Source organism: Paracidovorax anthurii, assembly GCF_003269065.1.
GTDB classification, from domain to species: Bacteria; Pseudomonadota; Gammaproteobacteria; order Burkholderiales; family Burkholderiaceae_C; genus Paracidovorax; species Paracidovorax anthurii.
The window spans coordinates 1-49,275 of the sequence record NZ_QLTA01000041.1; the positions used below are offsets into that span (position 1 = coordinate 1).

Sequence of the window (49,275 nt, forward strand, 5' to 3'; positions counted from 1 at the left end):
GCCCCCCGCGTCGCTGTTGGAAAAAATGATCTCCGGCGTCATGCCGTAGTCCGACGCCACCATCTGCCCCTGCCCGAAGTTGCTGCCCCCGCGCATCTCGCCCGACTGCATGATCGCCCGCTCGCGGTTCATCGCCCCCATGCCCGCCGCGCTGCGCTCCACCACCACGAAGCAGTTCGACTGCTGGATCAGCAGCCGCAGCAGGTTCGACGTCGGCGGCAGCCGGTACTCATTGCGCAGGATCGTGTACCAGCCCGCCTGCTGGTTCTCCACCAGCGACACCGTGCCCAGCGGCGACGCGCAGCGCTGCAGGTCGCTGCTCGCGTTGGCCGATGCCTCGCCGGCCGCCGCCCCCGTGGCCACCGTCTTCGACTCCGCGCTGCCCATGCGCATGTTCGTGGTCTCGCAGCCCGCGAGCAGCAGCGCGGCGGCCAGGGCGCCCAGGACGGCGGGAGCGGAGGAGGAGCGGGAAGGGAAGCGGAAGGCAGTCGTCGGCATGGAAGGCACCACAGGAAAGGAATGGCAAAGCTTGTGACGATATGAACGCGCCGGGGCCTGCGCAACCCGCCCGTGGTGGGGTGGATGTAACCGCCCTCGCACCGTCGGCGCCCTTCTGCATTCCCCGGCGCCCCATGCCGGCCATTTCGCCGCCATGTCGCCGTATTCACTGAATAGTTTGCTCCTTTTTCAGGAGCAAATCAGTGCCCGGCGCGCTCCAGCATGGCGTGCAGCAGCACGTTGCAGCCGGCGGTGATGTCCTCGGGCTTGGCGTCCTCGATCTCGTTGTGGCTGATGCCGTCCTTGCAGGGGATGAAGACCATGCCGGCCGGCGCCAGCCGCGCCATGTACACGGCGTCGTGCCCCGCGCCGGAGACGACCGGCATGTGCGAGTAGCCCAGCGCCTGTGCCGCGCGCCCGACGGCCTGCACGCACTCGGCGTGGAAGGGCTGGGCCGGGTAGCTGGAGACCGGGTCGATGCGGATCGGCAGCCCCGCCTCGGCCTCCAGGCGCGCGGCCACGCCGCGGATGTCGCGGTCCATGCGCTCGCAGTCCTCGTCGGTGGCGTTGCGCAGGTCGATGCTGAACTTCACCTGCCCCGGGATCACGTTGCGGCTGTTGGGGTGCACCTGCACCATGCCCACCGTGCCGCGGCCGTGCGGCGGGTGGCGGTGGGCGCAGGCCACCACCTCCTGCATGAGCCGCGCGGCCACCTGCAGCGCGTCGCGGCGCAAGGCCATGGGCGTGGGGCCGGCGTGCGCCTCCATGCCGGTCACGGTGCAGTCGTACCAGCGGATTCCGAGCACGCCGGTCACCACGCCGATGGTCTTGCCGTGGTCTTCCAGCACCGGGCCCTGCTCGATGTGCGTCTCGAAGTAGGCGCCGATGGGGTGGTCGCCGGGCTCCTGCTCGCCCACGTAGCCGATGCGCTCCAGCTCGCCCTTGACGGTCTTGCCCTCGGTGTCGGTGGCGGCGTAGGCGTGCTCCAGCGTGAAGGCCCGCGCGAACACGCCCGAGCCCATCATCACGGGCACGAAGCGCGAGCCCTCCTCGTTGGTCCAGAAGGCCACCTCGATGGGCGCCTCGGTTTCGATGCCGTGGTCGTTGAGCGTGCGCACCACCTCGATGCCGGCCAGCACGCCGTAGTTGCCGTCGAACTTGCCGCCCGTGGGCTGGGTGTCGATGTGGCTGCCGGTCATGATGGGCGGCAGGCTCTCGTCGCGGCCCGGGCGGCGCATGAAGACGTTGCCGATCTTGTCCACGGTGACGGACATGCCCGCCTCGCGCGCCCAGCGCGTGACGAGGTCGCGGCCCTGCCGGTCCAGGTCGGTGAGCGTGAGGCGGCAGACGCCGCCCTTCGGGGTGGCGCCGATCCGCGCCAGCTCCATGAGCGAATCCCAGAGGCGCTCGCCGTTCACGCGCAGCTGGCGGATGTCGGTCTTCACGGGGGTCGTATCCATGGAAGGGCTCCTCGTTCTCAGGCGCGCGCGACGGCGCTGGGGGCCAGGTCCTGCGCACGCTTGTGCACGGCCTGGAAGTTCGCGCCGAAGGCCGGGCGCGGCACGTAGCGGCCCGCGCCGCGTTCGGCGCGCAACTCGCCCCGGGCGAACGCCACGCGGCCCTGGCTGACGGTGTGGCTGGGAATGCCGCGCACGGTGCGGCCCTCGAAGATGTTGAAGTCGCCCTTGCTGTGCTGCGTCTTCGCCGAGAAGGTCTTGGTGCCCTCCGGGTCCCAGACGACGAGATCGGCATCGGCCCCCGCGCCCACGAAGCCCTTGCGCGGGTAGATGTTGAAGAGCTTCGCGGCATTGGCGGACGTGATCGCCACGAACTCGCCGGGCGTGAGGCGGCCGGTGTTCACGCCGCCGTCCCAGATCGCGGCCATGCGCTCCTCCACGCCGCCGGTGCCGTTGGGGATCTTCGCGAAGTTGTCGCGGCCCATGGCCTTCTGCGCGGCGCAGAAGGTGCAGTGGTCGGTGGCCGTGGTGTGGAGCTGGCCCGACTGCAGGCCGCGCCACAGCGCCTCCTGGTGCCCGCCCGCGCGCGGGCGGAACGGGGGGCTCATCACGTGCGCGGCGGCGGTGGCGAAATCCGGGTCGCGGTAGACGCTGTCGTCCACCAGCAGGTGGCCCGCCAGCACCTCGCCGAACACGCGCTGGCCGCGCGCCCGCGCGCGGGCGATGGCTTCGGCCGCCTCGGCGCAGCTCACGTGCACCACGTAAATCGGCACGCCCAGCACGTCGGCGATGGCGATGGCGCGGTTGGCCGCCTCGGCCTCCACCATGGGCGGGCGCGCCAGCGGGTGGCCCTCGGGGCCGGTGATGCCCATCTTCGCCACCTCCTGCTGCAGCAGATAGACCAGCTCGCCGTTCTCGGCGTGCACGGTGGGCATGGCCCCCAGCTCCAGCGCGCGCTTGAAGCTGTTCACCAGCGTCTCGTCGTCGCACATGATGGCGTTCTTGTAGGCCATGAAGTGCTTGAAGCTGTTCACGCCCTCCTCGCGCACCAGCGTGCCCATGTCGGCGTGCACCCGCTCGCTCCACCACGTCACGGCCACGTGGAACGAATAGTCGGCGGCGGCCTTTTCGGCCCAGCCGCGCCATTTGCGGTAGGCGTCCATCAGCGGCTCCTGCGGGTCGGGGATCACGAAGTCGATGATCGTGGTCGTGCCGCCCGCCAGCCCCGCGGCCGTGCCGGTGTAGAAGTCGTCCATGGTCACCGTGCCCATGAAGGGCAGCTGCATGTGCGTGTGCGGGTCGATGCCGCCGGGCATGACGTACTGGCCCGAGGCATCGATCGACTCGGCGCCCGCCGGCGCCCGGGCGGCGGCCTCGGCGCCCACGGCGGCGATGCGGCCGTCCACGCAGAGCACGTCGGCGCGTTCCTCGCGGTCGGCGTTCACCACCGTGCCGCCACGGATCAGAAGGGCTGCAGTCATCGTCGTTCTCCTTGAAGGGGGGCCGCCCCGCGCGCGGCGGCAGCAGGGCCGGCCATCCCGATGCGGTACACCACGGCCGCGATCGCCAGGCCGATGAACCAGGCATAGGCGTAGATCTGCCGGAACACCTCGCCCACGCCGGGGAAACTCGCGGGGAAAGCCGCGTGGAGGAAGCCGGGAATGTTGGGCGCCACGCCCAGCGCGAACGCGGCCACGGCCACCCGGTTCCAGCCCCGGGTGTAGGCGTAGGGGCCGGTCTCCGCATAGAGCGCCGGCACGTCCAGCCGCGTGCGCCGCACGAGGTAGTAGTCCACCATCAGGATGCCCGCCACGGGGCCGAGCAGCGCCGAATAGCCGATGAGCCACGTGAAGATGTAGCCCTGGGTGGATTCGAGGATCTTCCACGGCATCATCGCGATCGCGATGCCCACGGTGATGTAGCCGCCCGCGCGGTAGCTGATGCGCGCGGGGTTCAGCGCCGAGAAGTCATAGGCCGGCCCCACGAGGTTGGCCGCGAGGTTCACGCTCACCGTGTCGATCAGCAGGATGATGAGCGCCACCAGCACCGCCACGCCAGTCATGCGGCTCGCGAGGTCCACCGGGTCCCACAGCGCCTTGCCGTAGATCACCACCGTGGCCGAGGTCACGAACACCGCCAGCGCCGCCAGCAGGCCCATGGGGACCGGCAGGCCGATGGCCTGGCCCACCACCTGGTCGCGCTGCGATCTGGCAAAGCGCGTGAAGTCGGGGATGTTCAGCGCGAGCGTGGCCCAGAAGCCCACCATGGCCGTGAGCGAGGGCCAGAACGTGGCCGCGAACTGCCCCGCCTTCGGGCCGCCCGGAGCGAACTGCGAGGGCTGGTGCAGGATGGGCCCGAAGCCGCCGGCCTTGTCCCAGGCCCACCAGAGCAGCACGAAGCAGATCACGATCTTGAAGGGCGCCGTCCAGGTCTCCAGCTTGCGGATCGATTCGATGCCGTGCACCACGAAATAGAACTGGATCGCCCAGAACACGAGGAAGCACACGAGCTGGCCCGCGTTGATGCCCAGCCCCGCGATCTTCTCGCCCTCCAGGGGATGCCCGATGAGCACGCCGGCCAGGGTGTAGATCATCATCCCGCCGAACCAGGTCTGGATGCCGTACCAGCCGCAGGCCACGAGGGCCCGCAGCAGCGCGGGCAGCTTCGCCCCGCGCGTGCCGAACGAGGCGCGCGCCAGCACCGCATACGGGATGCCGTACTTCGCGCCCGCGTGGCCGATGAGCAGCATGGGCACCAGCACGATCAGGTTGCCCAGAAACACCGTGCCCACCGCCTGGCCCCACGACATGCCGCCCTCGATCAGGCTGGCCGCGAGCGTGTAGGCGGGGATGCACATCACCATGCCGATCCACAGCGCGGCGAAGTGGTACCAGCGCCAGGTGCGCTGGTGTGCCTGCGTGGGCGCGAGGTCGTCGTTCCAGAGATCGCGGGCGGCACTGGCGGCGTGCGTGGCGGAGGGGGGCGTCATGGCGGTCTCCGGGGCATCAGGCCGCCGCGGCGGCGGGCGCGGCACGGTTCGGGTTGTTCGGGTGCGTGGTCCAGTTGGCGTACTCGCCCGTCACCACCCGCCCGGTGCGCGCGTCCACCTCGCCGGGCGCGAGGCTGCGCAGCGTGATGCACTCGGGCACCGGGCAGATCGACACGCACAGGTTGCAGCCCACGCACTCGGCCTCGTTCACCTCGAAGCGGCGCACGCCGCCTTCCTTGCTGAAGGTGATGGCCTGGTGCGAGGTGTCCTCGCAGACCACGTGGCAGCGGCCGCACTGGATGCAGGACTCCTGGTGGATCACGGCCTTGTCCACGTGGTTGAGGTCGAGCTGCTTCCAGTCCTTCACCGTCGGCACGGCCCGGCCCCGGAGGTCGTCGATCGCCGCGTAGCCGTGCGCGTCCATGAAGTTGGAGAGGCCGTCGCACATGTCCTGCACGATCCTGAAGCCATAGACCATCGCCGCCGTGCACACCTGCACCGTGCCGCAGCCGAGCGCGATGAATTCCGCCGCGTCACGCCAGGTGCTCACGCCGCCGATGCCGCTGATGGGCAGGCCCGCCGTCTGCGCGTCGCGCGCGATCTCGGCCACCATGTTGAGCGCGATGGGCTTCACGGCCGGCCCGCAGTAGCCGCCGTGTGATCCCCAGCCGCCGGTGCTGGGGCTCATGGCCATGCGCTCCAGGTCCACGCCCATGATGGAGTTGATGGTGTTGATGAGCGAGACCGCGTCCGCCCCGCCCGCCTTCGCCGCGCACGCGGGGTGCCGCACGTCGGTGATGTTGGGCGTGAGCTTCACGATCACGGGCAGGCGCGTGTAGTGCTTGCACCACTGCGTCACCATCTGGATGTATTCGGGCACCTGCCCCACGGCCGATCCCATGCCGCGCTCGCTCATGCCGTGGGGGCAGCCGAAATTCAGCTCGATGCCGTCCGCGCCCGTGTCCTCCACCATCGGCAGGATGCGCTTCCAGCTCTCCTCCACGCAGGGCACCATGATCGAGACGATCATCGCGCGGTCGGGCCAGTCGCGCTTCACGCGGCGGATCTCCTCCAGGTTCACGGCCAGCGGCCGGTCGGTGATCAGCTCGATGTTGTTCAGGCCGATCACGTGCCGGTCCTGCGACATCAGCGTCGCATAGCGCGGGCCGTTCACGTTGACGACCGACGGGTCCTCGCCCAGCGTCTTCCAGACCACGCCGCCCCAGCCGGCCTCGAAGGCCCGGGTGACGTTGACCTCCTTGTCGGTGGGCGGCGCCGAGGCGAGCCAGAACGGGTTGGGGCTCTGGATGCCCAGGAAATTGCTGCGGATGTCTGCCATGTGCTTCTCCGGTTTCGCGGGGCTCAGGCCCGCAGCGCCTCGTGGATGGACACCGCGGCCACCTTGCCGTGCTCCACGGCCTCCACGGTGAGATCGCGCCCGCCGGCCCGGCAGTCGCCGCCGGCCCAGACGCGGGGCACGCTGGTGCGGCCCTCGGCATCGGTGGCGATGCGCCCCTGGCTCAGCGCGACGGAGGCGCCCGCGTGCCCGGCCAGGTAGCTCTGGCCGATCGCCTTGAGCACCATGTCGGCCTCCAGGGTGAACCCCTCGCCCGTTTCCACCAGCCGCCCGCCCTGCAGGGCCGTGGCCGCGAACCGCAGGCCGCGCACCGCGCCGCCCTCGCAAAGCAGCTCCTTCGGCGCGGCCCAGTGCCGGATGGCCACGCCGTTGGTCTGCGCCCACTGCTGCTCCACGAGCGAGGCCGACATGCTCTCCTGCCCGCGGCGGTAGACGATGGTCACCTCCTCGGCACCGAGCTTGGCGGCCTGCACGGCCGCGTCCACCGCCGTCATGCCGCCGCCGACCACGACCACGCGGCGGCCCACGGGCAGCGTGGAGAGGTCTTGCGCCTGCCGCAGGTCGGCGATGAAATCCACCGCGTTGCGCAGGCCCTCCACCGGCGGCTCGGCGATGCCCAGCGCGTTCACGCCGACGAGCCCCAGCCCCAGGAACACCGCGTCATGGGCCTGCAGCAGCCCCGCCAGCGTGATGTCGCGCCCCAGCGCCTGCCCGCAGCGCGCCTCGATGCCGCCGATGGAGAGCAGCCATTCGATCTCCTTCTGCGCGAAGCCGCCCGTGGTCTTGTAGCTCGCCAGGCCGTATTCGTTGAGCCCGCCGAGCCTGGGGCGCGCATCGAACAACGCCACGTCGTGCCCGCGCCGCGCCAGGCCGTGGGCGCAGGCCAGGCCCGCCGGCCCCGCGCCCACCACGGCCACGCGCCGGCCCGTGGGCGCGGCCCGCGTGAAGAGCGGCGCGCCCGGCTGCGCGAAATGCGCGTCCGTCGCGTAGCGCTGCAGCGCGCCGATCTCCACCGGCTTGTCCTCGTTCACGTTGCGCACGCAGGCCTGCTCGCACAGCACCTCGGTCGGGCAGACGCGCGCGCACATGCCACCCAGCGGGTTGGCCTCCAGGATGGCGCGCGCCGCGCCGCGCTCGTTGCCCTGCGCGATGCGGTGGATGAAGGACGGCACGTCGATGCCGGTCGGGCAGGCCGTGGCACAGGGCGCCTCGTAGCAGTAATAACAGCGCTCGGCCTCGATCAGCGCCTGGGCGCGGGTGAGCGGCGGATGCGCGTCGCTGAAGTTGCGTGCGTACTGGGCCAGGTCCAGGCGTGCGCCATGCACGCCGCAGCCGGTGCCTGCGGTCGTCGTTTCCATCGGAGGGCTCCTGCGGGTTCGGTCCCGGAAAAGGGGATCAGGAAGGCAAGGGGAAGCAGGCCGCGCGCGGCACGCCCGCGGCGCGGCACCGGCGCTGGCCGGGAGAGAACGCCGGGGCGTCACCGCACCGCCGGGCGCGGCGGGGCTCGGGAAAATGCGAAGGGGTCATCGTGGTCCTCGCTCGTGGTGGCGGATGCATGGTCCGCCGGTGCATGATTTCAATTTACCGATCCGTAAAAATTTACCTATCGGTAAAATCCCGGACAGCAAACGCCGTGCCAGAGGGGTTCCCGAGGGAACACCACCGGCCCCCCGACCGCTTCCCACCCACCATGGTGCACATGAGCTCCCGACGACCGCCCTCCCGCCCCGCCCCCGTGCATGCGCGCACCGCCACCGCGCCGGAACCGGGCCTGGAAGCCTCCCGCGCGCCGTCGGCCTCGCGCCTGCGCAAGGAGCAGTCGATCCTGCGGGAGGCAGAGAGCCAGTTCGCGCAGTTCGGCTTCGAGGGCGCGTCGCTGGAGAACATCGCCACGGCCGCGGGCATCAGCCGCCACAACCTGCTCTACTACTTCCCGAGCAAGGAAGCGCTCTATCGCCGCGTGCTGGACGACGTGCTCACCCAGTGGCTCGACGGCATGGAGGAGATGTCCCACGGCGACGACCCCGCGCAGGCGCTGCGGCGCTACATCGGCGCCAAGCTGCGCTCGTCGCTGGAGCGGCCCAACGCGGCCAAGGTGTTCGCCAAGGAGGTCATCGCCGGCGTGCCGCGCTATGGCGGCGTGATCGCCGAGCGCGTGGGGCCCGTGCTGAAGAACGATGTGCGCACCTTCGAGCGCTGGGCGCGCGAGGGCCGCATCGCCCGCGTGAACTTCACGCACCTGATGTTCATCATCTGGTCGGTCACGCAGGCCTATGCGGACCAGCAGGCGCAATTCGCGCTGCTGCTGGGCAAGCCCGAACTGACCTCGCGCGACTACGCGCAGGCCGAATCGCTGATCTGCCACATGGTGCTGCGGGGGCTGGAGCCCTGAGAACGTGTTCACGATCGCCCAGGGGCCGGCGGACATGCGGCCGAATCGACACACCTTGCATCGCCGTGTCAGCACCATGGCTTAGACTTGTTCGGATGTGCCGCATTTCCGGGTGACGGAACGCCAGACCGCGGGCAGAGCCGCCCTCCACCCTTCCCGAACGATGGCCGAATCCTCCAAGACCCCATACCTACTCATCGCCGTTCTGGTGCTGGCCGTGCTCGGCGTCTACCTGCCCGGGCTGCGCAACGAACTGCTGTTCGACGACATGCGCCTGTCCGACGGAACCGTCTTCGGCCAGTATGGAAGCCTGATGGACCTGCGCCCCCGCATGCTGTCCTACGGCAGCTTCGTCTGGCTGCAGAAGCTCCTGGGCGATGGCTGGTGGAAGCAGCGGCTGTTCAACGTCGGCCTGCACCTCGGGGTCTGCGCGGCCGTCTACGCCCTGTTCAGGGCGCTGCTCGTCCACTCGCGCTTCCCGCAGGACATCGAGGAGCAGGCCCATTTCACGCGCTCCCGGGACGCGGCGCTGTGCATCGGCGTGGGTCTGTTCGCACTCAACCCGGCGGCGGTCTATGCCGTGGGCTATCTGGTGCAGCGCTCCATCGTGATGGCCACGCTGTTCGCCGTCCTCGCCTGCTGGGCCTTCGTGCGCGGCCTGCAAACGGGGCGTGCCGCCTGGCATGCCGGCGCGCTCGCCTGCTACGCGCTGGCCGTGCTCTCCAAGGAGCACGCGGTCATGACGGCCGCGATGGCTCTGCCGCTCTACATCTATCTGCGCCGCCCCGGCTGGAAGACCATCGCCATGGTGGCCACTGCCGCCTTGCTGCTGGTCGCCGTCGCTGCCGCCGTTCTCCACGGCATTTACGGCGATGTGCTGGGCCGTGTCTTCGACCCGCGGTCCGCCGCGCTGGCCCAGCAACTGGAGGCCCTGCGGCCGGGCGTGGCGGCACGGATGTACCCGCTCAGCATCCTCAACGAAGCCGCGCTGTTCTTCGCGTATGGCCTGCTGTGGGTGTTTCCGTATGTGGGCTGGATGTCGGTCGATCTGCGCCCGCCGTTCCCGCTCGGCTTCGCGTCGCCATGGCATCTCGCCGGCGCGCTGGGCTATCTGGCCCTGCTCGCGGGTGCGGCCTGGATGCTGCTGCGGCGCACGGGTGTCCTGGGCCTGGCGGCGCTGTGCCTGCTGTTTCCCCTGCTGTGGTACTGGACGGAATTCGCCACGGTCTGGGTGCAGGACCCCTTCGTGCTGTACCGCAGCTACCTCTGGGCCGTGGCCCTGCCCGGCCTGCTGGCCATCGTGCTGACGGGCTTCCATCCGCGCACCCTCTACATCGTGGGCGCCGTGGCCGGACTGGTGCTGGGCGGAATGGCGCTGGAGCGCGTGGCGTCTCTGCGCGATGACGGCACGGTCTGGAGCGATGCCGCCGAGAAAATCAACCGCGACGCCCCACCCAATGCCGTGGGCCGGTCCCGCCCCTTCCTGAACCTGGGGGCCTACCACCTGGAACGCGGCGCACTCGACCAGGCCACGCGCGAATTCATCATCGCCGATGCGCTCGGAGACCTCGGAGGCAATGCGCGCTTCAACGCCGGCGTGGCGCTGCAGCAGCAAAAGCAGCACGAAGCGGCGCTGCAATCCTTCGCCGCGGCCCAGACCAAGGGCTTCTCGGGCCCGTTGCTGCACTACCACCGCGCAGAATCGGAGTTCGCGCTGGGCCGCTACGAGGCCGCGTTCAACGGCTTCGATACCGCCCTGCGCGAGCCGGGGGAAGACTCCGAATCGATCCGCCGCATGCAGCTGACGCTGCGCCAGCGGCACGCCGACGCCGCCCTGGCCACGGGGCGGCTCGATACCGCCGTCTCGGATTTCCGGGCCCTGCTCAAGATCAGCCCGCAGAACGCCCGCGTGCAGGTCGGGCTGGGCATTGCGCTGGCCAGCCAGGGCAAGACCTCCGAAGCCCTGGCCGTCTTCAACCCGCTGATCGCACGCAGCCCCAGCGCGCCCGCGTTCTACGGCCGCGCCGTGGCCTACCACCATGCCGGCCGCGCCCCGGAAGCCCTGAAGGACCTGGACCAGGCCATCCGCCTGGAGCCCGGCAATGCACAGTACCGGGCCGTGCGCGAGCAGTTCGCCGCCTCTGCCGGCAAACCCTGATCCGGTGGCAGCCATGGGTCTTCGCATCCTGCACGTCGGCAAGTTCTACCCGCCCTACCGCGGCGGCATGGAAATCTTCCTGGCGGACCTGATCCACGCGCAGCGGCGCCAGGGCATGGACGCCCACGCCCTGGTGCATGGCGAACCGCAGCCGGACGACCCGCCCTGGCTGGAGCGCGTGCCGGTGCAGTTCCAGCTGGTCTATGCGCCCTTCGCGCTCGGATTCCGCGCGGCCCTGGCCAAAGCGATCCGCCGCATCCGCCCGGATGTCCTGCACCTGCACATGCCCAACAACTCCGCGCTGTGGGCGCTGACGCTGCCCGGCGCGCGCAGGATTCCCTGGGTCGTGCACTGGCATTCCGATGTCGTGGTGTCGGAGATCAAGCTCTCCGTGGCACTGGCTTACGCGCTCTACCGGCCCTTCGAGCATGCCTTGCTCGACGGCGCCGAACGCATCATCGCGACGTCGCCGCCCTATCTCGAGGCCAGCAAGACGCTCCAGTACTGGCGCAGCAAATGCGTCACGGCGCCGCTGGGCATCGATACGGGCGGCGTTCCGGCGCCGCAGGGTTGCGACACCTGGTCGCCGGGCGCGGATCTGCGGCTGCTGTCCATCGGGCGCCTCACGTACTACAAGGGCTTCGAGACGCTGATCCAGGCGGTCTCGCACCTGCCGGGCGTCGAGCTGCTGATCGCCGGCGACGGGGAGCTCCGGGCCAGTCTGGAGGCCCGCATCCAGGCCGCCCGGCCGCTGCCCGCAGGCACGTCCATCCGACTGCTCGGGGACGTGAGCGAGACGCAGAAGCACGCCCTGCTCGCCAGCTGCGATGCCTTCTGCCTGGCCTCCAGGGAGCGTACCGAGGCATTCGGCGTGGTGCTGCTCGAAGCCATGTTCCATGCCAGGCCCTGCATCGTCACCGACCTGCCCGGCTCGGGCATGCCCTGGCTCGTGGCGCATGCGAAAGCCGGCCTGCGCGTGCCCATAGAGGACGTGGAGGGCTGGCAGAACGCCATCACGCGGCTGCGCCACGACCCACCGCTGCGCCAGCGCCTCGGCGCGGCGGGCCGGCAGGCACTGCTGCGGTCTTTCGATATCCACAGCAGCGCGCGGCTGGTGGAGCGCGAATACCGGCACATCACGTCCACCGCGCAGCCGGTGCCGCCCCGCAAGGACCTGCTGGCGGTCATCACGACCCGCAACCACGCCGGCACCATCCCGGGCCTCGTGCAGGCCGTGCGCGACAGCGGGCTGGCGGCCGTCCTCGTCGTGGACAACCGCAGCAGCGACGGCACCTGCCTGTTCGCCGAGAAGGCCGGCGCCCAGGTGCTGCGGCCGCTGATTTCGATGACGCCGTGGGAGTGCATCCAGACCGGCATGCGGTATGCCCTCTCGAAAGGCCATGGCGGCGTCATCACGCTGCACGCGGACCACCCGCCCACCGTGGAGATGCTCCGGCACCTCGTCGCGCATGCGCCGCAGGCCGATGCCATCGCCTCGGCCTGCCCGGCGGAGGACGCGAATCCGTCCGCCGCGCCGGGCCCGTGGCGGCGGTGGCGGCCACGCATCGCCAGGCCCTCACCGCACCTGAACTACTACGGCCGCGCCGCGGTCGAGGCCCTGGCCTCGCGGGAGGCCGCGCTGCTGGACCACCCCGATCTCGCGGCGATATGGCTGGCACGCACCGCGGGCCTGCGGACCGAACGGCTGACCCTGCCGGCACCGGCACCAGCAGAGACGCCGCCCAGCGCCCGTGCGCCGCAGCGCGGGGCCTGGTGGCACACCGCCCGGCGCGTCGCCCTCCTGGCCCTGTTCAGCTTTGCGGCACAGGGCCCGGCCCGCGCGCGCAAGGGCTGAAGGCCGTGCCCCGGGCAGTGCGCATGGGCATGCAGCCCGCCTAGCCGGCGACCAGCGCCTCCATCTTCGCGAGGAACGTGCGCTTGCAAAACAGCGCAGCGCGGCTTTCGCAGGCGGCCCGCATCGAGGCCGCGGCATCGCCGGTCATCGACATGACCGCGCCGATGAGGTCGTCCACCGACGGCTCCGGCCGCAGCAGCCAGCCCGTCTCTCCGGGAAGCACCGTCTCCAGCAAGCCTCCTTCGGCCACGCCGATCACGGGCTTGCCCGCGGCCATGCTCTCGACCGGCGACATGCCGAAATCCTCGTCGCGGGGAATGTAGATCGATGCGCGCGCACCGCCCACCAGCTCCGCCAGCGATGCGTCGGAAAGCCAGGAGGTGAACCGGATGTTCGGCGCGCCGGCGGCCTTGGCGCGCAGCATGTCGTACTGCGTTCCGCCCGAGACCACCACCAGCTGCCGGGACGGCATGCGCAGGAAGGCGTCCACGATCAGCTCCACGCGCTTGAAATCCTCCAGCCGCGCGAGCGAGAGAAAGTAGTCGCCGCCGTGCACCCACCGGAAGCGCTCCACGTCGATGGGCGGATGCACCACGGTGGCGTCCACGCCGAGGTATTTGCGCAGCCGGCCGCGCACGTTCTCGGAGTTGGCGATGACCACATCCATCTCCGCCACCGATGCCTCGTAACAGCGCTTCAGGTACGCCGCGAGCACGGCCAGCGCGGGCCGCAGCACGAGGGGGAACTTCTGCTCGTAGTACGCCTTCAGGTCGTACACGAAGCGTGGCGGGGTGTGGCAATAGTAGAGATTGCGCCGCCCGCGCCGATGGCGCACCGCGACGGGCGCGAGCACGCCGCTGAACACCGCCCAGTCGTAGCGGCCGAGGAATTCGGCCCGCGGGCCCGCGAAGGTGCGCAGCACCTTGAGCGTGCGCCAGCCGGGCAGCGGCGTGGTGGCGCCGAGATCATGCAAGGCGATGTCGGACAGCTCGTCCAGGGAAAAGGCCTCCGGATGCCGGTAGCCGATGCACAGCTCGGTGCCTTCGAGGCCCCGCACGAGGTCCAGCGTCAGCCTTTCGGCACCGCCCCGCGCATGCAGGAAATCGTAGAGCACCACGCCCTTCAAAGCCATGAACGCACTCCCCTATACAGCATCCACATCAGCACGGCCTCCGTCGCGATACTCGCCCAGGCCGCGCCCACCGCGCCGAAGCGCGGCAGCAGCCACAGATTCAGCGACACGTTGACCACCGCTGCCACGCACACCGCCACGGCGTACCAGCGCTCCAGGCCAAGCGCCACCGCCGCCTGGGTCAGCACGTAGTTGGGCGCCAGGAACAAAAAGGCCACCAGCAGCCAGGAAAACAGCGGCGCCGCCCCGGCATAGTCGGCCCCATAGGCCAGCACCAGCAAGGGCTCGGCCAGCACATGCGCCACGGCGCTTCCCGCCATTGCCAGCACCAGGACCCCACCCAGCGCGCGGCGCAGCAGCAAGCGCGTGGCGGCACGGTCCTGCCAGCGCAACCGCACCTCGCGGAAGAAGATCGTGGCGGCGGGCGCCAGCAGCAGCACGCCCCCCTCGAACAGCCGGTACGCCGCGGCATACCGGCCAATGTCCGCCGGTGCCACGCCCAGGCGATCCATCATCACGATGTCGATGCGGAAATAGATGGTGGTGGCCAGGTCGATCAGCATGAACGCCGCAGCCGTGCGGTAGATGGCGCGCGGCGGGCTCCATCGGGGTCGCACCCAGAGCCGCGCCACCAGCAGCGCCAGCACGATGCCGCCCGCCCATCCGGCGAAGACCGCAACGGCATCCGGGCGCCAGAGCAGCACGCAGGCCATGATCGCCAGCGCGGTCACGCTGCGCACCCCCATCTGCCACAGGGCATCGCGCGCGTAGTCCCCCAAGCCACGCCACCGGGCCGACAGGGCATTGGCGATCACCACCAGCGCCATCGCCACCACCGCGAAGGCCATGGCGGGAGCACGCGCCCCCCCCAGAGCCACGCACAGCAGCAGCGCCGCGGCGCTCGCGGCCAGCGCATGGCCCACGGCATGGCGCAGCAGCACCTCGGGCGAGACGGCGGCGAGACTGCGGTGCGCGAACTCGCGCTGCAGCAGGGTCTTGAAGCCTCCGTCCTGCACGATCGCGAGCAGCGAGGCCAGCGTGAGCACGTAGTTGTAGTCGCCGAAGGACTCCGGCCCCAGGATGCGGCCCAGGGCAAAGACCAGCACCATGGAGACGCCCGCCACCCAGAGGCTGGCGGCCGACTGGTTGAACAGCCCGCGCAGCCACATCTAGGCGCCTTTTCGCCACCAGTGCACGGAAGCCTGCAACGCCGCCCCCAGGCACAGCTGGTAGAAGAACAGCGTGGCCACGTGCGCCGCCACCTGGCTCATCCCGAGCGCGAGCAGCACCGCCGACCCCGGGAGCGCCAGCAGGGCGCCGGCGAGGAACACGCCTCCGCGCTCACCGTACAACCATCGCGCGAGCCACGGTTTCCATGTTGCAAGAGGGTCGCGTGCGCTCCACACGAGGCACCCCCAGGCCGCGATCATCCCCAACCCCCCCAGGGTGATGAACACGTTCTCGCCGCCATCCACGGCGCCGATGAAACCAATGCCATAGCAGGCCAGCCCCACGACCACCAGCACGCCGGCCAGCAGGCCCATGCCCCGCTTCATCCACCACAGCGCGCGGTGGACCGCGAAGGCCACCGGCCAGAAGCAGCCCGCGAGCAGGGCCACAGCCACCAGCGGCGAGGAAGGCGCATCGTAGGCCCCCAGGGCCCACGCGAACCAGGCAAACCAGGAGAACGGCCAGAGGCAATGCACGAAGAAGCGCCCCCAGGGCGGCAGCCCGCGCAGCAAATGCAGCGCCGAGGTCACGAACAGCGACACGCCAGCCCCCAGCAGCCAGGGTGCCCCCGGCCCGCCCCGGCCGGCCTTCCAGAACAGCGGCAGCGCCAGCGCCATCACGGCGAAATGCAGCAAGGGCAAGTGCCGCGCCAGGACGCTTCTGGCGCGCTCGCACGCCAGCCAGGCGGCACCGCAGAGCCGGCGCGCCCGCTCGGCCACCGGCCGCAGAAGGCGAAGCCAGGCATGCGCGCGCCGCGCAAGGACGCGCCACGCCAGCCACAGGGCGACCCCGGCCAGCATGGCAAAACCCAGCTTGTGGAGCTTGCCCATGCCAGGCGCCGGCGCTGCCGGCCTCAGCATCTCCCGCCAGCGGGAGACGGCCTCTGAACGCAGATCCTGGTCGCTGACCAGGGTCACGCGCTTCAATTCGAACAGACCGTCGTCCTGCAAGAGCGCAGGCACCATCTCCTGCCGCTCCTGGATCCTGAGCGGCCCGTAATCCACCCACACGGGCCGACGGCCCTGCAGCAGTGCGTCCTGCACCGGCACGGGCATGGACAGCGGCACCATCGGCGCGCCCTCCATGCGCAGCACAGGGCCCTGCGCCAGCGCCCTGCGCGCAGACGGGCGCACGCCCACGCCGAGCGCGGGGCGGAAGCTCGCCTCGGTGGGCTGGTCCACGTAGAGCGATGCCGTCCAGTGGACGGAGACGATCCGTTCGTCCTCGTCGAAGTGCTTCAGCATGTCGGCGGCCACGCCTTCGTGGAGCAGGCCGTCCCGTGGGCAGAACGTCCGCTCCGCATGGTGTCCGTGGCTGCCCCGGATGTCCGCCTGCAACCAGCACCCTTCTGCCGCCGTGCCCTGCAGTTCGTACTGCAGGCGCAACTCCAGCAGTTGGCGGGCAGGAACATCGGCATCCGTTGTCCACTGCAGCCTGTGCATGTCTCCGGAGGCCGGGGCAGAGCGTATGGCAGCCACGGCACGCGGCCCCTCGCTGCGCCACGTGTGGCCGGGCTCGGCGGCGTCCGGCCGGGCCACGAGCGGCACCTCGGCCCAGCCGGGGCGTGGCGCCTCGCCCACCTGTTCGGGGTCGAGGCGGTAGGGACGGAACACGGTGAGACCGCGCAGCGCCCAGGGGACGGCCTGACCCCGTGTATCGAAATTCAGCACGATGCTGCGCACGCGCACGCCGTCTGGAATCCGCCGGTCCAGCCGCAGCGGCTGGCTGGCAGGCAGCCGCACATCGTATTGCTGCCCCCCTTCGACCACCACGCGCGCCGACACCTCCGGCAGCCGGTGGTCGTCGGAGCCCATGTCCACATGCAGGCGAAGGCCCGGCCGCACCCGGAAGTCCACGCTCCAGGACACCTGGACCGCCGTCGCCATGGCAAATTGCAGCGCACCGGGCACTGCGTCCACCTGCGCCTGTGCGCCTGCCGCGGACCATTTCACGCCCCATCCGGGCCAGTCGGCCTCGGCACCGTCGTGCCCGCGGGACTGCGGGGGCCGGGGGCCGGCACGCCCGAGCGGCAGCTGGGCGACGATATCGAGCCATTCGATCGCAGTCCGGTCTTCGGGCTGCACCACGAACGGCCCCCCCAATGCACGGACCAGGGCCGCCGTTTCGGCCACGTAGGCCGGCGTCCGGGATCGCTTCAGCTTGACGAGGCGGGCCGCATAGGGCTCCAGTCCGCAGGCGGGGCCGCCGATGGCCTTCCATTCCGCGGCACGCAGCGGCATGCGGGCCACCCAGCGCCCCGTGACGTCCTTGAGATCCAGCACCGTGCGCCAGGTGGAGGCCGTCAGCGGCCCGGTCTTCATGGGCACCTGCAGGGCGCGCCCGCTGACCGGAGCGAGCCCGGTGCCGGGCAGGCTGAAGATGCTCAGCCGGCGCAACGGCTTCTCAGCCAGCGTACGCTCCCTGGGCCCCTGGTAGAACACGACCAGCTCGGCCAGCGACACTGGCCGCTTGGCCTGCCGGTATTCGGCCAGCACGCGGTCCACGCGCAGCCGGAACCGGGTGCGCACCCCGTCGTCCAGGCTCTCGCTGGTGAAATCGCCCATCGTGAGCAGCCGGCTCGGGCGGTGGTGGTCCCCCACGCTGATCAACAGGTTCACCCCCTTGACGCGCGCCCCCGCCGGCAGCTCCAGCTCGATTGCCTGGGCCCGGTCCAGCGGCACCTGCAGCCGGCGCTGGAGCACCGTGGCGTCACCGTCCTGGGCATAGCGCCAGCGCCGGTCATCGCTGCTGCCGAACTGGCGCGCCAGCAGGTAGAACATGTCCTTGGCCACCCATGGCATGCGATAGGGCTGCTCCGTGAACAGCACGCTCTTGCCATCGGCCATGCCGACGATGGTGCTGCTGCTGGGGCGGCCTTCCTGCAGGCCCTCGTCGGTCTGTAGCTCCAGATGGGCCGAACAGTGGCCAGGCGCGGCATGGTCCACCCACACCTCGTCATAGGCCGAAAGGTCCGTGTCCGCTGGCGCCGCCAGGCGCACCCCTTGCCCGGCCGCTGCCGCGCGGGTCCCGGGCACGCTCACTTCCAGCGGCACGCTGGATTCCAGCTCCATCGCCGGCACATGCCTGAGCGCCAGTTGCGCCTGCAGATCGAACGCCCCCGGCAGCAGCGGGTCGCCCGCCACCACGGGCTGGAGCACGCGGCCGAGGTACCCCGGCATGGGCGACCGACCGAAGGCCACGTCGGTGGGCACATCCGCGGCGCACAGGGCTCCCTGCGCCCACAGCAGGGCAGCGGGCACCATCCACCAGCGGCTCCATGCCATGCGGCACGACAGCCGCTTCATGGATTTCCCCCCGTGCGGCGGCGCAGGATGGAAAAGCCGTCGTCCTCGTACACCACGGCATATTGCTGGCGCGCAGCGGCCACGGCATCGCGATAACGGGCGGCGGCGCGCTCGTCCGTGCAGCGGCCGAAAAGCCACAGGCATCCCTGGTCCCCCAGGAACCAGGGGCGCTTTTCGTCCAGCACCACGTAATCCGCGTACCGCTGCCGGACCCCTGGCGACGCTGCTGCGGCTCCGTCTGCCACCGCCTTGGGCTCGAACACGCCTTCAGGAAAGGCAAAGTAGGCCTCGCGCAGCGGCATGCGGCCCCAGTTCAGGGTGTTCTGCGTGGACACGCTCACGGCACCGTCTTCCGGAATCCAGCGATCGATGGCCGCCTTGATGCGTCCGGTGCGGTCATCCGGCATATAGGCCTGCCTGCTGTAGCTCCAGACCTTGTCGCTCCAGAACAATCGGCCCAGGGGCGAAGGGGCAAACGCCACATGGCCCGCCAAGAGCGCCAGACCGACCGCCGGGCCGGCAGGGATCCTCCAGTGCGCAGCGGCACGGCGGACGATGGGCATGCCGTGCGCGAAGGCAATCAGCAGCGGGCCGATCAGGCCCGCCGTGTAGTGGTTGCCGTAGCTGTAGTAGTTTTCGGAGCGCGCCAGCATCGCGATCAGCAGCGGTGGAATGGCCGGTATCAGCCATTGCGGCCGCAGCAGGGGCACGAACGCCAGCAGGCCGAAGCACACGCCCAGGTAAAGCAGTTTCAAAGGGTTGGACAGCGCCTCGGTGAAAGGCAGCCAGGGATGCGTGGCCAATTGCCAGGCCATCGCCCCCAGGCCTCGGCCCAGCCACGTGAAGGCATCGGCATCCAGCCCCCCCCGGGAGCCCGTGAAGTGCGGGATGAGCCACTGCGTGGCGGCATAGAACCAGCCCATGCCAGCGAGCACCAGCACGCAACCCACGGCCATCCAGCGGCGGGAGAAAGGGTCCTCCCGGTGCCGCACGGCCTGCCAGAGCAGGAACAGTCCGCAGGCCGCCGTCTGCAGAGCGAATGGCTCCTTCACCAGGGCCAGCAGCAGTGCGCAGGCCAGCGCCCCGCCCACGCTCCGCCGCTCATAGCCGATATAGAAACCCAACAGCAGGGGAACGGCGAGGTGGTCGAAATGGAAATCGAACAGGGCATTGGCCCACAGCGGGTAATAGAGCAGATAGGCCAACGCCGGCAGCAGCCCGTACTGCCGCAGCAGGGCCCACGCGGGCAATGCGAGCGCCAGCCCCTGCAGCGCGAGAATGCCCATGGGGCCGCTCCAGCGATAGAGCAGCGCATACACCGGCATGAACGGCTGGGCGTGGCCATAGAACGCATGCCCGATCCCGCCCTCCGCGCCCAGCGCGTGGAAGACGTTCTCGAACAGGCCGAGGTCGAACCAGTTGCTGGCCAGCGCCTGGTACTTGAGCAATGGCATCGCGACCAGGGCACCGGCAAGAACCCACAGCGGCGCCCTGGCTCGCCAATCCGTCACATCTGCCGCCGTCACCGCCACACTCAGCGCGCGAGCGTGCGCAGCGCGGTGTCCAGCAGCTCCAGCTCCGCGTCCAGCGGATAGTGGTGGTTGCCGATGAACAGGCCTCGCTGGTCGATCCAATCGGCATTGACCAACGAACCGTGGATCTCGTAGTCGAACCAGGACATCACTTCGTTCTTCGCGAAGTTACCCGCCACGATGGGGCGGCAATCGACCCGGTGGGCCTGCAGCGCAGCCACGAGCTGGCTGCGGTCGAACGGTGCGCCTTCCTTCAGGACGAAGCTGAAGCCGAACCAGCTGCTCTCGCCGATTTCCCTCTGCACCTGCAGCATCGGATGGTTCTGCATCACGGCCAGGAACTTGCGCGCATTCTCCCGGCGCACAGCAACCATGCCGGGCAGCTTCCTGAGCTGGGCGGAGCCCAGCGCGCCGCTCATTTCCAGGGGCCGCACGTTGTAGCCCGGCAGCACGAAGCGGAACGACTCCTGGAACGGATCGTCCGACTTCTCTCCGCAGACATGGTTGAACTTGGGCAGATTGCGCGTCCACCCATGGGCGCGCAGGCACACCAGCAGATGGTGGAGTTCGTCATCGTCCGTCACGACGAGCCCCCCCTCCATGGTGGAGATGTGGTGGCTGAAAAACGAACTGAACGAGCCCATCAGCCCGAAGGTCCCGGCCTGCCGGCCCTGGAATACGGCGCCCATGGACTCGCAGTTGTCCTCGATGAGCGCGATGTCCCGGCCCTGGAGCATCGCCGCGATCCGATCGAAGTCATTGGGGTTGCCCAGCAGATTCACCGCCATCACCAGGCGTGTTGCCGGCGTGATCGCCTCGGCCAGTTGATCCAGATCGTAGTTCAGCGTTTCCCTGTCGATATCCACGAACTTGAGCTTCAGCCCGTACTGGTAGAGCGGGTAGTAGGTCGTACTCCACGAGACCGCAGGCACGATCACCTCGTCGCCACGGCGCAACCTCGGGCCCTGCTTCCGGTAGAAAAGCGCGGCCACCATGAGCAGGTTCGCGGCCGAGCCCGAACTGACCATCACGGCATGGCGGCTGCCGGCATAGGCCGCGAACTCCCGCTCGAACTGGGCCACCCTGGGGCCCATGGTGAACATTCCGGACGCGATCACCTCCTGGAGGCAGGCGTATTCTTCATGGTCCCAGGTCGTGCTCGCCAGGGGGTAGTTGTCCGCTGCTGTCATGTGCCCTCGTTCGTCGTCTTGATTGCTGCTGCGTCCGCCCGCGCCCGGTCCGATCCTTCGCCCGGCCCCGTGGACACGAGACCGAGATAGTAGTCATAGGCCTTCCTCATGCCCACCTCCAGCGGCGTGGAGGCCTGCCAGCCCCATTCGCGGGACCGGGATGTATCCACCAGCTTGCGCTGCATGCCCACGGGCTTGGTCAGGTCATGGTGAAAGCCGCCTTCGTATCCCACGATCTGCGCCCCGATGCGGTAGTAGTCGTTGATGGAATGGTCGCTTCCCATGCCCACGTTCATCACGGCGGGCAAGCTGTCGAAGCGGTGCATGGCCTCCACGATGCAGCCCGCCAGATCGCCGGCGTACATGAACTCCCGCCGGGCGCTTCCATCGCCCCATATCTCCACAGCGGCCGCGCCATCGCGCTTGGCAGCGTGGATCTTCTGCAGGATCGCAGGCACCAGATGCGAAACGTCTGGAGAGAACTTGTCGTGGCGGCCATACAGGTTGCACGGGATCAGCGTCTTGTAGGAAAAGCCGCTGTCCTCGCGGGTGATGTACTCGCACAGGCGCGCCACCATGATCTTGGCCAGCGCATAGCCCTCGTTGGTGGGCTCGAGCTGGCCAGTGAGCACCATGTCCTCACGCAAGGGGGTGTCACGCCCTCGGGGAAACATGCATGAGCTGCCGAGATTGAGCAGGCGGCGCACCCCTGCCGAGCGGGCCGCGGTCACGACATTTCTGCCCATGTCGAGGTTGCCGAGCAGAAAGCGGACAGGATGCCGGATATTGGCCTGGATGCCACCGACCACACCCGCAGCGTGGACCACGGCATCGGGCGCACAGCGGCCGATGAAACGTTCCACCTGCGGGAAGTCGAGCAGATCCAGTTCCGCATGCGTAGGCGCGACGATGTCGAATCCGGCCGCACCTGGATGCTCCAGGAAATTGCGGCCGACCATGCCGGTCGCACCGGTCAAGAGAATGCGCATGGATCAGACCCTGCCGCTGCCCACGCCAAACCCCTGGTCCGCGCACAGCTTGTCCCGTTCCGCCAGCTTGAGGTCCGCGCGCGCCATCTCCTGCACAAGCTCACTGAAGGAGGTGCGTGGCTGCCACCCGAGGGCCTGCCTGGCCTGGGAGGCATCCCCAAGCAGGGTTTCGACTTCGGTCGGACGGAAATACCGGGGGTCCACGCTGACCCGCAGGCGACCCGCTGCGTCGTAGCCCTTCTCATCCACGCCCGTTCCCTCCCACCGCAGCGCCATGCCCAGCTCCTCGGCGGCAGCGTCCACGAACTCACGCACGCTGTATTGGACGCCACTGGCGATCACGAAATCGCGCGGCGCCTCCTGCTGCAGCATCAGCCATTGCGCCTCGACGTAATCGCGCGCATGGCCCCAGTCCCGCTTGGCATCGAGATTGCCGAGATACAGCTGATCCTGCATTCCCAACTTGATGCGCGCCAGGGCCCGGGTGATTTTCCGCGTCACGAATGTCTCGCCGCGAATGGGAGATTCATGATTGAACAAAATGCCATTGCATGCATAGATGCCGTAGGCCTCCCGGTAATTCACCGTGATCCAGTAGGCATACAACTTGGCAGCGGCATAGGGAGAGCGCGGGTAGAACGGCGTGCTTTCCCGCTGCGGTATCTCCTGCACCAGTCCGTACAGTTCAGAAGTGGATGCCTGGTAGAAGCGGCATTTCTTTTCCATGCCCAATATCCGGATCGCCTCCAGAATTCTCAACGGCCCCAGCGCATCGGAATTGGCGGTGTATTCCGGCTCCTCGAAGGAAACAGCCACATGGCTCTGGGCTGCCAGGTTGTAGATCTCGTCAGGCTGCACTTTTTGAATGATGCGCACCAGGGAAAGGGAATCCGTCATGTCCCCATAGTGCAGTATCAGCCGGGGATCGGGCGTGTGAGGATCCTGGAACAGGTGATCGATGCGATCCGTGTTCAAGAGCGAAGTCCTGCGCTTTATCCCGTGCACCAGATAGCCCTTGGACAGAAGGAATTCCGCCAGATAGGCGCCATCCTGCCCCGTCACGCCAGTGATCAATGCAACTTTCATTTCCAGTCCCATTTCGAATAGCTATCCATTGACATTCAGTAGGAGATCAACGCCCGCCGAATCTTATTCATCCATTGCAGACGCCTCGGCCACGGTACGCCGATCATCCTGCTGAAATACCACACCTGCAGTTTGGCCATCCAGCCTCTTCGCCCAGACAGCACCGGTCTTTTCGAGATATCCAAGGGCAACCCTTCCTTGACGGCCCACTCCAGGGAACCTGGTATCCAGGAGCCCTTTTCCACCAGATTCACGAAATCAAAGAGTGGCTCCTTGACCCCGTAGAAACCATCGCTGTAGGAAGTACGGTACGAACCCATGATTTCGAAATTCCATGGATTCTCTCCATCAAGCAACAAGCCGAGCAAATATTCCTTATCCCAGAATGCGGCGACGGTTGCACGATACGGAGCACCCCGAGAAAAATATCCGATCATGGGATCATCGGCATCGCCATCCGTCTTGATATGGTTCCAATATTTCAAATGCAAGGCATCTTTGCGTCCCATGAAATTCACGCAGTGCTGAAATCGTGCAGGATCGATAGGGCTGGCCACCAGCAGATCCTCCAATAGCACGAAGACCTTCCTGGCCGGCACCTGCTTCAATATGGATCTGAAACTGCTCGACCAGTCACGATCGGGCCCCGACAACACCGGGTGTACGCCCTCCTCATGGCACGGAATTTCGTTGCTTCCGAAGTAGACAGGATGATGATTGGAGAAATTCTTTCTGAACTGCACCATGAAGGGCGACCAGAGATCGCGATACCTGTCGCACGAAAGAATCAAAACAGCAAAATCATGCAACATCGTCATCCCCCTTCGAACTCTCAACCCCCTTCATCAGCACACCGCTTTGAAATCCCCAGATGACCAAGGCCATCAGCAATATCCCGGATGCGACAAGCCCCATCACACGCACCAGATCTATCAGGTGATCAGAAAAATACCAGGACGCAAATACCAGCAAGGGAGTCGCCAGAAAAATCAGATAGGCGAACAATAATTTACCTTGGGCGATCAAATAGTGCTCAAGGACCATGATGAGTGCAACAGGCACCATCGCCAATCCATACCATTTTAACAATCCGGCAGATTCTCCAAATGCCGATCCGAACAGCAGATGAATCACCTGCTCGGCAAAGATCCAATAGAAAAGTGCACCGGCAGTGGTCATCACCAGCGTCAGCGCGATGGCTTTCCACAGCAGATGGGTGGTATTTTGTTGAAGGGCCTCACCTGCCGCTGCCATGGGAAGAAGAGGAACCACGACAGCCGACGGCAAGTACATGACAGCCTTCCCTAGCGTAGCCGCTGCCGCGTAATACCCGGCATGTTCGGCATCGTAAAAAGCCTTCGCGAGCAGAACATCGATCTGGAAAAGCAGTGTGAACGCCAGCATGGCCAGCAAAACTGGGAAAACTTCGCGAAAGCTCACATGCTTCGCCAGATTCTCTGCAATGAACGGGGCATCAAGTCTTTTCCAGCAATAGATGATGCTCATACCGGCCATCGCCGCACTGGCGGCCGCCAGCCCCAGCGTCGCCCCCCCTACACCCCATCCCAACGCGACCAATGCCGCACTTCCCAACAATTTCGCGAGTGGTCCCGCCACATTCAGAAAGGCCAGAAATTTGAAATGGTGACTGGCTTGTGCCAGGCCGTTGGCAATCGGCAGCAAAAGCATGAAGAACAGGTTGAGGCCAATGAACGCAATTGGCCACCAATCCTGGGTTTTCAGGAAACTCTTCAGAGGTGCCAGGAATAGAAAGAAGGCCACAAGGCCCACCAATCCAAGCACCAGAAACCAGAGCTGGTTGCCCCAGAAAATCGAGGCCACGCCCGTGCGGCCATTAAAGGCCAGATGCCTCGAGAAGAGCCTCGCCATGGCGATATTCATCGTAGACATCGGGACACTCAGAATGGGCACCAGTGCCATCAAGGCACCCAGCAGACCATACTCCATGGGACCAAGCATCCGCCCCATCACCACAGAATACACATAGCCAAGGACGCCACCAAGCACCGAGGTCAGCAATATATAGCTGGAGGCGCTGAGCAACTTGGGCGCAGAAGACTGCGGCTGCGATAATCGGCGCATCATCTATATTTTTCCAATCAATGGAACCGCAGGCGTCGGCATGACAACTATGCGCATTGGGCGGTCAACCGATCCACGATGATATCGCTTGGTCGCGAGGCTACTGATGATGGGCTGCGCGCATATGCATAGGGATTGCGCAAGAATTCATCAATGACGTCTTCTTCAAGCTTGCTGAGCACTGCATTATGGCCCAGGCCTTCGGTGCGTTCAGTCACGTTTCTCAATATAAGACATGGCTTACCCAGGTAATAGCATTCTTCCTGGTTCGAGCCTCCATCCGTCACAACATAGTCTGCCCCATCCAGAAGCTGCATGAATTGCATATACGGCAGCCTTCTGATCAGGGTAACGTTGGGCTCATTCTTGAGTACCTGAAGCAACCCCAGCCGGGTCAGTGCAACCTCGGTCAAATGGTGAAGCAGGAAAACACACCGCACTTTCCGAGCCTGCATGATGGCCTTCGACACCATCGAATGCACCAGCCGGTCATTGAAGAGGTTCTCCTGTCGATGCAATACAAATACGAAATAAGGCCTGGATACACTGCCACCCTCACGAATCAATGACGACTCATTGGATTTCGCAATCGCCAAGGCATCGCGCAGCGTATTATCGCTGGTATTCACCTTTTCCCCTTTAATGTTGATGATATTCTTCACCGCCCATTCATTGGGGCAAAAATGAATATCGGTCAACCGAGAGGTTATCACACGATCTATTTCCTCCGGGAAAGGATGCATGTAATTGAAGGAACGCAGGCCTGCTTCCACGTGCGCCACATCCATGCGATGAATCTTGCCCAGCAATGCCCCCATCACGGTGGACACGGTATCCCCATGCACCACGATGACATTACTCCCGGAGGATTGCTTCAAAAACTTCCGAAAAGACCACACCGACCGCAGCAAGGTTCTGCAAAACCAGAAAAGCAGTGAAGCTGCGCTCTTCTTGATCTCCCCATGGAACAGGACGATGTCAGGGGAGGACTTACCCGTCAGCGCAAGCAGCTCGCTGCTCCGGATATCATTCTGCCCAGAGGCAATGATCTTGAAGGAAACTCCGCGCTGCCAGCATGCCCGCATCACGGGCATCATCTTTATCAACTCGGCAGTCGTTCCGATAAAGAAATATATATTTTTATACTGCACAAACGCACCATTCAACCATAAAAATCGTGAATGAGCGATGCAATATATTCAACCTGCTGCTCCTGCAATTCGTAGAACAGGGGAAGCCTCAGAAGACAATCGGTATATCGATCGCAATGTGACAGCGTCCGTCCATCATGGCGATCTGCATAATAAGGACTCCGGTGCAGGCTTTGGTAATGAAAGACCGCATGCACACCCGCACTCTTGAGGTGATCAATGAGTGAAGAACGTTCTTTCAGGTCACCACACACCACATAGAACATGTGGGCATTATTCGTGGCGTATTCGGGTATCCATGGCAACCGAACCACACCCCTGTCGCTCAATGGCTTCAACAACGAATGGTAGCGACTCCATAGCATCAGCCGCCGCTTCTGAATAACCTCCATCTGCTCGAGTTGGGCGAACAGGAATGCAGCGGTAACGTCCGAAGGCAGGAAAGACGACCCGATATCCACCCAGCCGTACCTGTCGACCTCCCCCCTCCAGAACGCCGATCTGTTCGTGCCCTTCTCCCAGACGATCTCTGCTCTTTTTTCCATGGCGGGGTTGTTGACGCACAGCATGCCCCCTTCTCCAGAGATGATGTTTTTGGTCTCATGGAAGGAAAACGCACCCAAATCCCCAATGCCTCCCAAGGGCTGGCCTTTGTAATAGGAGTCGATCGCCTGCGCAGCATCTTCCACGAGCAGCAATTGATGCTCCTCTGCCAATTGCCGCAGGGCATCCATGTCGCACGCAACACCCGCGTAATGGACAGCCACAATGGCCTTGGTTCGGGACGTTATCAGCTCGCCAATACGTTCGCAGTCCATGTTGGGTTCGTCCTGCCCGCTGTCGGCGAACACGATATCGGCACCCCGCAGGACAAACGCATTCGCCGTAGAAACGAAGGTGTACGAAGGCATGATGACTTCGTCGCCGGGACCGATATCTCCCAACAGTGCGGCCATTTCCAGGGCATCGGTACATGACGAAGTGAGCAAGGTGCTTCGAAAACCGAATCGCTCCTCCATCAACGCATGGCATTTCCCGGTGAACATGCCGTTCCCCGATATCTTCCCGGAAGCAACGGCCTGTTGTATATATTCCAACTCCCGCCCAGTCAGGAATGGTTTGTTGAAGGGGATGTTCTTCATTTCTTATGATTCCATTTGCCAACGGTGAAAAGTATGGACTGCCCGTTGCATGATAAACCCTTCTCGAGCGAAACCGCGCAGTGCAGCAATATTGTTCAGTTGGGTCGAATACTCCATCGCCGTACAGTCATTCACCAGCGCCCAGTCAAAAGAAGCCCGAAGCAGCCGTTTGAACACGCCCCGCCCTTGGAATGCTGGAGCCATTCCATACAGCATCCCATTACAGCAAGCATCCTTCATCAAGTTCAAGATACGAACCCGGAAATCAGCCCGGCGTCTTCTACCACCAGCACACAGTCCGCAACACCCGCAATGCTCATCGCTCGCCGTGACCAGTCCGGATATATCTCCTTTACGGCCTCCTTGTCTAAACGAGCATCTGCATGATAGTGCCCGATATAAGCACTGAATGCCGAACGTGCGATGGACTCTACCGAATCCACATCCTGACGATTTGCCTTTCTGATGCCATCGACATTCTACCTATCATCCGGCGTGATGGATCGCACCATATAAACAAGCGTATCCATCCACCGAAAACCGGTGGCCTCCATCACATGCACGACCGGAATCTGATTGCATGGACAGCGCGCAATCAGCAAATCCAGATTTTCATCCAAAGAACCAGCAATTATATTTCCAACGTCATCCAATTGCGAGATATACGTTTTGCCAATTCTTTGACGGAACCGATCACTGTCAATGGAAGAAAAGAGCATGAAGTTCACTTCGCTCCGATGGTTGATTTCCCATCGTAACTGGTCATCTGCGGTCGATATCCAAGTGCCTTGAGGAACATATGCCGGCAGATCTGCCATGCCGTGTAAATCGTAAGCAATGGATGGACAAGATAGAGCCACCTCTTTCGTGTTGCGGCAAGCCAGATTCCATCCATCAATGGGAAGATCACCGACACGGCATATGGTAGAAAAAGAAATTTCTTGATCTTCATGCGTTGCGGCTGATGGCTTTGCCTTCCGTGAAACCCTGCCGCGCCGACACCTTCAAGATGGTAAACATTATTCTTGATTCTCCACTCGATCTTCGTGAGAAACTTCCTCCAGGTATCACCCGAGTAATGACGAAGCGGGTTGTGCTTTGCAACAGCAAAAGACTGCCCCATGCCATTCAGAGTGAAAAACAAATGGCACAGATCCTGTGAACGCCCGATGGACACATGCCCTCTTACGAAATCCAAGTCCGTTACCACGCCCGCCGCTAGGTTTTCTATGAATAATTTCTTATTGGATGGTGACGGGGGGAAAACCAAGGCATACGCCCCATCAGCTACCACCTTGGCCCTGCTGGCGATCGCGGAAAGATGAAAGCCATAGCTCCTCGATTGCCTGTACATGAAAAATGAGAAAGGCTCTCCAAAGTCATTGATGTACTCATTGACCAGCGAATATCCCGGTGGATTGATGTAGCCAGAACTGTCCACAGTCCTCACATCGGGGAATTTTTGAAAAGTGGAAACAACCTCTTCCAAGGCTCGGGGGTTCACCAACTCTTCATCATGGTCGAGATACATGAGGTATTTGCCCCGAGCAGCCATGAACCCAAGATACTTCGCATGCACGGGCTCGGTCAGAGGGTTATCAATGACTTTGCACCCCATCATTTCGGCCATGGTCCTCGTGCGATCCTTGGACCCCCCATCCACGGCAAGCACCTCGATCGCATCCTGAGGATAGCTCTGTTTGCGCAACGCACCCACAACCATCGGCAGCAGCTTCTCGGAATTGAAGGTCGCGATCACGACAGTGATGAGCGGTTTATTGTGCGCCATTCTTCTCGCCTATGTTTTCATTGATTCGATGTATACGCTTCAAGGACTCACAAGCCCGGCAGTGGCATCGGAGACTCCACGGGTTTCACGTTCTTGATGGCATACACCGTGATATCCAGGGAACGACAGAGAAGGGAAGCCCCACATTCGCGCTCCGGCACTTGGCGACGACCGATGAGTTGCAGCCGCCGATCGGCAGCCAGCTCAGCATTGACAGCCGCCGCATTCTCAAGTATCCGATTATAGATCACGATTCTATTAATCCCATGATCAGCAAGATTGCCGATCGTCTGCGACTCTCCGATTTCACCATAGATAGGCCGCGCTTCTGGGTCCATTCTGAAAACCCGGAGATCCTTTCCCCCAGCGATAGGCTTGTGATGAACGATCTGCCCCAGAGCCTCGAACAATGACGCAGTACCCCAACTCACATTGGAATAAACCATAGGGTAGCTGGCTATCGCAGTGATCTGATCATCTTGCGCAAGGTCTTCATACACCGATGCCACTTGGCTGAAATCCGTCCTCTGGGTTACCGTGGGAGAGCCCGGAAAGACCTCCCACAAATAAAATGAGCACACGACCACAGCCAGAAAGATCTTGAGCAATGGCTTCCCCCGCCATTGCGCAAATATCATCGCCAACAATATTGCCCCGAAAAAAGAGGCCAACTGAACGATGCGAGACACCCCGCGAAACATGTCAAAGAAGAAGAAATATATATGATTGACAGCGATGAACGCCGGAAAATTGGAAGACAAGATCACGGCCAAAACAAAGCATGCGAAAAGAGCCGCCCAGTATCTGATCCGCCACGCCCCACCGAAGAAACACGCCAAACCAATCACCACCAGCAGTGAGTATCCCAAAAAGGCACCGACATCCACCGGCGCCGAAAATGGATAGATCTTCGAGCCGATGCCCGGCACCAAGGGAACACCTTGCTGAAATATCGCATTTTCCAGGACTCCTGCCGGCCTCACCAAATTAGACTGAACAGGATTGGTCAGCAAAAACCACTGTTGCTGTACAAATTGGATATTAATCAGAAAAAGAAAAAACCCGCTCATTGCACAGTAGAGCATCAACTGGCCCAATTTCTCCCGCCATCCGGCAGGTTGCATGGCCAATACGATCGGCGTAAATATCCAGCCGTAGAACGCCCAATAAGGATTGATGCCAAACTGCACGGCATTCAAAATGCAGGAGATTGCAAGATACCGCAACGCGCGGCACTCCAGGTACCGAAAAAAGAAAAGGTAGACCAGCGGCAGCAACCAGAAATGGTTGTTGGACATCGACCCCCGCGAAAGCATCAGGAAATAGCCGGAAAACGCGAAAATTATGGCTGCCAGCAGAGCCGCGAGATGCTGCCGCGTCAGGTGCCAGCAGAGAAGGTACATCGTGTAGGCGGACAGTGGATATGCGATCAATGCAGAGATATTGATCACGCGCACCAAGTCGCGCCATGTCCCGCCAGACAGTCTCACGCAAAGCGCGCGGATGTCATCCAGGAAATTATCGAAAGGAAACGGAGAGAGATCGTATCCAAACGGATAGGTCAGGGCATCGGCCAGTTTCATACTGGAGAATATATGACCCGTATGAACTTTCAGCCATATGAACCATAATGTTCCATCCGTATCCACATCCGGCATCGAGTACACACTCGATATATCAACGCCAACCCAGCGGTGGGCAAAGAGCCCTGCCGTCAGCAGCGAGAAAATAGCGATGACTCCCACATGCCATTGCCATGGTATGTGGCCGGTATTGCCATAGCCAGTGTCCATCGCAAATGGCCCTGGCGTGCGTGCCGGCATCATCAGGTCAGGCATTTCCAGTCAGTCAATTCATCGTTAGAAATTAAGCCGCTCGCGGATGATGTACACGGGACGATTGATCGCCTCCGTGTGGATGGCACCGATGTACAAGGACATCAAGCCCATCGCCATGAGCACCAGGCCGATGAAGAAGGTGTTGGCCACTACGACGATTGCCAGCGGCGTATACATTTGCTGCACCATCAGGAAATAGGACATCAACATCCAGAAAAGCAGCCCGCCGCTGAGAAGCGTGATGAAAACGCCAATGTACCCAATGAGCCTCAGGGGGAAAAGCGAGAATGACGTGATGCTGGAGATCGCCATTTTCAAAAGGCGGGCGTACGAATATCCTGGAACGCCGGCCTCACGCGCACCGGCATGGAATTCCACATAGACCTTGCGAAACCCCATCCAATCCATGATGCCGCGGAACATGGGCTGCTGATCGGTCACAGAGCGGAACGCTTCCACGACCTTTCTGTCGAACAGGCGGAAGTCGGTGGTTTGCGAAACCATGTCCAGGCCTGATATTTTCGACATCAGCCAGTAGTAGCCATGGGATCCCAATCTGCGCAGCAAGGGTTGCTTGTCGATGCCCGTCCGTATGGTGGCGACGACATCCGCACCGCTGCCACGCCAAGTCTCGATCAGCGTGGGAATCAATTCCGGAGGGTGCTGCAGATCGGCATCCATGCATACGACGGCATCCGCATCGGAGGAATGGACACCCGCAGTCAATGCAACTTCTTTGCCGAAATTCCTGGAAAAATCGATGACCTTGATGTTCCCATGTTCTTGTGCCAGCGAGCGCAGCACTTCCATGGATCTATCAGAACTGCCATCGTTGACGAAGATATATTCGACAGATATATCCTGAACCTTCTCCAGCGCGCCGACGATCCTTCGGTGGAGATTACGGATATTTTTTTCCTCGCAATAAACGGGAACGACAATCGCTATTTTCTTCATCATTTCCAGGTATCGAATTGAATGGGCACCATATATCTTCCGGAATCTTGCAGTCTTTCTCGATACTCCAGAGCCCTTACATTTCAACGTCCGTAGGTGTCCTGCAACCGAACGATATCGTCTTCGCCCAGATAGCTGCCCGACTGGACTTCAATGATCTCCAGCGGAACCTTGCCCGGATTGGCCAGCCGATGGACGTGGCCGAGGGGAATATAGGTAGATTCGTTTTCACCCAGCAGGAAGGTCTCGTCGCCTTTGGTCACTTCAGCAGTGCCCTTGACGACCACCCAGTGCTCCGCGCGATGGTGGTGTTTCTGCAGGCTGAGGCTTGCCCCGGGATTGACCACGATCCGCTTTACCTGGAAGCGGTCTCCATGGTCGATGGCGTCGTACCACCCCCAGGGTCTGTGCATCTTGCGGTGGTTTTGCGCCAGCACGTGGCCGCTGTCCCGCAGCGTTTCAACAATCTGCTTGACCTCTTGCGTTCGGCGCTTGTCTGCCACCAGCACCGCATCCGGCGTCTCGATGACCACGATGTGATCCAGTCCCACGCCTGCCACCAGCCGGCTGCTGGAGAGAATGAAGGACTGCTCGCAATCATGGGCCACGACGTCGCCAATGATTGCATTGGAGCGCTCATCGCGCTCAGACGCATCCCACACCGCCTGCCACGCTCCCACATCCGACCAGCCTACGCTCATGGGGACGACGCAGGCAGGGATGCCCAGTTGCAGCTGCTGGGGAAGACGCTCCATCACGGCATAGTCGATGGAGTCGGAAGGGCAGGCCATGAATGCCGCGTCGGCAGGGCGGATGAAGTCCAGATCATGCTGCGCATCCTGTAGGGCAGTCCGGCATGCGGCGGCGATGTCGGGGCGGCAGTGATCGATGGCAGACAGCCACACGCTGGCCCGCACCATGAACAGGCCGCTGTTCCAAAGGTAATCGCCGCTGTCGAGGTAGCGCTGCGCACGTTCCGCATCCGGCTTTTCCGCAAAGCTGGCGATGCGATCAACGCCTGGCCCCTGCGGCACGCCCCGCCGGATGTAGCCATACCCCGTCTCTGCGCGATCGGCAACGATTCCGAAGGTGATCATTGCGCCCGCACACGCATGGGGGAACGCTGTGCGCACCGCGGCATGGAACGCCGGAAGGTCGGCCATCGCATGGTCTGCGGGCATGACCAGCATGACCGGGTCGGCGCCATCGGCCAGGGCCTGCAGCGCCGCCAGCGTGAGCGCCGGCGCGGTGTTGCGTCCGCAAGGCTCCAGGAGAATACGGGCCTTCTGGATGCCTACCGCCATCAGTTGGCTTGCCGCCAGGAAACGATGCTCCTTGTTACAAACCAGCATGGGCGATGGAGCCATCGCAATATCGGAGCCCAGCCCGGCCAGCCGCAGCGCAGTTTGCTGCAGCATGGTTTGCGGCCCTGTCAGGGACAGGAATTGCTTCGGGTAGGTTTCCCTGGACAGAGGCCACAGGCGCGTGCCGGAGCCGCCACACAAGATGACGGAAAGCAGTTGATCGGTCATGGCGAAGAATGAAAAACGGAATCGCGGCGCAGGCTCTCGTTATCTGCCTCCAGCAGGGCCAGCCGCTGGTTCAGCCTGCGGACGTCCCGTTCTATCCGCGTGTTCACCATGTCGCCGTGGAGCGCCTTGACCAACAAGACCATCGAAGACAGCAGAAGCAGCAAGGCCGGGGGGTAGCTGATGCCCAACAATGCCGCAAGGCGATCGATGAGCCCGGGCCATGCACCGAGCAGTGCAGCGAAACAAGCGACGACGACCCAGAAGAGGCCGTGCATCAGATAGAGGTGGTCCCGACGGATCAGATAGAGGATCAGGCCTGCCAATCCAATACCCATCAGTGCGGTGGTTGCTTGCAGGGATGCCATCGGACTCCGGTATTTGTGTGCATGTGGACGCTTGACGGCAGTTGGCGCACGCCGTGGTCTTGAGTCTTCGCACGAGAGTGAACTCGCGGCTCCGCCAGCCGCCCTCAACGACTGTCGCCCGGAGAGCGGCGATTGTAGTCGGCGATATAACCGACCGCCAGCCAATACGACTGGGATGCAAACAGGGATTTTGCCTTCGGCAATCGGCGAGAAATCGCGCACCTCGGCGTACCTGGGGTAGCCCACGCTCCCGCCTCGTATGTCGATCGATTCATAACCCGCCGAACTACCCCGTTATAAAGAAGAGCAACCATCCTGCAACTGCAACCTGCGCGTGACAAACTTTCGGAGAAAGCTCACAGGGTGTTACAGTACGCCGCGCCATTGGCGGCCTGGAGGGGAAGCCGCGCGGGAAGATCAGAAATAGCCATGAAAGACAGTTGCCCGGCCTGGATTCAGCAGCGCATCGACGAAAATAGCAAACCCCTTGGGGCGCAGTGCGCCATACCCGCCGCAAATACCAATGCTGCGCAAAACGATCGACATGCTCTTTGAAAAACTGCGAGAAAGGCCTCTGTCAGCGATCCAGCGATATTCAGCGGCGTGCATTCTCTTCATCGGACTGACCGCGGTACTTTTCAGCCATCGCTGGTGGTCTGTGGATCCGTTCTCCGTGTATTCCATGCCGGATGTCGATACCGACGGCACGCTGTGGTTCATCTGGCTCAAGGCCCATTCCGGCAAGCTGTTCACCAGCGTGGAGCTGACCCCTCTGCTCAGCTATCCGTTTGGATTCGATCTTGCGCCCTTTCCATTCGACAACCTGATCGACGACCTTCGTGCAGCCGCCATCCATCTGGCAGGCGGAGGATGGAGAGCCGCCGTGTTTGTCATCAACGCGTCGGCGCTGATCGCATACCCTTTGTCGGGATGCACCATGTACTTGCTGTGCTGGCATATCACCCGCGAGCACCGGGCATCGCTGGCGGGTGCCATCATCTTTGGGAACCTCTCACAACTGTCGCCAGCCAGTTTTTCGGGTGTGCCGTAAAGATTCCAGCGCCTCGAATGCGCCCGGACACCTGCACGGTGGGCCGCAGCCCATGCCCCGGGGCCTTTTCGCCCCGTAATGCTCACGCTTTTGCCGGTTGCAGGCGCACCCGTGCCTCGGCAGTCGCAGGCTTGAAGAACGCATCCACTCCCCACTCCAGGAAGCACGCCAGGCGCTTCATGTTGTAGCAGGCGGCCATCATCGTCATGCACACCGTGGCGCGGGCCTGCCCGATGGTGCGCACGAACTTGCCTCCCAGGTGACGGAGGCCGGCAAACACGTGTTCCACCTTGGCACGCTTCTTTGCGATGTGCTGGTTGCGCCGCTTCTGGCACTCGCTCAGTGGCTTGCCCGGCCGCGCCCTGCGCTGCATCGCGTCCACGAAGCCCAGCGCCTTGAGCATCTGCCGCCTCTGGCGGCTCGGGTACGCCCTGTCCGTATGCACTGCACGCCCGGTGTTGTGCATGTCCAGCACCTCATCGAAGTGGTGCCCGTCGTGCTCGCTGGCCGTGCCTGTGCAGATCCGGCGGATGAAGCTGTGCTTGAGATCCACGCTCACGCTTAGCTTGTAGCCGAAGTAGCTCTTGCCGTGCTTCTTCGTGTGCGTGGCATCCACGTCCTTTTGCCTGCGCTCGGCCTCGCCTCACTCGGGCGTTCTGCCTTCGGCCAAGGCCTCGCGCTCCTGCCTGTCCAGGTGCTGGCGCGGTGCGGGCACCAGCGTCGCATCGATGGCCTGCCCGCCCCTGGCGATGTAGCCGTGGCGCTGCAGTTGCGCATCCACCCCCTGGAGCAGGGCCGTCGCCCCGTCCACGCCCAGGCGTTCGCCGAAGCGCCAGATGGTGTTGCGGTCCGGTACGTTCATCGCATCCTGCAGAAGGCAAAACCGCTGGTAGCTCGCCCGGTCCAGCAACTGGTACTCCATCTGCTCATCGGACAGGTTGTACAGCCGCTTTAGGACCAGGATGCGCACCATGACCTCGGTGGGGTAAGCGGGCCTGCCGCCCCGGCGGCCATCCCCGCGTTCGATCAACGCATCCACCAGCCGGGCCAGTTCGCCGAAGTCGATGTGCCGCGCAATGACCTGCAGCGGATCGCCCACCTCATCGCGCTTGTGCTGGCGCGAAGCCTCTGCGAACAGGTCGAACTTCACTGCACTGCGTGGGGTGATCATGGCTATTGGCGCCTCAGGTGTTCTCGGTCAGAAAGAGAGTGTGGCTGGGTTTTGAGAGGTTCCCCCTAGGCTTCTTCCTTCGTTCACTTCTCAGCTCCTCTTGCGGGATTCTCCCGGGCTGAGCTATGAACTCCAGCGTTCGGGGCAACCTCACCTACAGAGCTGACAGGCACCCCAGCAGAGCAAGGCACTTGTCTTTTACACGCCACAAAGTCACCGCCGTCCTTTTCAGGAAAACCTCATCCTAAATTTTTTCATCGGAAAAAACTGAGTCATTCCATCCTTGTCCTCGTAGTGAGCATCAATTATTTTCAGCATACCTTCGCCGCATATCACAACAGGTTTTCCCTGTTTGGCGAACAACACTTTCCCCGGGTGCCTGTTCTCAACCACAACATCTGGGTACTCTTCAACGCTCAACAGTCGGACAACCCTGCCATCCAACAAGGTAGAGGCGCCTTTGTAGGGAAAACTCACCGCATCCACAAATCGCCTGATGCTGGCTGCACTGTTATTCCATTCGATTCTGTAATCCTCTTCATCACGCCACACGCTATAGGTCGCAAAATTCTCATCCTGGGGGACTGCATTCAATAACTCTCCACGCGCTAATTTCCCAAGAACACTATGTGCGCAAGAGATGTAATTTTCATTGTTCACCTTTATGGCATCTGATATTTTTATCGGATATGCCACCAAACTCTTCGACTGCGCAATTAAATCACCCCTATCGAAATCATCTGCACCCAATATGGCACTAACGCCTATCTCAGGCTCTCCATTCACGAGCGAATTTACAAGCGGGGCAAAACCCCTGTACTTCGGCAAAATAGAGTCGTGAAAAACGATCAGCTTATCAGACGGATGACTTATCAACCAACGCCATGAAACAGCAACCACGTACTCGGATTCAATGCCTGAAAAATCCTCTCGGCAAATCCAGGGAACCCCCATTTCTTCACAGAGACAAATGATTCTTTCGGAGTAGTCTTCAAGGACAGAAGTATCAAAACCTACCACAACAAGGCGAAAAAGAGACCTATAATCATCCAAGGTTCCCCTCAGAAAATCATACCCTTTCTCTGTCATCAAAAAGAGTGTCAGCACACCACCTCCATTATCTTCAAAATCAAAAATCCGGCGTCTCAAATCTGAGGTGCAACACCGCAGTTTGATATTGAGTTTCCGTCTCAGTGAATGGTAGCAGCCTGCAGCAGCGCAATGGCCTGCATGAGCCGCTGGAACGCTTGGGAACCTCGGCGGTCTCAAATCTGAAATGCAACACCCAGCCCATGAGGTAGGGTGTGAAGATGACGAGAAGATTCCAGCAGTTGCAGCCTGAAGAGCGGGTGTGAATCGCCCCGGGTTTTAGGGAGGCTCCGATCTTTGAGAGGATGGAGCCATGAGGAAGTCGAACAAGTTCTCACCCGAGGTCCGTGAGCGTGCGGTGAGGATGGTGCAGGAGCACCGTGGGGAGTACCCGTCGTTGTGGGCGGCCATCGAGTCCATCGCACCCAAGATTGGCTGCGTGCCGCAGCACCTTGAACGAATGGGTCAAGCGCGCTGAGGTCTATGCCGGCGTGCGCGAAGGCATCACGAGCAGTGACGCCCAGCGGATGAAGGAGCTGGAGCGCGAGAACAAGGAACTGCGCCGGGCCAACGAGATATTGAAGCTGGCCAGCGCGTTTTTCGCCCAGGCGGAGCTCGACCGCCGGCTCAAGTCCTGAAGGACTTCATCGACCAGCATCGCGCTACGTTCGGGGTCGAGCCGCTCTGCAAGGTCTTGCAGGTCGCCCCGTCGGCGTATCGACGCCATGCAGCGCTGCAGCGGGAGCCCCACAAACGCTGTGCCCAAGCGCATCGCGACGAGGTTCTGGCGCCGCAGATTCAACGTGTCTGGCAGGTCTACGGCGCAGACAAGGTGTGGCGGCAGCTGGCACGCGAAGACGTAGTCGTTGCTCGCTGCACAGTCGAGCGATTGATGCGCAAGCTGGGGCTGCGCGGCGTGATGCGTGGCAAGGTCGTGCGAACCACGGTCGGTGATGCCAAGGCCCAGTGCCCGCTGGACCGGGTCAACCGGCAGTTCCGGGCCGAGCGGCCGAACCAGCTGTGGGTCAGCGACTTCACGTACGTCTAGACTTGGCAGGGCTGGTTGTACGTGGCCTTCGTCATCGACGTGTTCGCCCGTCGCATCGTGGGCTGACGCGTGAGCAGTTCAATGCGAACGGACTTCGTGCTTGATGCGCTGGAGCAGGCCCTCTATGCCCGGCAGCCTGAGCGCGATGGGAGCCTGATATGCCACAGCGACCGCGGGTCGCAATACGTCAACATCCGGTACACCGAGCGGCTCGCCGAGGCCGGCATCAAGCCGTCGGTGGGCAGCAAGGGCGACAGCTATGACAACGCCCTGGCCGAGACCATCAACGGCCTCTACAAGGCCGAGCTCATCCATCGCCGAGCGCCTTGGAAGACGAAGGAGGCTGTGGAGTTCGCGACCCTCGAATGGGTGTCCTAGTTCAACCACCACCGCCTGCTCGAACCCATCGGCTACATCCCGCCTGCAGAGGCTGAGGCAAACTACTACCGGCAACTCTCGCCAGTCAAGCCGCAGCGGTGGTGGCCTGACTTAAACCAAACAGCCTCCTTGAAACCCGGGGCGATTCAGTTTGGCGAGTTAGCCCGGCTGGTGGATGCGCTCATCGAACGCGGCGAGGGCCGCAAGGGTGTCCGGCCCGCCTATCCCACTTAGGTGATGGTGCGCATCCTGGTCTTGAAGCGGCTGTACTTGCCTTTCGGGTGAGCAGACGGAGCACCAATTGCTGGACCGCGCGAGCTACCAGCGCTTTTGCCCACTGCAGGATGCGAGGAACGTGTCGGACCGCAACACGATCTGAACTTCGGCGACCAGACCACGCTGGCCATCGACGCCGCGCTCACGGGCCAGGGCGTGGCGCTGGTCCAGGAGGATTTCGTGACCCAGGATCTGTCCGCAGGCCGCTTGGTGCAGATCTTTCCCCACGCGATGCGGACCGACGCGGGGTATTACCTGGTATCGCCACGCAAGCAGCGGCAACCCCACGCCGTGGCGGAACTCAAGCGCTGGCTGTCGGGCGCCTGACCGGCCCGCACACCGGGACCGGCCCCGAAGAGCGCCTTCGCCGCGCCCCTGCGGGACGCGGCAATGTCCCTGCAAAGTCACGCGGATGCGGTACCGTGCTGGCAGTTTTCCGTGCTGCGGAACGCCAATCAACCTTAGAAACGATTCAGGCGCAAGTCATTGATTCATTTCAATTTTCCCCAAGCTGCGCCATCGGTGTTTAGGTGACTGCGCCACTGTACATTCGTCGATACGGTTTTTGCGCCACTACAGTTTAGTGAGCGAGATCGTCGCGCTAGGCGCGCTCTCAAACCTGTGGATGGCTCGCCACAAACTGCTGGCCAGCCTGTGGCAGGTGCGCGTGCAGGTAGCGTGGAATCTCCAGCATCAGGGCAATAGCTCCTCGCGCAACGCGTGCCGGACTCGCGCCACAGGCCCGATCTCTCGGCGTCAGTGCTGTTTTTAGTTCATCCAACGTCCTGCCATAGCCAGAAACGTTTCGCGAAGTTCCCCTCAAGCGAAAGTAACCGCACATAGCACGGAAACCCGCCCATCGCGATTTCAGATGGCATCAGGGTAGCCAGATTGCAAGGCACCATCACCCACGGTCCACTGCAGTTCATCCACCACCCTGCGCATGATCCATACGCACTGCGCATCGGTGCACCATCGCTTGGCCAACAAGCCTTTCAGCGCAGCCTTCACCGTCGCATCCTGATTCCCTTCGTAGGTCGGGAGTTTTCTCTGGCAGTACGAGACCATCTGCGAGACCAGATCGTTACACGTCTGGAAGGCCGCCAGAACCTCACCCGGCGATGTGCCCGGAGCATAGAACTTCCCGCCTTCCTCTACGAGGTTCATCTTGGGCTGAGCGCCCGCAACAACAGACACGGTTGCCGTCACCGGAAAGTCATCTGGCACCCCTAGATAGTTGGCACGGTCCATCGTCATATCGACTCCTTGCTGGCTGTTGCACCCTACAACCGGTAGCTGGTGCGCTGCAGTCGGGATACGTCAAAGCGGCGCAGGCAACTCCACAAACTCCACCGGCCCAGGTCCCGCATACAGCACCCCGAGTTCTACATCGCCAACCGTTAAATCTCGCGCTCGGCGTAGCCGCATTCTGCATCTCGGGTCCTTGCTGGCCGCGCGCACCACACACTCCACTCATTCTTGCAATAGCTCTGGCCGCGACAGCTGTTCATCAAGCCCGTCTGCGTCGAGATCCCAATATCAACGTCGAGATACAGCAGGGCTTGCTCTCCTTCAGTAGACTGATGCTCCTTTTAATCGGCGCCAGCCGATTTTTTTGCGCCCCCTGGCCAATGGGGCAAAGCCGTTGCGCCGGACTCGCCCAGAGAACAACCGCCCCTTCCACACTGGCCCCGGCGTCTTGCTGACAACGATCCCTTTTGGCTTGCCTCGAGCACTGACACTCTTGATGAGGGAGAAATACACCCGGGTTCCAATCTTCCAGCCCACCTCCCTTGGCAAAGCGAATCGGTAGTGTCGATCTATAGAGGTAGTTCCAGTAGGTTCCGAACGGCGTTTGACGGCTTTTTGATTCAGAGGCATACCCATCCTTGTGTGATGTTCCAGTCCAGGAACACACAGTGCTTATGAGGCATTAAGGGAGCATGGCGGCGGCCCAACGACCACTGGCAAGAGGCGCCCGCCTCGCGCTGCAGAAACCCTATGACTGCGAACAAGCTGCGTGCGGCGTGCCCCCCATCGCCGCTTCCAGTCGGTCGAAGCTGGACGCTCCATGGATTTATGGTCCACCTGCACGATGGGGCGGAGAGAATGGGCAGTTTCATACGGAGATCACCCAGGGGTGGACGGGGTTGAATGGCAACGCTGCAGCTGTTCTTTGAGCTCCCGCTGAACGCCGGGATCGGACAGACCCATCGTGCCGTCGCAGGCGATCAGGTGGCGCCGATACGCCGCTGGCCAGCCTTCGAGGTCGTCATCGAGCGCGATCCAGTGGCGCGGCTTTCTGCGCTGGGCATCCTGCTGGATTTGTACCCCCCTGGGTGTCCCACGAAACATGGCTTGGTTCCAGGGATCCACGCCATGCACCCGCTTGTGGTACGTCCCGCCTATGAAGCGGGAGCGCAAGGACGTCGGAAAGCGTTTGAGCGTGGCGCTGTACCCGGGACGGATGCACCAGGTGCTGCTGAGCACCAGGGCCACTGCCGGGTAGGGCTCCAGGGCTTGTTCCAGGATGGGAAGCCATTCGAGCAAGGCGTGCCCTGCGGCTTCGTAGGGGCTCATGTAAATGCCCTTGCCGGGATGCCAGAGCACCTTCTCGTGGTGGACCACGCCATCGAGGTCCAGGTAGAGGATTACGTCGGCGCTGCGGGGCGTGGATGCCGGAACGTAGAGGGGATGGTGCTCGGGGGGCATGGCTTGTTCGCCGACCGGGAAGATGCCTGCGCTTACGATAATGTGCCGGATTGAGCCTGCAAGAGCAGGTCCAGGCCGCCGGGCGCTTTCAGGACACCCAAGGGGCGCCTGCGACCGAGTGAGGGGATGGGGCTCTCCACCCAGTGGTCCAGCCAGGCCCGCGCATCAAAGCCCTGCGGGTTGCCTGATTCATCGATCATGCGTTGCCCGAGCGTGGGAAGGGAGGTGACGTCTTCGTTGAAAGCCATGAGCCACCTCAATTCGTGCCCGCAAGCGGGGCTATGTCGGCATCGAAGGAGGTGGGGGCGATACTTTGATCGTGCAGCCAGCGTGCCTTGTCGTACACAAAGCCCGCGAACTCCTTGTCCAGCGTGGTTTTCTGCAGGATGAGTTGGCGTGCAAAGTGTGCCAACTGGGCAACTTCCCGTTCGTTTCGAACTTCCAGCGGCGCCACCAGGCTCAACCCCATGGCCCAGCTCAGGCGCTCCCATTTCCAGGAAGGGCGAACCTCCAGGTCGATGCCCTCCTGGCACAGTCGCCTCTCAATTTCGAGCAGTTTGGCGTAGTACTGCCGCTGCGCCTCTGAAGGCTCGCGACTGGTGTAGCTACTCAGCTTCTTGCGTCTGCCTGTCTTTCCAACCTTCTTGTAGTTCTTGGTGCCACCTTCAAAGAGCCAGTTATCCTGGGGATCGTCTCCGACTTCTTCCCAGGCCTGCGACTTGACTTGCTCCCAATAGAGATCCCGAGGGTGTCGCCACCAGACGATGATGCGTCGTCCATTGAGGATGAAGCCCACATCGTCCCAGTACGACAGGCTTGTCTCCGTCATGTTCCAATAGGCATGGGGGATGTACAGGCCGCCTTCCGACAGGCGCCACGGGTGCGTGCGGTGGTATTCCCGCATGCGTCTTCCCAGCCATTCATAGTGTGGATTTTTCATGTGCGGGCGTTTGCTCAAGAAGGTAGTGGATGTTCTGTATATCGGTTCTCGGCAGATCCTGTGAACTCTGGCGATGCTGGCCAAGGGCAATCGGTTGCGGGCAGCCACTCAACTTCACACTCCAGCAACGACAAACAGCGCTTGAAATGCCTGACCGGCGTCAATCGGCTCAAAACAAGACAAGCTGCGACTGCCACACTTGCTTCTGCGACCTCGCCGGCTTGCCACTCTGAAATACTCCGAAGAGTGACTTGGCGACGCTCATATCAATCGCTGTCGCAGGACACTCCACGCTGACCTCCCTCAGTAAATCGAGCAGAACAGAGGGACTGGACTTCAGCGAGAAGCGCTTTTGCTGTGTGAGCTTGGTGCCAACAGCAATGCTCATCGCGATGGTCTGCTGCGCCTTTGGCATTGCAGAGCGCAAACGACGCTCAAGGGGAGCGTCAGCCTGATAACCTGCAGCGGTAGCGAATGCAAAAAGGGTGCGAAAAACTCCGTCCAGGCTGAGATCTTTCATAAATTGCCCGAGTGCATTCATCTCATTCCGTGAGGGAAGAATCCAAGCGGACTCACCCCTCGCAAAACGCTCTTGATCGTCCATCCGTAGATCTATGAGCTGCGCAACAAAAAGTTCAGCGTCTGTGGCAGCGAAACGATAGTCAAGCGTCGGCCAGGGATAACCGCAGTCGCACAAACAGAGATCAGGCCGAGTCCACTTCAGCGGCACAGTACACGCAGGACACCTATCGATCAACAAACGCTGATGCCGGACACATGCCACAGTCAATGTGAAATCCCATGCTGCCCGACCGTAGCCAAATTCATGAACACAGTTGGGACACACCCGAGGATGCGAGCGATTCAGGAAGTAGCTCCTTCCCAGCTTGTGCCCCGAGTAGGTAGCGCCTTCAACGCGTTTATCGCCATCAGCAGCCTCCAGCGCATAGGCCAATCGCTGCACGCTCGCACCGAACCAGTGAGCGAGTTGGGGCGCATCTTGGGCGTACAGAGTCTGAAAGCGCGAGCAGCCGAGCATTGACTTGACGCGAGCAAGACCGCCCAAGCCGTTTCTTGCAGCCAACCTCAGCACATAGCCCTGCCCGGACTCTCCGGGCCAGATTTCGTCCTGAAACGGAAGAGGTTGCTGAGCGCAATCCAGTGGTAGCTGCAACATACTCATGATTCGACCTCTGCTTCGCTCTTGGCCCGCCGCTCAGCGCGTATCAACCTCAAAGCATCAGCTACGGCCAGCCTACGCCTCGGATTGAGTTTCCATTGCCACGGAGCCCGAAACGCGACGTCTTTATCTACTTTGAGCGTAGCGTCCTGCCTAAAGCAGCTCGCGTCTAGGACCCAGAACTTTTCTTGCTTCAGCAATTCGTGTCGGCGTCTCACATTGGCTTCGAAACGCACCGTTGCAAGCCGGACGCGTTCATCGATCAAGAAGTGGTACCTGGGTACGATGCTCGCATCGATACGGCGGGTGCCAGTACTGGACCACCACGGAGCGAACAGGGACTTGAGTTTGCGCTGCAACACGCGGTCATAGCTCCCGTCGTTCGCCATCGGCGACGTTAGACTCATCCCACAGACCGCGCACTCGGACAATACTGAGGCTGACTGACCGATCAAACGCGTCCGATGCACCAAGAACACTTGGCCGCATACATCGCACCGCTCACACAGCGGGCTCTGATGCACCCAACACTCACGGATGCCATCCAGGCGCCAGTACCACCGCAGATAGGGCATCTGATCTTCTGCAAAGCATGTGGGACACCATCTGTATGCTGGCTTGTTGTCCACGAATCGCAAACGACATACGAGCTTGCCGGTCTGTGACATAGCCCCAAGCAGGGCCATTTCCCCATGAATGTGCATGAGATCAGGGAAAGTGACCAATCTCACGATGCGCTGCCAAACCTCGGCATCCATAGCGCGATCCCAGTCCCCTCCGTATGGCCGATAACCCAGTACTCGTCCGATCACCTGAAATGAGTACTGGTGGTCACTGCAAAGACGCTGAATCCACGAGGCGCAACTCTCCCCCGCTAAAGGCGGCTTTGCAGCCCATAGACGAAACATATCGTTGAGAGGTTTCGTACCGGTATCGGCAGTGAAGCTCATGATTGCCTGCGCTGGAAAGGGTCACTCGCCTCAGACACATCCCCTTTTGCGTCCCGCAACCCCTTGGATAAAGATTCCAGGGTGACGATCTTTTCAGGCTGGGTGGCTGCATGCATACAGGCGTACATCAGCAGACGCTTGAGCATACGCATGTTGCCCCCGGTCGCCACATGAAGCGCTCGACATGCCGTGGTGTTTACGATACTGAGGTCCACTGCTTGCACCGCCTGCGCAAAGGCAGCCAGAAGTTGCCGCCACTGATCGTCAAAAGCAAAAGGGTGAATCACATAGGAGGCCGATGCCCTGCTCACAAACTGAGGATTGATTACTGTCAGTCGCTCCAGCACGCGGGTTCCAGCCCCAATGACCGGAAAGTTGAAGATGTCCATTCGAACCTTCAACCAATCGGTAGCCGCCCTGGCTGTGATGTCCTTGTGCCCCTCGCACACATGCTGCATCTCATCGATCAGGAGGGCCGCAGCACGGCGGCGCTCCAGCCCAACGCTGACCATATGATTGAGTGCCACCAGTGTTGGGCGTGAGGGCAGCGCCGGGTACCCCAAGGCGAGGGCCATCGCCGACGCGATCCCGCGCTGATCCACGGCATCGTCTAGCGCAACCTGAAGACAGTTGCCTTCCAGCTGTGACGTCTTAGAGAATTCACGGTTTATCAGGTCGAGTAACAGCGTCTTCCCCATACCAGGCTCAGCAAGGATCAGAATCCCGCTGGGAGTACGCAACGTTCGCATGGTGTGAATCAGGTCTCTGCAAGCATCCCGAATGCGTCTGAAGACCTGATGATCCACCACCACGTTCAACACCTGTTCACCGACCTTGAGGGTCTCTGGAGATCGTGGCCCCGAGTACTTGTTCATGTCGTCACTCATGGTCATTCGTCCTCCAGAGAAAAAGCCGGAAATGGCATGACCTTGGGCAACGCTTGTTGCATCGCGGGACTGACGAGCATCGTGGGCTCCTGAGAAGAAGGGAGGAGTGGACTAGAAGGGGTGACCGGCACAGAGGTCAGTCCCTGCATGCGGATGAGCTTGGCGTCTTTGCGAACGCGAAGCCCACGGGTTGCTGCTTGCTCCCAGCTATCGCGAAGACGCCAGATGGCCTTTTCCATCTCCTCGTATGCGTTTGCGCGGGTCAGCTTCTTTTTGGCCTCCTCGCGCACGATCTGCAGTTGGACCAGCGACAAGCCACAACCGTCATTGAACAGAGGTCGCTGCAGGGGCACATTCAGCCATGACTGCGCCTTGGGAAGATTCACGAAGATGCTGCTGAGGTCATCGGGATTGAACCGGATCTCTGTGCGGAAATTCTCTTGCTTCAGCCGCCGGTAGTCTTGCAGCTCCTCCGAATTGAAGCGCAGGTACTTGAAGAACACACCCTCGCCGTCCACCGTTCGGTGTGCATTGAGACCACAGAGGATGTCCAGCCCCGACAACTGCTCGGGGAACATCGCAGGTGGGCAGGACTGACGATCCTCCTCCCACAAGTCCCAGGACCTGCAGAGTGTCTTGGGATTGATGCTCAGGGGGTAGGTTTGAGAGGCCCACTGGATGAGGCACGTGCACAAGTCATCAAAGATGATTGCGGCCGTCTTGGAGGGATCTGGGGCTATCGCATTGGGAATGATGGTGTGTACACGGCCGTGGCCTGGTAGTACCCGATTTGATTCCTTGATTGCCCGCTCGATTGCTGGTTTGAACCATGGCTGCCGGACCGGATTGAAGAGCATGTCGCAGCGCAGTTCCCAGCCAATCCGCTTGAACTGCAGCGAGTGAAACTCCAGGCCGTTGTCCACCACCACGAGTTCAGGAACGCCCATCGCGGTCCACCGCAGAGGGTGTTCATCAAGCGCCTCCACAAATTCTTCCTTGGGAAGAATCGCAAACTTGAGCGCTCTGGCGACGGTGCCTGCAGACGGCCCGTAAAAACTCACGTACAGACCGAGCAAGTAGCCTGAGTAGCGATCAATGAGGAGTGTGATCCAAGGTCGCCCCAGCGGAACACCCGTTCTCGGATCAATGACCCACAGGTCCAGCAAGGTGTGGTCGACCTCCACCCGTTCCATGATGCGCGTGCACATGTCGCCATGGAGGCTATAGCGCCAATGATTCTTGGCGTAGGCTGCCCCAATGCGTTTGCGGTCGCGGATGTAGGGAGGTATGTCTGCCACCCTCCGATCCAGCGTCCGCTCCGAGGGTGCTGTCAGATCCGTTCCATGCTGGCGGTTATGCTGCGTGACAGCCCGCTTGATTTCTCCATGCACCGCTCTGACCGAGGGGCCACGCAGTGACAAATAGCTCTTGGCCAAGACCTGGTTGACGATCTCGTCCACCGCTTCCGAAATGCGCTTTGGCCGCGCGATGAGTGCGCGGCGATCAGCAAGCACGTAGGCATTGCGATCGGCATGAAGGTACTTGCGCAACCAGAGCTCGACCGTGGCGCCAGAGGGGCACTTTTGGCGAGGTGCAGATGCATCGCCGTTGCGCACAGCGTCCATGAGCTGGGCCCATGTCTGCTCAGCAACTGCTGCGCACTGACCGCGCGCATAGCTGCGGCAAGGCAGGTTCAACACCGCGCTCACGAACCGCATCCGAAAGTCGATGAGCTCCAGCTGCTTTGGGCTCCAGGTGACAGGCAGCGCGTGCCCTGACGGCGGAAGGCCAGGTTGAGCTGCTGGTATGGATGACGGCTTGAGCTTCCCCTCGTAGATGTCCTTCAAAAGACGGAACACCTTGAAAGTGCACACCTCGAAAGTGTCCAGGTACTTGAACTGAACGCGCCCATCACCCAGGTCACGCTCAAACTCCAGCTGCCGATCACCGTGCCTCAATACCAAACCACGACTTAAAGTAATCATGGTTGTCTCCTTCCACAGGATCGACGAAAACGGCTTGCTCAGCATCGACCGTGAAGTCCACGGGGACGCGGCATTTGTGCCTAGCAACTAGATTCCAGACAAGTGGCTCGGAAAGGCCCTGGGATACCAGTGTCTTGACGGAGGAATTGCCATCACAAACGCGGCGCATGGTCTGCAGGCATTCCATAGCCTCCTCGTCTGTAAAGCGCAACCGCCCATACCGCATCAATAGAAGCGCGCGGGCAGCGAGCGCTTGGCTGTCGATCAGCGTGTCAGTGATGACCAGAAAGCGCTGCCCGTCTGCGCGCAGCAGCAGTTCTGCAAGCTTGAGCTTTTCTTCATGTTTTTGAAGAAACACCTCCGGCTTGACTTCAACGATGACGCTTCCGCCGTCGCTAAAGACGACTTTGAAATCGGGGGTGTAGCGCTCTGGTTTGTCGCCCCCTGACAGAGGCAGGTTGAGCGGCTGGTGGATGATGTCTTTGACGACAGGGCAGGCTAGAGCAGCAATCACAAAGCGCCGCTCAAGGTGCGATTCGTGCTCGACGGGGTGATTGAGCAGCCACGCTGCGTTGATGACGCCGACTTCTCTATGCGGCGCGCGTTTGACGACTTTTCTGGTCACGGTGACTCCTACAAGGGGGGTGTGGTTGGCCGCACACGCAACAAAAAAGTCGCGCGCGCAGCTTGACGTCATCGCAGCTGCAGGAGTAGATTCACACCAAGGGGACTCAATCCTTAGGTGGCGCTACTCGTTGCCGGCGATGCCGATCATTCCGAAGGGGGTGGTCGGTTTTTGCTTTCTGGGGGTGTTTTCTCCTTTTGAGACGTGTATTGGTCGATCAAGACCTGCGCGTTGGTCGGCTATTCGACGCCAGGCTTTATGCCAAGAGCTACTGCAATTTGATGTGATTGCCCACGGAGGCACTTTCTTTTTCCAGCGAGCACCATCCGTGTCAGTTCGACGCTGAACCCGCGCGCCCTAGCCCATTCGGCCACAGTCACGCCCTTTGCTTTAAACATGGCCCGAGCCCCCTCTTCGGTCAGGAGAGACTTGTGGTCGTGATCTGGGAACGAGGCTGCAGCGCCCGGTTGGATCACTAGATGAGCAGTTGACATGTGCCGTAATAGCTAAAAAACACCCGCATTGTTTTGGTTTGTTGCGGCGCTGCATAGTCCCTGAGAAAATGCATAGATCACGATTTATTCGACGTACTTGCTGATGAATCAAAACCCTGCCGTCTCGTCTAAGAACGTGTTTACGATCTTCTGAGTAGCAGAGCCAGAAACGCCAAGTGGACGAACTGTAAGCTGGTGTTGAGCCATCGCTCACAGTTCTTCCATAGCCGCCGGTTCTTGTCCAGCCAAGCAAAGCTGCGCTCAACCACCCAGCGCTTGGGCATGACCTTGAAGGTGTGCAACTCGCTTCTCTTGGCGATCTGCACCGTCACATGCTCACCCAGGATGTCCTTGACGCCTTGCGCGAAGGGCTCGCCTGTGTAACCGCTGTCCGTCAGCACACTTTGCACCCGCCCCAGCGAGCGCTTGCAGCGCTTGAAGG

Annotated in this window: 40 protein-coding genes, 4 pseudogenes and 1 other annotated feature; of the genes and pseudogenes, 7 read left to right on the forward strand and 37 right to left on the reverse strand. The window is 62.5% G+C overall.

Translation table 11 applies throughout. The features are described from left to right. The 6 genes and pseudogenes from AX018_RS17615 to AX018_RS17640 form a co-directional block, all read right to left on the reverse strand. Positions 1 to 498 (reverse strand): annotated as a pseudogene (locus AX018_RS17615) (peptidoglycan-binding protein); the annotation flags it as partial. 200 nt (positions 499 to 698) lie between these two features. Further along, a complete protein-coding gene (locus AX018_RS17620) occupies positions 699 to 1,958 on the reverse strand; it encodes a Zn-dependent hydrolase (RefSeq protein WP_111879896.1) in 1,260 nt (419 codons plus the stop codon). A gap of 17 nt (positions 1,959 to 1,975) precedes the next feature. Next, positions 1,976 to 3,436, reverse strand: coding sequence for a dihydropyrimidinase (gene hydA, locus AX018_RS17625; protein WP_111879898.1), 1,461 nt, complete (start codon positions 3,434 to 3,436; stop codon positions 1,976 to 1,978). Further along, positions 3,433 to 4,944: an NCS1 family nucleobase:cation symporter-1 gene (locus AX018_RS17630; RefSeq protein WP_111879901.1), complete on the reverse strand. Its 1,512-nt coding sequence runs from the start codon at positions 4,942 to 4,944 to the stop codon at positions 3,433 to 3,435. Before AX018_RS17630 ends, hydA begins: the two co-directional genes overlap by 4 nt. A 16-nt stretch (positions 4,945 to 4,960) precedes the next feature. After that, positions 4,961 to 6,283: an NAD-dependent dihydropyrimidine dehydrogenase subunit PreA gene (preA, locus tag AX018_RS17635; protein ID WP_111879903.1), complete on the reverse strand. Its 1,323-nt coding sequence runs from the start codon at positions 6,281 to 6,283 to the stop codon at positions 4,961 to 4,963. Between the two features lie 23 nt (positions 6,284 to 6,306). Further along, the gene (locus tag AX018_RS17640) at positions 6,307 to 7,659 is read right to left on the reverse strand and encodes an NAD(P)-dependent oxidoreductase (RefSeq protein WP_111879906.1); all 1,353 of its coding nucleotides are present in this window, start codon (positions 7,657 to 7,659) and stop codon (positions 6,307 to 6,309) included. Between the two features lie 341 nt (positions 7,660 to 8,000). On the opposite strand from AX018_RS17640, the gene AX018_RS17645 reads away from it, so the two are divergent. The 3 genes from AX018_RS17645 to AX018_RS17655 all read left to right on the forward strand — a co-directional run bounded on the left by AX018_RS17645 (position 8,001) and on the right by AX018_RS17655 (position 12,706). Beyond that, positions 8,001 to 8,693 carry a TetR/AcrR family transcriptional regulator gene (locus AX018_RS17645; protein ID WP_434803142.1) on the forward strand — a complete coding sequence of 231 codons (693 nt, stop codon included), beginning with the start codon at positions 8,001 to 8,003 and terminating at the stop codon, positions 8,691 to 8,693. 163 nt (positions 8,694 to 8,856) lie between these two features. Next, positions 8,857 to 10,851 carry a tetratricopeptide repeat protein gene (locus AX018_RS17650; RefSeq protein WP_111879911.1) on the forward strand — a complete coding sequence of 665 codons (1,995 nt, stop codon included), beginning with the start codon at positions 8,857 to 8,859 and terminating at the stop codon, positions 10,849 to 10,851. A 13-nt stretch (positions 10,852 to 10,864) separates the two neighbouring features. Beyond that, on the forward strand, positions 10,865 to 12,706 hold the full coding sequence (locus AX018_RS17655) for a glycosyltransferase (RefSeq protein WP_111879914.1): 1,842 nt from the start codon (positions 10,865 to 10,867) through the stop codon (positions 12,704 to 12,706). Positions 12,707 to 12,746: 40 nt separating this feature from the next. Here AX018_RS17655 and AX018_RS17660 read toward each other — a convergent pair whose 3' ends face one another. The 18 genes from AX018_RS17660 to AX018_RS17735 all read right to left on the reverse strand — a co-directional run bounded on the left by AX018_RS17660 (position 12,747) and on the right by AX018_RS17735 (position 34,047). Next, positions 12,747 to 13,838, reverse strand: coding sequence for a glycosyltransferase (locus AX018_RS17660; protein ID WP_111879916.1), 1,092 nt, complete (start codon positions 13,836 to 13,838; stop codon positions 12,747 to 12,749). Next, positions 13,829 to 15,007: an oligosaccharide flippase family protein gene (locus AX018_RS17665; RefSeq protein ID WP_111879919.1), complete on the reverse strand. Its 1,179-nt coding sequence runs from the start codon at positions 15,005 to 15,007 to the stop codon at positions 13,829 to 13,831. The genes AX018_RS17660 and AX018_RS17665 overlap by 10 nt, the downstream gene beginning before the upstream one ends. Beyond that, positions 15,008 to 18,373 (reverse strand): hypothetical protein, encoded by a 3,366-nt coding sequence (locus tag AX018_RS17670; protein ID WP_111879922.1) that lies wholly within the window; start codon positions 18,371 to 18,373, stop codon positions 15,008 to 15,010. Then, positions 18,370 to 19,827 (reverse strand): DUF2079 domain-containing protein, encoded by a 1,458-nt coding sequence (locus AX018_RS17675; protein WP_111879924.1) that lies wholly within the window; start codon positions 19,825 to 19,827, stop codon positions 18,370 to 18,372. Before AX018_RS17675 ends, AX018_RS17670 begins: the two co-directional genes overlap by 4 nt. An 80-nt stretch (positions 19,828 to 19,907) precedes the next feature. Then, positions 19,908 to 21,095, reverse strand: a complete 1,188-nt coding sequence (locus tag AX018_RS17680; protein ID WP_111879926.1) for a DegT/DnrJ/EryC1/StrS family aminotransferase — start codon at positions 21,093 to 21,095, stop codon at positions 19,908 to 19,910. Then, a complete protein-coding gene (locus tag AX018_RS17685; RefSeq protein ID WP_111879929.1) occupies positions 21,092 to 22,084 on the reverse strand; it encodes a GDP-L-fucose synthase family protein in 993 nt (330 codons plus the stop codon). The genes AX018_RS17680 and AX018_RS17685 overlap by 4 nt, the downstream gene beginning before the upstream one ends. Before the next feature lie 3 nt (positions 22,085 to 22,087). Beyond that, positions 22,088 to 23,182: a GDP-mannose 4,6-dehydratase gene (gene gmd, locus AX018_RS17690; RefSeq protein WP_245951646.1), complete on the reverse strand. Its 1,095-nt coding sequence runs from the start codon at positions 23,180 to 23,182 to the stop codon at positions 22,088 to 22,090. Between the two features lie 23 nt (positions 23,183 to 23,205). Continuing rightward, complete coding sequence (locus AX018_RS24895) at positions 23,206 to 23,988, reverse strand: hypothetical protein (protein WP_146749353.1); 783 nt, start codon at positions 23,986 to 23,988, stop codon at positions 23,206 to 23,208. Further along, complete coding sequence (locus AX018_RS17700) at positions 23,972 to 25,276, reverse strand: oligosaccharide flippase family protein (RefSeq protein WP_111879934.1); 1,305 nt, start codon at positions 25,274 to 25,276, stop codon at positions 23,972 to 23,974. Before AX018_RS17700 ends, AX018_RS24895 begins: the two co-directional genes overlap by 17 nt. 44 nt (positions 25,277 to 25,320) lie before the next feature. Further along, complete coding sequence (locus AX018_RS17705; protein WP_146749354.1) at positions 25,321 to 26,439, reverse strand: UDP-N-acetylglucosamine 2-epimerase; 1,119 nt, start codon at positions 26,437 to 26,439, stop codon at positions 25,321 to 25,323. After that, on the reverse strand, positions 26,436 to 27,566 hold the full coding sequence (rffA, locus tag AX018_RS17710) for a dTDP-4-amino-4,6-dideoxygalactose transaminase (protein WP_111879939.1): 1,131 nt from the start codon (positions 27,564 to 27,566) through the stop codon (positions 26,436 to 26,438). The genes AX018_RS17705 and rffA overlap by 4 nt, the downstream gene beginning before the upstream one ends. Before the next feature lie 3 nt (positions 27,567 to 27,569). Beyond that, positions 27,570 to 27,806, reverse strand: coding sequence for a GNAT family N-acetyltransferase (locus AX018_RS26020; protein ID WP_353618500.1), 237 nt, complete (start codon positions 27,804 to 27,806; stop codon positions 27,570 to 27,572). A 239-nt stretch (positions 27,807 to 28,045) separates the two neighbouring features. Next, positions 28,046 to 28,285, reverse strand: a complete 240-nt coding sequence (locus AX018_RS24905; protein ID WP_146749356.1) for a hypothetical protein — start codon at positions 28,283 to 28,285, stop codon at positions 28,046 to 28,048. Between the two features lie 5 nt (positions 28,286 to 28,290). Then, positions 28,291 to 29,355, reverse strand: a complete 1,065-nt coding sequence (locus AX018_RS17715) for a glycosyltransferase family 2 protein (protein ID WP_111879942.1) — start codon at positions 29,353 to 29,355, stop codon at positions 28,291 to 28,293. A 47-nt stretch (positions 29,356 to 29,402) separates the two neighbouring features. Further along, positions 29,403 to 31,193: a hypothetical protein gene (locus AX018_RS17720; protein ID WP_245951648.1), complete on the reverse strand. Its 1,791-nt coding sequence runs from the start codon at positions 31,191 to 31,193 to the stop codon at positions 29,403 to 29,405. A gap of 21 nt (positions 31,194 to 31,214) precedes the next feature. Next, entirely contained in the window at positions 31,215 to 32,153 is a 939-nt protein-coding gene (locus AX018_RS17725) for a glycosyltransferase family 2 protein (RefSeq protein ID WP_111879945.1), read from the reverse strand. 80 nt (positions 32,154 to 32,233) lie between these two features. Further along, complete coding sequence (locus tag AX018_RS17730) at positions 32,234 to 33,682, reverse strand: mannose-1-phosphate guanylyltransferase/mannose-6-phosphate isomerase (RefSeq protein WP_111879947.1); 1,449 nt, start codon at positions 33,680 to 33,682, stop codon at positions 32,234 to 32,236. Beyond that, positions 33,679 to 34,047, reverse strand: a complete 369-nt coding sequence (locus AX018_RS17735; protein WP_111879950.1) for a DUF2304 domain-containing protein — start codon at positions 34,045 to 34,047, stop codon at positions 33,679 to 33,681. Before AX018_RS17735 ends, AX018_RS17730 begins: the two co-directional genes overlap by 4 nt. Before the next feature lie 523 nt (positions 34,048 to 34,570). On the opposite strand from AX018_RS17735, the gene AX018_RS17740 reads away from it, so the two are divergent. Continuing rightward, positions 34,571 to 35,098 (forward strand): hypothetical protein, encoded by a 528-nt coding sequence (locus AX018_RS17740; protein WP_211322472.1) that lies wholly within the window; start codon positions 34,571 to 34,573, stop codon positions 35,096 to 35,098. Positions 35,099 to 35,180: 82 nt separating this feature from the next. Here the strand turns inward: AX018_RS17740 and AX018_RS17745 are convergent. Together AX018_RS17745 and AX018_RS17750 are read right to left on the reverse strand one after the other, a co-directional pair. Further along, positions 35,181 to 36,266 (reverse strand): annotated as a pseudogene (locus tag AX018_RS17745) (IS5 family transposase). Positions 36,267 to 36,497: 231 nt separating this feature from the next. Further along, entirely contained in the window at positions 36,498 to 37,376 is an 879-nt protein-coding gene (locus AX018_RS17750; protein ID WP_211322473.1) for a methionyl-tRNA formyltransferase, read from the reverse strand. Positions 37,377 to 37,671: 295 nt separating this feature from the next. Between AX018_RS17750 and AX018_RS25710 the strand changes: the two are divergent. The 3 genes and pseudogenes from AX018_RS25710 to AX018_RS25935 form a co-directional block, all read left to right on the forward strand. Beyond that, positions 37,672 to 38,862, forward strand: a pseudogene (locus AX018_RS25710) (IS3 family transposase); the annotation flags it as partial. Then, positions 37,951 to 38,067: a sequence feature (AL1L pseudoknot), on the forward strand. Its footprint overlaps the pseudogene before it by 117 nt. Before the next feature lie 66 nt (positions 38,863 to 38,928). Beyond that, positions 38,929 to 39,160: pseudogene (locus AX018_RS25715) on the forward strand (transposase); the annotation flags it as partial. Next, positions 39,115 to 39,387: a LysR substrate-binding domain-containing protein gene (locus AX018_RS25935; protein ID WP_170146290.1), complete on the forward strand. Its 273-nt coding sequence runs from the start codon at positions 39,115 to 39,117 to the stop codon at positions 39,385 to 39,387. The pseudogene AX018_RS25715 and the gene AX018_RS25935, both read left to right, overlap by 46 nt. 540 nt (positions 39,388 to 39,927) lie before the next feature. On the opposite strand, the gene AX018_RS17770 is transcribed toward AX018_RS25935, so the two are convergent. The 11 genes from AX018_RS17770 to AX018_RS17820 form a co-directional block, all read right to left on the reverse strand. After that, positions 39,928 to 40,317, reverse strand: coding sequence for a hypothetical protein (locus tag AX018_RS17770; RefSeq protein WP_245951650.1), 390 nt, complete (start codon positions 40,315 to 40,317; stop codon positions 39,928 to 39,930). An 873-nt stretch (positions 40,318 to 41,190) separates the two neighbouring features. After that, a complete protein-coding gene (locus AX018_RS17775) occupies positions 41,191 to 41,772 on the reverse strand; it encodes an HAD domain-containing protein (RefSeq protein ID WP_111879958.1) in 582 nt (193 codons plus the stop codon). A 32-nt stretch (positions 41,773 to 41,804) separates the two neighbouring features. After that, on the reverse strand, positions 41,805 to 42,020 hold the full coding sequence (locus tag AX018_RS17780) for an antitoxin Xre/MbcA/ParS toxin-binding domain-containing protein (RefSeq protein ID WP_111879960.1): 216 nt from the start codon (positions 42,018 to 42,020) through the stop codon (positions 41,805 to 41,807). A gap of 8 nt (positions 42,021 to 42,028) precedes the next feature. Then, positions 42,029 to 42,712, reverse strand: a complete 684-nt coding sequence (locus AX018_RS17785; RefSeq protein ID WP_245951651.1) for a hypothetical protein — start codon at positions 42,710 to 42,712, stop codon at positions 42,029 to 42,031. 169 nt (positions 42,713 to 42,881) lie between these two features. Next, positions 42,882 to 43,895, reverse strand: a complete 1,014-nt coding sequence (locus AX018_RS17790) for a TniQ family protein (protein WP_111879966.1) — start codon at positions 43,893 to 43,895, stop codon at positions 42,882 to 42,884. Continuing rightward, on the reverse strand, positions 43,892 to 44,842 hold the full coding sequence (locus tag AX018_RS26025; RefSeq protein WP_111879968.1) for a TniQ family protein: 951 nt from the start codon (positions 44,840 to 44,842) through the stop codon (positions 43,892 to 43,894). Before AX018_RS26025 ends, AX018_RS17790 begins: the two co-directional genes overlap by 4 nt. Further along, positions 44,839 to 45,729: an ATP-binding protein gene (locus AX018_RS17800; RefSeq protein WP_170146291.1), complete on the reverse strand. Its 891-nt coding sequence runs from the start codon at positions 45,727 to 45,729 to the stop codon at positions 44,839 to 44,841. The genes AX018_RS26025 and AX018_RS17800 overlap by 4 nt, the downstream gene beginning before the upstream one ends. A gap of 2 nt (positions 45,730 to 45,731) precedes the next feature. After that, positions 45,732 to 47,759 (reverse strand): TnsB C-terminal domain-containing protein, encoded by a 2,028-nt coding sequence (locus AX018_RS17805; protein WP_111879974.1) that lies wholly within the window; start codon positions 47,757 to 47,759, stop codon positions 45,732 to 45,734. Continuing rightward, positions 47,674 to 48,339, reverse strand: a complete 666-nt coding sequence (locus tag AX018_RS17810) for a TnsA endonuclease N-terminal domain-containing protein (RefSeq protein ID WP_170146293.1) — start codon at positions 48,337 to 48,339, stop codon at positions 47,674 to 47,676. The genes AX018_RS17805 and AX018_RS17810 overlap by 86 nt, the downstream gene beginning before the upstream one ends. Positions 48,340 to 48,578: 239 nt before the next feature. Continuing rightward, positions 48,579 to 48,833, reverse strand: coding sequence for a DNA-binding protein (locus AX018_RS25940; RefSeq protein ID WP_111879980.1), 255 nt, complete (start codon positions 48,831 to 48,833; stop codon positions 48,579 to 48,581). 140 nt (positions 48,834 to 48,973) lie between these two features. After that, positions 48,974 to 49,275, reverse strand: a 302-nt coding sequence (locus AX018_RS17820; protein WP_146749357.1) for a transposase, incomplete at its 5' end; no start/stop codon positions are given.

Excerpts from the sequence above, each read along its gene's own strand:
- AX018_RS17620 (WP_111879896.1), bottom strand. The coding sequence starts at position 1,958 with ATGGATACGACCCCCGTGAAGACCGACATCCGCCAGCTGCGCGTGAAC.
- hydA (WP_111879898.1), bottom strand. The coding sequence starts at position 3,436 with ATGACTGCAGCCCTTCTGATCCGTGGCGGCACGGTGGTGAACGCCGAC.
- AX018_RS17630 (WP_111879901.1), bottom strand. The coding sequence starts at position 4,944 with ATGACGCCCCCCTCCGCCACGCACGCCGCCAGTGCCGCCCGCGATCTC.
- preA (WP_111879903.1), bottom strand. The coding sequence starts at position 6,283 with ATGGCAGACATCCGCAGCAATTTCCTGGGCATCCAGAGCCCCAACCCG.
- AX018_RS17640 (WP_111879906.1), bottom strand. The coding sequence starts at position 7,659 with ATGGAAACGACGACCGCAGGCACCGGCTGCGGCGTGCATGGCGCACGC.
- AX018_RS17645 (WP_434803142.1), top strand. The coding sequence starts at position 8,001 with ATGAGCTCCCGACGACCGCCCTCCCGCCCCGCCCCCGTGCATGCGCGC.
- AX018_RS17650 (WP_111879911.1), top strand. The coding sequence starts at position 8,857 with ATGGCCGAATCCTCCAAGACCCCATACCTACTCATCGCCGTTCTGGTG.
- AX018_RS17655 (WP_111879914.1), top strand. The coding sequence starts at position 10,865 with ATGGGTCTTCGCATCCTGCACGTCGGCAAGTTCTACCCGCCCTACCGC.
- AX018_RS17660 (WP_111879916.1), bottom strand. The coding sequence starts at position 13,838 with ATGGCTTTGAAGGGCGTGGTGCTCTACGATTTCCTGCATGCGCGGGGC.
- AX018_RS17665 (WP_111879919.1), bottom strand. The coding sequence starts at position 15,007 with ATGTGGCTGCGCGGGCTGTTCAACCAGTCGGCCGCCAGCCTCTGGGTG.
- AX018_RS17670 (WP_111879922.1), bottom strand. The coding sequence starts at position 18,373 with ATGAAGCGGCTGTCGTGCCGCATGGCATGGAGCCGCTGGTGGATGGTG.
- AX018_RS17675 (WP_111879924.1), bottom strand. The coding sequence starts at position 19,827 with ATGCCATTGCTCAAGTACCAGGCGCTGGCCAGCAACTGGTTCGACCTC.
- AX018_RS17680 (WP_111879926.1), bottom strand. The coding sequence starts at position 21,095 with ATGACAGCAGCGGACAACTACCCCCTGGCGAGCACGACCTGGGACCAT.
- AX018_RS17685 (WP_111879929.1), bottom strand. The coding sequence starts at position 22,084 with ATGCGCATTCTCTTGACCGGTGCGACCGGCATGGTCGGCCGCAATTTC.
- gmd (WP_245951646.1), bottom strand. The coding sequence starts at position 23,182 with ATGGGACTGGAAATGAAAGTTGCATTGATCACTGGCGTGACGGGGCAG.
- AX018_RS24895 (WP_146749353.1), bottom strand. The coding sequence starts at position 23,988 with ATGACGATGTTGCATGATTTTGCTGTTTTGATTCTTTCGTGCGACAGG.
- AX018_RS17700 (WP_111879934.1), bottom strand. The coding sequence starts at position 25,276 with ATGATGCGCCGATTATCGCAGCCGCAGTCTTCTGCGCCCAAGTTGCTC.
- rffA (WP_111879939.1), bottom strand. The coding sequence starts at position 27,566 with ATGAAGAACATCCCCTTCAACAAACCATTCCTGACTGGGCGGGAGTTG.
- AX018_RS26020 (WP_353618500.1), bottom strand. The coding sequence starts at position 27,806 with ATGAAGGATGCTTGCTGTAATGGGATGCTGTATGGAATGGCTCCAGCA.
- AX018_RS24905 (WP_146749356.1), bottom strand. The coding sequence starts at position 28,285 with ATGCTCTTTTCTTCCATTGACAGTGATCGGTTCCGTCAAAGAATTGGC.
- AX018_RS17715 (WP_111879942.1), bottom strand. The coding sequence starts at position 29,355 with ATGGCGCACAATAAACCGCTCATCACTGTCGTGATCGCGACCTTCAAT.
- AX018_RS17720 (WP_245951648.1), bottom strand. The coding sequence starts at position 31,193 with ATGCCTGACCTGATGATGCCGGCACGCACGCCAGGGCCATTTGCGATG.
- AX018_RS17725 (WP_111879945.1), bottom strand. The coding sequence starts at position 32,153 with ATGATGAAGAAAATAGCGATTGTCGTTCCCGTTTATTGCGAGGAAAAA.
- AX018_RS17730 (WP_111879947.1), bottom strand. The coding sequence starts at position 33,682 with ATGACCGATCAACTGCTTTCCGTCATCTTGTGTGGCGGCTCCGGCACG.
- AX018_RS17735 (WP_111879950.1), bottom strand. The coding sequence starts at position 34,047 with ATGGCATCCCTGCAAGCAACCACCGCACTGATGGGTATTGGATTGGCA.
- AX018_RS17740 (WP_211322472.1), top strand. The coding sequence starts at position 34,571 with ATGCTGCGCAAAACGATCGACATGCTCTTTGAAAAACTGCGAGAAAGG.
- AX018_RS17770 (WP_245951650.1), bottom strand. The coding sequence starts at position 40,317 with ATGACGATGGACCGTGCCAACTATCTAGGGGTGCCAGATGACTTTCCG.
- AX018_RS17775 (WP_111879958.1), bottom strand. The coding sequence starts at position 41,772 with ATGCCCCCCGAGCACCATCCCCTCTACGTTCCGGCATCCACGCCCCGC.
- AX018_RS17780 (WP_111879960.1), bottom strand. The coding sequence starts at position 42,020 with ATGGCTTTCAACGAAGACGTCACCTCCCTTCCCACGCTCGGGCAACGC.
- AX018_RS17785 (WP_245951651.1), bottom strand. The coding sequence starts at position 42,712 with ATGAAAAATCCACACTATGAATGGCTGGGAAGACGCATGCGGGAATAC.
- AX018_RS17790 (WP_111879966.1), bottom strand. The coding sequence starts at position 43,895 with ATGAGTATGTTGCAGCTACCACTGGATTGCGCTCAGCAACCTCTTCCG.
- AX018_RS26025 (WP_111879968.1), bottom strand. The coding sequence starts at position 44,842 with ATGAGCTTCACTGCCGATACCGGTACGAAACCTCTCAACGATATGTTT.
- AX018_RS17800 (WP_170146291.1), bottom strand. The coding sequence starts at position 45,729 with ATGAGTGACGACATGAACAAGTACTCGGGGCCACGATCTCCAGAGACC.
- AX018_RS17805 (WP_111879974.1), bottom strand. The coding sequence starts at position 47,759 with ATGCTGAGCAAGCCGTTTTCGTCGATCCTGTGGAAGGAGACAACCATG.
- AX018_RS25940 (WP_111879980.1), bottom strand. The coding sequence starts at position 48,833 with ATGTCAACTGCTCATCTAGTGATCCAACCGGGCGCTGCAGCCTCGTTC.